The 40,780-nt window shown below is 45.0% G+C and carries 39 protein-coding genes; 26 read left to right on the top strand and 13 right to left on the bottom strand.

The annotated features are described in order from the left end of the window. Window positions 1-254: 254 nt before the first annotated feature. Window positions 255-2,390, bottom strand: a complete 2,136-nt coding sequence (locus tag FFM73_RS07075) for an LTA synthase family protein (protein WP_171001234.1) — start codon at window positions 2,388-2,390, stop codon at window positions 255-257. A gap of 201 nt (window positions 2,391-2,591) precedes the next feature. Here FFM73_RS07075 and FFM73_RS07070 point away from each other — a divergent pair, with 201 nt between their 5' ends. Next, entirely contained in the window at window positions 2,592-3,248 is a 657-nt protein-coding gene (locus FFM73_RS07070; protein ID WP_137631080.1) for a histidine phosphatase family protein, read from the top strand. Between the two features lie 217 nt (window positions 3,249-3,465). Here the strand turns inward: FFM73_RS07070 and FFM73_RS07065 are convergent, their stop codons facing one another. Next, complete coding sequence (locus FFM73_RS07065) at window positions 3,466-4,410, bottom strand: VOC family protein (protein ID WP_137631079.1); 945 nt, start codon at window positions 4,408-4,410, stop codon at window positions 3,466-3,468. A gap of 113 nt (window positions 4,411-4,523) precedes the next feature. Here FFM73_RS07065 and FFM73_RS07060 point away from each other — a divergent pair, with 113 nt between their 5' ends. Further along, complete coding sequence (locus FFM73_RS07060; RefSeq protein ID WP_137631078.1) at window positions 4,524-4,946, top strand: GNAT family N-acetyltransferase; 423 nt, start codon at window positions 4,524-4,526, stop codon at window positions 4,944-4,946. Between the two features lie 73 nt (window positions 4,947-5,019). Here FFM73_RS07060 and FFM73_RS07055 read toward each other — a convergent pair whose 3' ends face one another. Next, a complete protein-coding gene (locus FFM73_RS07055; RefSeq protein ID WP_137631077.1) occupies window positions 5,020-5,508 on the bottom strand; it encodes a C40 family peptidase in 489 nt (162 codons plus the stop codon). Between the two features lie 247 nt (window positions 5,509-5,755). On the opposite strand from FFM73_RS07055, the gene FFM73_RS07050 reads away from it, so the two are divergent. Next, window positions 5,756-6,205, top strand: coding sequence for a MerR family transcriptional regulator (locus tag FFM73_RS07050; RefSeq protein ID WP_137631076.1), 450 nt, complete (start codon window positions 5,756-5,758; stop codon window positions 6,203-6,205). A gap of 70 nt (window positions 6,206-6,275) precedes the next feature. Here FFM73_RS07050 and FFM73_RS07045 read toward each other — a convergent pair whose 3' ends face one another. Then, window positions 6,276-8,990, bottom strand: coding sequence for an MMPL family transporter (locus FFM73_RS07045; RefSeq protein WP_137631075.1), 2,715 nt, complete (start codon window positions 8,988-8,990; stop codon window positions 6,276-6,278). A 215-nt stretch (window positions 8,991-9,205) separates the two neighbouring features. Here FFM73_RS07045 and FFM73_RS07040 point away from each other — a divergent pair, with 215 nt between their 5' ends. The 6 genes from FFM73_RS07040 (at window position 9,206) to FFM73_RS07015 (ending at window position 13,181) form a co-directional block, all read left to right on the top strand. Continuing rightward, on the top strand, window positions 9,206-9,448 hold the full coding sequence (locus FFM73_RS07040; RefSeq protein WP_137631074.1) for a hypothetical protein: 243 nt from the start codon (window positions 9,206-9,208) through the stop codon (window positions 9,446-9,448). 7 nt (window positions 9,449-9,455) lie between these two features. After that, complete coding sequence (locus FFM73_RS07035; protein WP_137631073.1) at window positions 9,456-10,433, top strand: linear amide C-N hydrolase; 978 nt, start codon at window positions 9,456-9,458, stop codon at window positions 10,431-10,433. Window positions 10,434-10,518: 85 nt separating this feature from the next. Continuing rightward, window positions 10,519-11,145, top strand: a complete 627-nt coding sequence (locus FFM73_RS07030) for a glycoside hydrolase family 73 protein (protein WP_137631072.1) — start codon at window positions 10,519-10,521, stop codon at window positions 11,143-11,145. An 88-nt stretch (window positions 11,146-11,233) separates the two neighbouring features. Further along, window positions 11,234-12,007 carry a TerC family protein gene (locus FFM73_RS07025; RefSeq protein WP_137631071.1) on the top strand — a complete coding sequence of 258 codons (774 nt, stop codon included), beginning with the start codon at window positions 11,234-11,236 and terminating at the stop codon, window positions 12,005-12,007. Next, window positions 11,982-12,302, top strand: coding sequence for a thioredoxin (gene trxA / locus FFM73_RS07020; protein ID WP_137631070.1), 321 nt, complete (start codon window positions 11,982-11,984; stop codon window positions 12,300-12,302). The genes FFM73_RS07025 and trxA overlap by 26 nt, the downstream gene beginning before the upstream one ends. A 12-nt stretch (window positions 12,303-12,314) precedes the next feature. Beyond that, window positions 12,315-13,181: an NAD(P)-dependent oxidoreductase gene (locus tag FFM73_RS07015; protein ID WP_137631069.1), complete on the top strand. Its 867-nt coding sequence runs from the start codon at window positions 12,315-12,317 to the stop codon at window positions 13,179-13,181. Between the two features lie 51 nt (window positions 13,182-13,232). Here FFM73_RS07015 and FFM73_RS07010 read toward each other — a convergent pair whose 3' ends face one another. The 5 genes from FFM73_RS07010 to FFM73_RS06990 all read right to left on the bottom strand — a co-directional run bounded on the left by FFM73_RS07010 (window position 13,233) and on the right by FFM73_RS06990 (window position 17,438). Beyond that, window positions 13,233-14,006 (bottom strand): ABC transporter ATP-binding protein, encoded by a 774-nt coding sequence (locus FFM73_RS07010; protein ID WP_137631068.1) that lies wholly within the window; start codon window positions 14,004-14,006, stop codon window positions 13,233-13,235. Then, on the bottom strand, window positions 13,999-14,907 hold the full coding sequence (locus FFM73_RS07005) for an ABC transporter permease (RefSeq protein ID WP_137631067.1): 909 nt from the start codon (window positions 14,905-14,907) through the stop codon (window positions 13,999-14,001). The genes FFM73_RS07010 and FFM73_RS07005 overlap by 8 nt, the downstream gene beginning before the upstream one ends. Then, the gene (trpX, locus tag FFM73_RS07000) at window positions 14,904-15,899 is read right to left on the bottom strand and encodes a tryptophan ABC transporter substrate-binding protein (RefSeq protein ID WP_137631066.1); all 996 of its coding nucleotides are present in this window, start codon (window positions 15,897-15,899) and stop codon (window positions 14,904-14,906) included. The genes FFM73_RS07005 and trpX overlap by 4 nt, the downstream gene beginning before the upstream one ends. Before the next feature lie 463 nt (window positions 15,900-16,362). After that, window positions 16,363-17,040, bottom strand: a complete 678-nt coding sequence (locus tag FFM73_RS06995) for a CPBP family intramembrane glutamic endopeptidase (protein WP_137631065.1) — start codon at window positions 17,038-17,040, stop codon at window positions 16,363-16,365. A 23-nt stretch (window positions 17,041-17,063) separates the two neighbouring features. Next, on the bottom strand, window positions 17,064-17,438 hold the full coding sequence (locus FFM73_RS06990) for a VOC family protein (protein ID WP_137631064.1): 375 nt from the start codon (window positions 17,436-17,438) through the stop codon (window positions 17,064-17,066). A gap of 366 nt (window positions 17,439-17,804) precedes the next feature. On the opposite strand from FFM73_RS06990, the gene FFM73_RS06985 reads away from it, so the two are divergent. Both FFM73_RS06985 and FFM73_RS06980 read left to right on the top strand, forming a co-directional pair. After that, complete coding sequence (locus FFM73_RS06985; RefSeq protein WP_137631063.1) at window positions 17,805-19,352, top strand: ABC-F family ATP-binding cassette domain-containing protein; 1,548 nt, start codon at window positions 17,805-17,807, stop codon at window positions 19,350-19,352. Window positions 19,353-19,440: 88 nt separating this feature from the next. Next, complete coding sequence (locus FFM73_RS06980) at window positions 19,441-20,040, top strand: L,D-transpeptidase (RefSeq protein WP_137631062.1); 600 nt, start codon at window positions 19,441-19,443, stop codon at window positions 20,038-20,040. A gap of 82 nt (window positions 20,041-20,122) precedes the next feature. Here FFM73_RS06980 and FFM73_RS06975 read toward each other — a convergent pair whose 3' ends face one another. Both FFM73_RS06975 and FFM73_RS06970 read right to left on the bottom strand, forming a co-directional pair. Continuing rightward, window positions 20,123-21,034 (bottom strand): proline-specific peptidase family protein, encoded by a 912-nt coding sequence (locus FFM73_RS06975; RefSeq protein WP_054653740.1) that lies wholly within the window; start codon window positions 21,032-21,034, stop codon window positions 20,123-20,125. A 50-nt stretch (window positions 21,035-21,084) separates the two neighbouring features. Then, window positions 21,085-23,493: a Xaa-Pro dipeptidyl-peptidase gene (locus FFM73_RS06970; RefSeq protein ID WP_137631061.1), complete on the bottom strand. Its 2,409-nt coding sequence runs from the start codon at window positions 23,491-23,493 to the stop codon at window positions 21,085-21,087. 144 nt (window positions 23,494-23,637) lie between these two features. On the opposite strand from FFM73_RS06970, the gene FFM73_RS06965 reads away from it, so the two are divergent. Beyond that, window positions 23,638-24,783: a cation:proton antiporter gene (locus FFM73_RS06965; protein WP_137631060.1), complete on the top strand. Its 1,146-nt coding sequence runs from the start codon at window positions 23,638-23,640 to the stop codon at window positions 24,781-24,783. A gap of 78 nt (window positions 24,784-24,861) precedes the next feature. On the opposite strand, the gene FFM73_RS06960 is transcribed toward FFM73_RS06965, so the two are convergent. Continuing rightward, window positions 24,862-26,271 carry an amino acid permease gene (locus FFM73_RS06960; RefSeq protein ID WP_137631059.1) on the bottom strand — a complete coding sequence of 470 codons (1,410 nt, stop codon included), beginning with the start codon at window positions 26,269-26,271 and terminating at the stop codon, window positions 24,862-24,864. Between the two features lie 217 nt (window positions 26,272-26,488). Here FFM73_RS06960 and FFM73_RS06955 point away from each other — a divergent pair, with 217 nt between their 5' ends. From FFM73_RS06955 to FFM73_RS06915, 9 genes are all read left to right on the top strand, one after another. Further along, window positions 26,489-26,914 (top strand): bis(5'-nucleosyl)-tetraphosphatase, encoded by a 426-nt coding sequence (locus tag FFM73_RS06955; RefSeq protein ID WP_137631058.1) that lies wholly within the window; start codon window positions 26,489-26,491, stop codon window positions 26,912-26,914. An 11-nt stretch (window positions 26,915-26,925) separates the two neighbouring features. Next, window positions 26,926-27,489: a nucleoside/nucleotide kinase family protein gene (locus FFM73_RS06950; protein ID WP_137631057.1), complete on the top strand. Its 564-nt coding sequence runs from the start codon at window positions 26,926-26,928 to the stop codon at window positions 27,487-27,489. Between the two features lie 103 nt (window positions 27,490-27,592). Further along, a complete protein-coding gene (locus FFM73_RS06945; RefSeq protein WP_137631056.1) occupies window positions 27,593-28,030 on the top strand; it encodes a Fur family transcriptional regulator in 438 nt (145 codons plus the stop codon). 105 nt (window positions 28,031-28,135) lie between these two features. Beyond that, window positions 28,136-28,690 carry a hypothetical protein gene (locus tag FFM73_RS06940; protein WP_137631055.1) on the top strand — a complete coding sequence of 185 codons (555 nt, stop codon included), beginning with the start codon at window positions 28,136-28,138 and terminating at the stop codon, window positions 28,688-28,690. A 14-nt stretch (window positions 28,691-28,704) separates the two neighbouring features. Then, complete coding sequence (locus FFM73_RS06935; RefSeq protein ID WP_137631054.1) at window positions 28,705-29,652, top strand: DUF6681 family protein; 948 nt, start codon at window positions 28,705-28,707, stop codon at window positions 29,650-29,652. 498 nt (window positions 29,653-30,150) lie between these two features. Continuing rightward, window positions 30,151-30,891 carry an amino acid ABC transporter ATP-binding protein gene (locus FFM73_RS06930; RefSeq protein ID WP_137631053.1) on the top strand — a complete coding sequence of 247 codons (741 nt, stop codon included), beginning with the start codon at window positions 30,151-30,153 and terminating at the stop codon, window positions 30,889-30,891. An 18-nt stretch (window positions 30,892-30,909) separates the two neighbouring features. Beyond that, window positions 30,910-31,743 (top strand): transporter substrate-binding domain-containing protein, encoded by an 834-nt coding sequence (locus tag FFM73_RS06925; protein WP_137631052.1) that lies wholly within the window; start codon window positions 30,910-30,912, stop codon window positions 31,741-31,743. Continuing rightward, complete coding sequence (locus FFM73_RS06920) at window positions 31,740-32,378, top strand: amino acid ABC transporter permease (RefSeq protein WP_137631051.1); 639 nt, start codon at window positions 31,740-31,742, stop codon at window positions 32,376-32,378. The genes FFM73_RS06925 and FFM73_RS06920 overlap by 4 nt, the downstream gene beginning before the upstream one ends. A 12-nt stretch (window positions 32,379-32,390) precedes the next feature. Continuing rightward, on the top strand, window positions 32,391-33,044 hold the full coding sequence (locus FFM73_RS06915; RefSeq protein ID WP_137631050.1) for an amino acid ABC transporter permease: 654 nt from the start codon (window positions 32,391-32,393) through the stop codon (window positions 33,042-33,044). Between the two features lie 84 nt (window positions 33,045-33,128). On the opposite strand, the gene hflX is transcribed toward FFM73_RS06915, so the two are convergent. Continuing rightward, window positions 33,129-34,406, bottom strand: a complete 1,278-nt coding sequence (hflX, locus tag FFM73_RS06910) for a GTPase HflX (RefSeq protein ID WP_137631049.1) — start codon at window positions 34,404-34,406, stop codon at window positions 33,129-33,131. 371 nt (window positions 34,407-34,777) lie between these two features. On the opposite strand from hflX, the gene FFM73_RS06905 reads away from it, so the two are divergent. The 5 genes from FFM73_RS06905 (at window position 34,778) to FFM73_RS06885 (ending at window position 40,573) form a co-directional block, all read left to right on the top strand. Beyond that, entirely contained in the window at window positions 34,778-36,409 is a 1,632-nt protein-coding gene (locus FFM73_RS06905; RefSeq protein WP_137631048.1) for a peptide ABC transporter substrate-binding protein, read from the top strand. 123 nt (window positions 36,410-36,532) lie between these two features. Continuing rightward, the gene (opp3b, locus tag FFM73_RS06900) at window positions 36,533-37,462 is read left to right on the top strand and encodes an oligopeptide ABC transporter permease (RefSeq protein WP_137631047.1); all 930 of its coding nucleotides are present in this window, start codon (window positions 36,533-36,535) and stop codon (window positions 37,460-37,462) included. Between the two features lie 15 nt (window positions 37,463-37,477). After that, a complete protein-coding gene (locus FFM73_RS06895; protein WP_137631046.1) occupies window positions 37,478-38,500 on the top strand; it encodes an ABC transporter permease in 1,023 nt (340 codons plus the stop codon). Window positions 38,501-38,513: 13 nt separating this feature from the next. Further along, window positions 38,514-39,611 carry an ABC transporter ATP-binding protein gene (locus FFM73_RS06890; protein ID WP_137631045.1) on the top strand — a complete coding sequence of 366 codons (1,098 nt, stop codon included), beginning with the start codon at window positions 38,514-38,516 and terminating at the stop codon, window positions 39,609-39,611. Further along, entirely contained in the window at window positions 39,611-40,573 is a 963-nt protein-coding gene (locus FFM73_RS06885) for an ABC transporter ATP-binding protein (protein ID WP_137631044.1), read from the top strand. Before FFM73_RS06890 ends, FFM73_RS06885 begins: the two co-directional genes overlap by 1 nt. Window positions 40,574-40,780 lie beyond the last annotated feature (207 nt).

The following is a 40,780-nucleotide window of genomic DNA, read 5'->3' as shown; positions in this document are numbered from 1 at the left end:
CTTTCCCAAAAGAAGCGCAATTGGAGGCTTGTTTACCGTGGAATTATGAACCTGATCAGCAATTAGTAACTGAATGAAATACAAAAACGGACTAACTCAAATATGAGGAAGTCCGTTTTGTGTTTCAATACGTCCGGTTATAGTGTGCTTACGAGGACCAGCACATTCATCATCGATTATTCGACAAAAATAGCACCTGTAAAATGCAAAATAGGCTCGCAGCTAAGAAACGACTGCGAGCCTATTTTTTAATGCTACTTATCACCGCTGTTGGCATCCGGGTTAGTAATCTTGATCCGGTTGGTATCAGTGGATTTATGATGCAATTCTGGCGCATCAGTCTTGTAATCTGACTGAGTTGAATGATTGCCATTCTCACTATAGAGACTGGTTGATTTATTCTTTAGACGCCGTTCAATATTGATTTCCTTACTTAAACCATTAGCATAATTATATTTTTCTGGGTCGATCGGCTTGAGTCCCTTGGGATGATAGAAACGCAGCAAATTCTTTTGGTTGAGCGAATCGGATAAACTCAATTCCAGCTTAACCTTGGCTTGCATATTGTTGATCTTAGCCTGCAATTTCTTGTTGGGGTGCAGTTCCTGTCCGGTTTTATTGTCGTAGACGACGCCAGACAGACAAGTATACTTATCACTGACCCAATCTTCATTCCGAAAGGCCACCACGGTGTCATGCTGTTTGGAGAGTAGGTCGGTTCCAAACTGAATGTACTGTTTATTGCTGATTCCTAGCAGATGCAGTAGGGTTGGCAGTACATCAATTTCACCACCATACGTATGATCAATGAAGCCGCCCTTAGTACCCGGCATATTGAACATTAATGGCACGCGTTGCAGCTGAGCGTTATCAAAGTCGTTCCAGTCACTTGGATTTTTACCTAACACCTTTGCTAGATCAGTATTTTCAGAGTTGGAAATACCGTAATGGTCACCGTACAAGACGATGATACTCTTCTTATCCAGGCCGGTTTTGTGCAGATAGCTGTAAAATTCTTTGATGGATTCGTCTAAATAGTGAGCCGTCCTGAAGTAGTTATCAACGGCTTTATCACCGGTATCCGGCGCCTTGAAGCCATCGTCTTCATCTTCCTTATCAAGTGAGAATGGGAAGTGGTTGGTGACGGTTAAGTATTTGACGTAAAATGGCTGCTGCAGGCGTTGCAGATACTTCACGGAGTCATTGAAAAGCAACTTGTCCTTCAGCCCAAATCCCAGTGATTTATCGCCTGAGGTGTCGTAGTAGCTGGCATCGAAGAAGTACTGATAGCCCAGATTCTTATAGGTGTTATTTCGGTTCCAGAAGCTGGCAACATTACCGTGGAAAACGGCACTGGAGTAGCCGGCTTTTTGTCGCAGAATCGATGGGGCACCCTGGAAGGTGTTATCATTGCCCAGCTGAGCAAATAATGATCCCTGTGGTAAACCATAGGTACTGGTTTCCAGCATGTTTTCAGCATCACTAGTTTTACCTTGCCCAACTTGGTGGAAGAAATTATCAAACGAGTAGGTTGATTGACTGTGATAAAGATGATTCAAGAACGGCGTCACTTCTCTGCCATCGACCTTTTTATCGATCATAAATTGCTGGAAGCTTTCCAAATGCAGAATAATGACGTTTTTGCCCTTCGCTTTGCCATAGTAAACTTGATTTGGTTTGGCGTAATGCTTATGGACAAATTTGAGGATGTCAGTGAGTTCAGACTTTTTGGCAGTTGCGCGCACGTCGCTATTATGCTGGGTACTTAAACCATCGTAAACTGTAAAGGTGTCTATACCCAGATATTTGACTACGTATGACCGGTCAAAAGTTTTGGTCAGCAGTTGTGGCCGGTTCATTTCACTGATTGCCATATTGAATCCAAAAGCTAAAAAGCCCAGTGAGGTAACCGCAAAACCAGCACGCCAGTTTAATTTGCGGTTATCAGTTTTGATTTTTCTGGTCAGCAGTAAGATCACAATGATCACTAGGTCGAGCCAGAAGAAAACATCGTGGAAGTTGGTTAGTGCAACCGAACTGCCGCTAAGCCCTTCATTGACTTTGTTGTAGCCTAACATGGTGGCAACGGTCATGAAGTCGGTGAATTCTCGGTAGTAGATCACGTTCAAATAAAGCAGAACGGTGTTTAAAATATCCAGTACAATGATTGACGTATAAAACAGCCGGGTACGTTTAATGTAAAGTGCCAAGCTGTAGAATATAATTGCAGTGGGTATCGGATTTAAAATATAGAGGATGAATTGCAGTGGATCGTTGAGGGAAACGTGAAAGTCAACGAAGTACGCAATCAATGTTTTTAGCCAGAAACAAATGATTAACAGGGTTGTAAAGCCCAGCCTGCTATTTGTTTTTTGCCATAAACGTTTCAAATACTGCAAAATAACGACTTCCTTTACTCGACATATTAATGTTCATAAGTTTAGCAGACTTTCGGGTTCTGTGCCTGCTTAGATGCAAAATTTATCAAAATGTAACAAGTAAAATTAGCCGAGAACGCTTTCATTTATCGCGCTATATCTCCGCCAGTTGGTGATATACTTGATATAATTCAAGAAATGAGGTGTCAATCGATGACTAAGCTTAATTTGTACGTTGTTCGTCATGGGCAAACTTATTTTAATATTTACAATAAATTACAGGGGTGGAGTAATTCACCATTGACTCAAAAGGGAATCGATGGTGCAGTTACCACTGGCAAACGGCTGGCTGATATTCACTTCGATGCTGCTTACTGCAGCGATACCACTCGGGCAATGGACACTGCTAAGTTGATCCTAAAGGAAAACCAGGCTTCGGCCATTAAGAAACCGCAAACGACCATGTTCTTTCGCGAAGAGTTCTATGGCTATTACGAAGGCAATGATATGGCGCAAGCGTGGTATTTGGCAGGGGCACCGCATGGCCTGCCGACTTTTAAGGACATTGTGACGAAGTATTCTATTGGAAAAGCTAAGGACTATTTAAAGGCTGCTGATCCCTTTCATCAAGCTGAAAATAACGAAGAATACTGGGCACGAGTGAATCAAGGCTTTGATTTGATTCGCCATAATCCCAACTTAAACGACGGCGATAACGTGTTGCTCATTAGTCACGGCAATACCCTGTTAAGTCTAATGGAGCGTTACGGTGGCGGTAAGTACGATCTCACGGTGCGTCCAGCTAATGGCAGTCTGACCAATCTAACACTGACGGATGATGATGTGATCGTGGAGAGTTATAATCAATAAGGTGTGGAACCAAGCGTTTAGAGAGCGAAATATAAGGGAGCCCCACTGAAATTCCATGAACTTGGGAATTTTGGTGGGGCTCCCTTATATACAGCTCTCTGCTTGGTGCAGCCCGATTAGGCTATATAACCGAAAAGCGTATGAACTTAGGAATTCTGATGGGCTTCTCTTATATGCAGCTCTCTGCTTGGTGCAGCCCGATTAGTCAATATAACAATTAGTGCTCAACGTTAAAATCATCACGCTGACTAAGATCACCATCATCGCTAAAGTCAACGCCCTGCTTAGCGTAGTAATCCATGATCGTCTGCCGCTGTGATTCAAACTTTGGTGGCAGACCAAGACTGTTGCCTAACGTTAAGATGGGTTCGTCAAGACTGAATCCAGGGGTAGGGGTAGCGAGTTCGATACGGTTATCGCCGGGTTCACGAATATAGAGGCTCTTGAACCAGCCACGGTCACGGTACATTTCAATGTCCCAGCCCTGGTCTTGTGCGAGTTGATAGTAGTGCAGCAATTCCTTTTCGTCAGTAACCCTTAAAGCAACGTGGTCGATCGACCCGCGACCAAATCGGGTAACTTGTTCAAAGTCGTTGGTGGCCACCAGCTTAATTTGTTCAGCACCCTCTAATTCAACGATGTTATCGGTGACGGTTAAGTTTAATAATTGTTCAAAGAAGGCTTGTGAAGCGCTTACATCTGGAACGTGCAATTCAGTCCCTAAGAAGCGTGAGATTTGATATTTAGGGTCAATACCATTATGGGGAACGATCTGCCATTCAGTTAACTGGTTATCCGTTTCGACCATGGTGATTGGGATTTGATCCGGATCATTGAATATCAATTGGTTATTAGTCTCCATTGTTGTGATCCCGTTATCAAACAGCCGGTCCTTCCAAAACGCTTTGCTGCCAGTTGGAATGGCTAATCGAAAGCCATTAATAAAGTGATTACCATCAGTTCGATGACCTAAGAATGGAACCACAAAGAAGGTGATCACAGAGCCAGGAGTTCCTAGATAGTCACCGTAAAACAAGTGACGAATATGAATATTTTCCTGGTTAACGGAATTCTTAACGAGTCGTAAACCTAAGACCTGGGTGTAAAAATGGATATTTTGTTTGGCATCCTTCGTCAAAAGTGAAATGTGATGTGTTTGCATGACTGCGCCTGCTTTCGTAATATTTTGCCCTCAGTATAGCATATCGCTACCGGAACCCGGTGTATTTCGCCTATTGGATGTAGGGTATAATAAGTGATTAAGGAGTGTGAGTTATGAAAATTAAGTCAGCGTTAGGCACCCATAATCAAGTTTATACGGCTGCTATAAGTATCCGGCAGGCGGTATTTGTCACGGAACAGGGGATTTCAGCACAGTTAGAATTCGATGGTCAAGATGATCAAGTGACGCACTATGTTGGCTACATCGATGATCAGCCCGTCGTGACAGCGCGAATTCGGCATGAAGGGCAGACGGTGCATATCCAGCGAGTCGCGACTTTACCGGCGTTTCGGCATCATGGTTACGCCATGGCACTGCTGCAACGGGTAATCGCTGATGTTGCTACGGGGTCGCTCATTGAACTCAATGCACAAGCTACCGCTATTGGTTTATACGAGCGGTTAGGGTTTAAGCAAACGGGTGCCCCCTTTGAAGAAGTGGGTATTAAGCACGTCAAAATGGTTAAGCGCGTGTGATCAGGTCAGACTAAAAAAGCTTGATTGTCAGTTAATTACTGATAATCAAGCTTTTGTTATTTATATGTGTTAATTATTTTTGATTAGCAGCTGCACTGAAATCAGTAACGTGAGCGTAACCAACAACGTGCCACCATGGTGCATGAACGCGTTCAGTGACAACGCCACGGTTTTGGGCATCGATCATTTTGCCGTTACCAACGTATAAGCCAACGTGGCTAATACTGTGGGTGCCATAACCGAAGAAGACTAAATCACCTTTTTGAACGTTAGTACCGCTAACGTGCTTGTAAGCATTGTATTGTGCCTGTGCAGTACGTGGAATGGTAATGTTGGCTGCTTTCTTGTAAACGTAGCCGGTAAAACCAGAACAGTCAAATGCGTAAGGACCAGTTGCACCCCAGACATATGGATGACCTAACTTTTGCTTAGCTGTGTTATAAACGGTACTGTAAGATGCGTCTGTGCTGGCAGCGTGTGCTGAAGTCACCTGTGAACCGGCAACTGCAAAACTAAAGAATGCGACGATAGCAATCAAACTTTTTGTGATTAAATTCTTCATTGACCTAGAGACCCCTAACTTTTCCGTTTTTTATGTACAATATTTAGTGTACGGTTTAATTATTTCAGTAATGTGACAAACCAATGTCAATGACGTTAAACAAACGGTTTTAAACTGTAATTTACGTAATATTTTCACAAAAAGGAGCAAAATGGCGATAATTGGCTGATTATCTGGGTATCTAGCTTTGCTCATTAGGTCAGAATGTGGAATAATAAGGTTGCAAAACCTGAGAGGCGGTTATTCAATGAAATATCGAATTCCTAATTTAGTCGATTTCGATCAATTTGTGTTTCGAATAGGTGAACTGAGTCGAATGACTGGTGTATCATCGCGTCAGCTTCGTTACTGGGAGCAGCGTGATTATATTTCAGCCATTACCCGGGATGATCAAAATAAAGCACGCGTTTATGATTTTCATACTTTTATTCAGGTCAGTATTATTAAGAAGCTACAGGACGAAGGTTACCGGTTACCGGCGGCTGTGGAAAGAATGCGTAGTATTGAAAAGGAAACCACGCTTGCCCGTAAATTTTTCCAAGTTGCCTTTGACGGTGTCGAAGTGATCGATGGCAAAATGTTCTTGAATCTGGGTTATTTTGACAAGGCTAAAACGAAGATCTTGTACGGTTTGTACGAAGACGGTGAGATCAGCTATGAGATTCGGCCAGCCAATGAAGAAAATGACGACCAGTAAGACAAAAAAAGGGACGACCAGAACAGTTTTGATAACTGTTCTGGTCGTCCCTTTAGTCATTATTTAGTAACTATTTTGCATGGCGTTTCAGATGCGGTCGCTTTGAAGGCAAGGTCACGGTTAACTTACCAACTGAAGTGGTGACGATTGGTAAGATAATGTCGAAGATGATCGTTGCAAACAAGATGATCAGGCCAGCTTGTGTCAGTGGTGCAAAGTTAGCACTGAACAAGACGAGGCAAATGATGATGACCGTAAAGAGCTGGTGGCGAATATTCTGTCCCAGTGAACTGACCCCCGGTAATAACCAATCCGTCAAGTTGGTTTCTTTAAAGCGGTAGCTAATGGCGAGTTGAATTAAGAGGCTGGCACTAACGACCAATAGCGGTACGAACGCGATCATTGGTGCTTGCCAGTTGAAACTGGGATCACCGGACATGAAGTGGTTCGTCATCTGCGCGAGTTGAACACCACCCATAGTGGCAAGTGCCAGACTAGCTAACCAGTAAATTGGCTGCAGGACGGATCCACTGATTAAAGCAATGATCAAGAACGTCAGTACACCAATGGTTAATAATAGCCAACCGAGATTAGCCCGGACAGCATGTTCAATTGTATTTTGAACCACTGGTTGGCCGGTGTAAGCAATTTTAGCGTGCTGCAATGAAGTCCCCTGTAGTTGGGTATTCACTTCGGATTGTAACTGCTTTAAGGTTGCTGAGTTGTTATGACTAGCAGCTGAATCTTTCAGATAGATCTGCAGCTGCGTTGTCTTGTAATCCTGACTGGTATTAGTCATCAATGATTGCTGGAACTGCATACCAGTTAGTTGTTCAGGTGTAATGTAATAAACCTTGGCAGCATCTGAAGCCTGTAGCGCTGACAGATAGCTGTAAATATTATTATATGATTTGGTTAAACCGTTTAAACTGGTAGTAGTTTTCTTTAAACTGCTGCGGACGGCAGAAACCTGTGAAGAATAGCCTGAGACCTGACTTTGAGCAGCTTGACCATCATTGCCGGCGGAAGTAGCTTCATCGTTTAAAACCCGCATATTGCTGGCGACGGTCTGCAGTTGGCTGCTGACTAGGCTGAGTAACCGTTGATAATTTCTGACCCGTCTGGAAGCTGATGAAGATTGCGATACACTTGCTCGACCAGCCACTTGTGAGACTTGAGAACGAACCGTCCCCGTGTCATCGCTTAACTGATTAGCCTTTGAAACCAGACTGTTTAGCTGTTTAGCAGTATCGTTAAGCTTAACTTGGCCAAGGTCACTGCGGTTGCTATTCAGGTCTGACTGAAGTTGTGACAGCTGATCAGTAGCCCCTTTGAGGGTGATATTCATTTGATTCAACTGGCTGTTCACGTAGTATTCATCCATTAGCTGGCCATTTGGCTGAGTCAGTGACGTTACACCAGAAACACCCGGCATAGATTTTAATTTAGTTGTTAAATTATCAATTTGAAGTAGGGCCTTTTCGTTATCGATCCGGTTGTTACTGCGGATATAAACGGTTACGGGAGTTGCTTTACCCTCACCAAAATGCGCGTTGAGCACTCGCATACCAGCAACGGCCTCATTATTAGGCGCAACCGTTTTGGCGGCCGAGAAGTTCAGATTGTCCCGGTACAAAATGGCAAATGGCCCAACAACGTAGAGTACGGCGATGATGGCAATGAACGGCTGCCAGAGGCCGAAACGCGCCATCCAGTTCCAGAAGCGGTGTGGCCGTGAGGTTGATTCAACGGCTGGCCAGAAGAAGCGCTCGCCTAAGAGCTGCATGAAGATCGGTGCAATCGTATAAAGCCCAATTGTGATCACGATCGTAACGATGGCTAAAGCGGAAAGTGCCCGAATCGTTGAGAAGCCAAAAGCGTAAAGACTAGCAAAGAGAATCGTTAACGTTCCGCCGAGAATCAGCAGAAAGTTACGAATAGCGCGAATACTATGAGTTGTTGCCGAGGCTGCGTCTTGACCATCAGCAATGTTTTGCTTAAAGGCATTAAAGAGATAGTAGTGTCCCAATGTTCCCAAGACGAGTGTCAGCAATAAGATGAGTAATGGCAGATACTCGGAATATGGGAAACTAGTACGATCAGCTAAATTATTGATCAACCCTAGTGAAACAACGTACATCATCAGCATGGACAATGTTGAAATCAATGGGGCAATCAGTGATTTAAAGATGACACCAATGATCAGGAGGCTCAAAACGAACCCGAGGATAGCCGCAAAGGTCGTTACGTGACTAATATTTTCATTGGCCGCGTCATTAACTAGGTCTGGACTAGTCAGGTAGGTCGATACGCCCGCAGTTCGAATTTGAGTACGTAACTGCTTGGCGAGGACTCGTGAATCACCCTGGTTTTGATCAATGGCCAGCTGAACGGTTTCCGTGGAGCCGTCTTTGGAATAGAATTGACTCTTGGCAGCCGGATTGGTGACCATGGTTTGAATTGACCGAATGCCATAGGTTTTCTGCTTTTCAGTCAAGCGCGAGACAGTCTTATCGATGCTGGACTGCTGCGTGGCGGTCAGCTTACCGTTGGGATTGTTGAAAACCGCTGAAACATTATATGTACCGGAAATGTTTCGACCCCAAGTGTTTTGCATACTTCGGGCTACCATGGGCTGACTGTTATTAGCTAATTGCGGCTGACCCTTTGTTTGAATCATATCAGAGGTGTTAGGCATCATGACGATCGCAACAAAGATTGCAATGAGCCAAAACAGCAATGAAAAGATTCGATGATTGTGTAACTGACGTATCCGCTTTTTCATTGAATAATATCTCCCTTAAAATGTCGCCGTTACAGGCGTCTATATAACTACTATATTACCATAGCTGATACAGGATTGTATTTCAATTACCAAAATTGAAATAATTAGCCAAGTTACGCGGATTTGAACCAAAACCGATAAATTAATTCAAATTGCTATGATTTACGATAAAAGTTGCTTATAATAAACATTCCTGAAATGAAGGTGGAAAAAGGATGTCAGAGCATTATCAGAGTCGTTATGCTGGATTAAATACAAATCAGCGGTTTTTGATTGCTAATCAATTAGCTGCTGATTATCATTTAGATGTCAGCCAAGTTTTATTTACCTATTTAAAAGTGGCCGAACCAATTTTGACCAGAAAAACTAATACGAAACAAATTTCTGAAACCACACAAAAACAAATTGATGAACAGTTTGAACAAACGTTGCTAAAATTGAGTCATACAAAGGAGTGATCGCGTCATGTGTACCAGCATTTATCAGATCGCGCAAGATGGTACCCACGTACTGGGCCGGACGATGGATTGGCACGCCTTAGGGGCTGGACCAGTCTTTGTGCCCCGTCAGTTTCGCTGGCGATCGGTTTATGATAATCAGGCGTATCAAAATCCTTACGCCATTATTGGCAGCGGTGGTGCTCACGATGATGAAATCGATATTTCAGATGGCATTAATGAACATGGTCTGAGTGTTCAGAAGCTGACGTTTGCTAACGGCGCGCTTTTTGATTCGCAGCCAGATATTAATAAACATTCGATTGCACCGTTTGAATTACCCCTGTATTTATTGGGACACTTCAAATCAATTGCGGAGATTGAGGCGCACATGAACGACCTTCAGCTCATGAGTGGCGAAGGCGCGTTTAAACAGTACGGCTACCCCGAACTGCACTACGTTGCAACTGATAGGACGGGGCGAATCGTGGCCATTGAAACATCGGAAAAGCCACTTAAAATCTATGAAAATCCATTGGGTGTACTCACTAACGCATATAATTTTGAACGTCAGCTTAACCAGTTAAAAAATTATATGACCTTTACACCTGAATTTATAGCTGGCCAAGTGCCATTGAATACAGCCCGGGTGACCACAGGTAATTTTTCAGGTAAGAAGATACCGGCCGGTTCGTATACTCCAGGCTCCCGCTTTATTCGGGCGGCTTATTATAAGGAGAGAACTGACCAGCCAACGGATGAAACGTCCGGAATTGTAAGCATGTGGCATTTATTGAATGGTGTCAGTGTTCCTAAAAGTACTGAGTATCAGCAAAACTATTCGGTTTATCGGGCCGCCACCGTCACCGATTCGCTATCCTATTATTATGAACCCTATAATCGATTAGGAGTTGTTAAATTGAAACTGACGCCAGAACTGCTGACAGTTACGACACCGCAGTTTTACCAGGTTGCGGATAAGCTGCAGGCATTCGAGTTAAATTAATGAATTATTAATTCCGTGTCAGCTAAATCTCATGGTAAACTGAACTTAGCGTAACAATAACTTTAATGAATGGAGACACAATTTTTTGGCCAAAAAAAGACGGCGTAGTAAAAAGAATAACTCACAGGCTGTTGCGACATTAGTCTTTCTGTTAGCATTATTTGTCATCGGTGGGGGGATAGGTGTACGCTATGTAATGAATAATTACATGGCTAATCAACGAACCCAAGCGAGTAAGCCAGCTGAAACAGAAACGCCTGAGCAACGACAGCAGCACCAATTTATTGATTCAGTAGCGAAACCCGCGGTGAATGTCTATAAGGCCAACCATCAAGTTTTACCCAGTATCGTGATCGCGCAAGCCATCGTCGAGTCCAATTGGGGTCATTCCCAGCTCTATCAAGAGGCTAACAATCCGTTTGGTATTAAGGGCAGTTATAACGGGCAGACTAAATCGTTTCCCACTAATGAATACATCAATGGGAAAGAGGAGCGGATCAACGCTAACTTTCGGGTCTATCCAAACTTAAAAGTGGCGATTTTAGATCATGATGCGGTGGTTGCCCAGCAGTTTTTACCGGCTAACGTGACTGATTATCACAGAGCGGCGACACTGTTACAGCGAAATGGGTATGCAACGGATCCGTCTTATGCGAAGAAATTGGTCAACGTCATTAACACTTACAGTCTAAATCGGTTCGATGGTTACTAAAATACAACGCAATTTCCTACGCGATACCACTAACTGTGGTTTCTGTATGATGCGAATATCAAAACAATGATAGGAGATATGTACAAAATTGTTTGATCTAATAGGAAAACTCTATGGGCCATTTTTTGACCTTCATAATTGGGAAACGGTTATCAGTTCTGGGAGCGACTGGCTAGTGATCTTTTCGCTGGTGTTGATCGAATGTTTACTTTCAGTGGATAATGCCGTGGTACTAGCTGCCCAAACTCAAGCACTGCCGACCAAAAAGCTGCGTGAAAAATCGCTGTTCTATGGGATCTGGGGTGCCTATATTTTTCGCTTTTTGATTATTGGGATGGGTGTCTACCTGATTAATTTTTGGGAGATTAAGGTTTTAGGCGCGGGTTATTTACTGTTTCTAAGTATTCAATTTTTTTCCAAATCACGGGTCAAACATACCCGTAAGTTAGTTTCTGATAAAAAACGGCCGGTTTCGCTGTTTTGGTCCGTTGTGATTCAAATTGAATTAATGGACATCGTGTTTTCAATCGATTCCGTGTTAGCTTCCTTGGCAATTTCACCTAATCCAGTGATTGTTTTAATTGGTGGGATGATTGGCATTCTTGCCATGCGTGGCGTTGCTGAATTGATTATGAGACTGATGCGGATCATTCCCGAACTGGAACCGATGGCATATGGTCTGATTGCTTTAATTGCAATTAAGTTATTCATTAGTATTCCAATGATCGATATTGAGATTCCAGCAGCTGCCTTTGGACTGATCGTGCTTGGGGCAGTTGTGGTGACACTGATCATTCACGTCATTCGAAAAAAGAGAAAGGTGGCACAGACTTCAGATGGCAGTCACGATAACCAAGGATAATTTAGCTGAAGAAACCGCTTCTGGGTTAGTGCTGGTCGACTTTTGGGCTGACTGGTGCGCACCGTGTAAAATGATGGATCCCATTCTGGAGCAGTTGGAAACCACTTATGGGGATCGAATCAAATTTGGCAAGCTGAATGTGGAAAACAACCAAGATCTGGCGATGAACTACAAGGTCATGAGTATTCCTAGTCTGGTCCTTTTCCGGGATGGTAAAGCCGTTGAAAAAGTCACTGGATTGTATCCTAAAGAAAAATTAGCCAAGTATTTAGATCAAAAGTTAGCCAGTAACTAGGGGGCAGTAATAATGAAGATTGGGTTTATCGGTACTGGCGTCATGGGTGGTGCCATTGCGGAACACTTATTAGATGCTGGTCATGAGTTAGTCGTTTATAACCGGACTAAGGCTAAGACGGATGCGTTAGTTGCCAAGGGTGCCACTTGGGTCGATACACCGGCGCAGGTTGCTCAGCAGACAGACGTCATTTTTTCCATGGTGGGCTATCCCACCGATGTGGAGTCGATTTACTTTGATGATCAAGGTATTTTTAGTACGTTAACGGCTGGTAAGACCGTGGTTGATATGACCACCAGTACGCCCACACTAGCTGAAAAAATTGCGGCTAAAGCACAGGCACTAAACGCTCATGCGCTAGATGCACCAGTTTCCGGGGGTGATGTTGGTGCCAAAAATGCTACTTTAACGATTATGGTCGGTGGTGATCAGGCCACCTATGATGCTGTGAAACCGTTATTTGAATTAGTTGGCCAAAAAGTTCATCTGTTTGGCTCAGCCGGCAAGGGTCAGCATACCAAGATGGCTAATCAAATTATGATTGCCGGTACTATGACTGGGACTGTCGAAATGATGGTTTACGCCAAGCATGCTGGCCTCAATATGAATGACGTCCTCGACACCCTCAGCAGTGGCGGTGCGGACAACTGGAGCATGGACAACTACGCCCCAAGAATCTTAAAGGGTGATTACACGCCTGGTTTTTTCGCCAAGCATTTCCTGAAAGATCTGCGAATCGCACTGGATGAAGCCGATAAAATGAAATTGAATCTGCCGGCCACTAAGCTGGCAAAGCAGCTTTACGAAACCATGGTCGATGACAAAGGTCTCGGTAATGATGGAACTCAAGGGCTGATCAAGTTATATGAAAATCTCTAGATAGCACAAAAGGCTAATGAACAGTCACTGTTCATTAGCCTTTTTGATTGCTTACTCTTGCAGATCCGAGAAGAAACTGAAGAGTTTTTCTTGTGTCAGTTGCTGTTTTTCTTCACCGGAAACGTCATAGGTGATCTTACCATCACTAATGACGATCAGCCGATTACCGTACTTTAACGCGTCATCCAAATGGTGGGTGATCATTAGGCAGGTGAGCTTTTGAGCAATGATCCGGTCGTTAGTAGCGGTCATTAACTCCTGTGAAGTCTTCGGATCCAGCGCAGCCGTATGTTCATCCAGCAATAAAATGTCCGGTTTCTTCAACGTGGCCATCAAGAAACTAAGGGCCTGTCGTTGGCCGCCAGATAGACTACCCGTTGGTGTGGTTAGCCGTTCGTTTAAACCGTTGCCCATACCACTGGTCATTTTCTTGAATTCAGCCATGTGCTGATTTAAATGACGAGGGACTAGATGCCGGTGTTCACCGCGTTTAGTGGCCAGTAAAAGGTTTTCGGCCACGGTCATTCGTGGCGCAGTTCCCAGTTTAGGATCTTGGAAGACCCGGCTCAAAAACCGTGTGCGCCGTTCTTCGGATTCATTAGCAATCGATTCGCCGCGTAACAGAATATCACCAGAATCAATCGACAGATTACCGCCAATCGTGTTGAACAGCGTCGATTTTCCGGCACCGTTAGAACCCAAGATGGTAATGAAGTCACCTTCATTAATGGTCAGATTTAAATCTTTCAGCAGGGTGAGCTCTTCTGGTGTATTACGATTGACCTTGGTGACAACGTGACGTAATTCTAGAATTGGTTTAGTCATGAGTAGAGATCCCCCGTTTCCAAACGCGCTTTAAATTGAACATGTCCCGGAAAACTGGCACCATCATGCAAAGTGCTAGAACAACGGATGAGAACAGTTTTAAATCGTTGGTGTTGAAGCCTAACTTCAGGACGACCAGTAGAACAAAGCGGTAGAGGATCGACCCTAAAGTGACTGCAACCAGCCGCTGGTTCATGGTTAGTTCACCAAAGGCGACTTCACCGATGATAATAGAGGCTAAGGCAATGACGATGACCCCAATTCCCATGTTGACATCAGCGTAGCCATCGTTTTGAGCGACCAAGGCACCACCGAGACCAATGACCCCGTTAGAGACCATCAGACCCATGATCTTCATGTTGTCGGTTTTGATACCCAATGACCGGGCCATGGTTTCGTTATCACCAGTAGCAATGAACGCTTGACCGAGGTCGGTTTGCAGGAAGTAAATTAAGACTAAGGTCAAAATGACGATCACCGTAAAGCCGAGGAAAACACTGTCAAAATACATTGGTGAATGGGCGAAAATTGGTAACTTCAATAGTGACGGCTTATCCAGTAAAGTCAGGTTGGAACGACCATGCATGATCCGCAAGTTAACGGAGTATGCGGCGGTCATGACCAAAATCCCAGCTAACAGGATCGGAATTCGGCCCTTAGTATACAGCAAGCCGGTTGCGAGACCGCAAAGCATGCCGACCCCAATGGCAATCAACGTTGCCCAGATGGGGTTGATGCCGTTATTGATAGCGGCCACACAGGCAGCCGCACCCATTGGGAAGGTGCCTTCAACCGTCATATCGGGGAAGTCTAAAATTCTAAAGGTTAGAAATAATCCCAGCCCAAGGGTTGCCCATAGCAGCCCTTGACCGATAGCAGAAACGCCTAATCCAAATGTCATTTGATGATCTCCCCTTTCTTTTGAGCTTCTTTAACCAGTGAGCTAGGGAAGGTGATCCCCAGTTTTTGAGCTTCTTTCATGTTCAAAATCAAATCGCCGTGACGGATGAATTTGATTGGTGTGGTTGCGGGCTTTTTACCCTTTAAGATATCAGCGGTCATCCGGCCAGTCAGCACGCCTAATTTGTATTGATTGATACTGTAGGTTGCTAAGCCACCAGACTTAACCATGGTATCCACGGCTGGGAAGACAGGGACTTTAGCAGCGTTGGAGTTTTTGACCAGTGTTTGCATGGCTGAAGCCACCGTATTATCAGTTGGCACGTAAACAGCATCAACGTTTTGCATCATTTGCTGTGAAACTTGATCCACGTCGTTCGTGTTGGAAATTGAGTAAGCCTTTAACTTAATGTGTTCTTTAGCACACAGTACTTTGAACTGCTTATATTGTGCGGCCGCTGAATCATCACTGGACGTGTAGAAAATCCCCAGTGTCTTCATCTTAGGCATGACTTGCTTGATCAGCCCCAGCTGTTCTTTTAGTGGTGCTTGATCAGAAACTCCGGTGATGTTGTGGCCTGGTGCGTTATTGTTCTTAACTAAGCCAGCACCCTTAGGATCCGTGACGGCTCCTAAAACAATCGGAATTTTGGAAGTTGCGTTTGCTAACGCCTGAGCTGAAGGGGTAGCAATCCCGATGGTGGCATCCGCATCTTCGTTGACAAAGCGGTTACTCATAGTCATCAGGTTACTCTGATCATTTTGAGCGTTTTGAAAATCAATTTTGATGTTTTTACCAGGGCGATAGCCCTTTTCTTCCAGACCATGAATGATGCCGTGGTGGATGGAATCCAAGGCGGGGTGAGACATCAGCTGCAAAATACCAACGGTGGGCTTTGCAACTTGAGCCGGCTTACCAGTACCGCCTTCACCAACGAAGGCGAAGCCAAGAAAAATAACAATAATCGCGATCAATGCGTATAGTCGCTTCATGAATTCGATTCCCCTATCTAAAAATATAATTAAGTGCAAATAAAAAAGGCGACTCCTCACAGAAGTCGTCTAAGAAGATCGGCGACGTGCAAGGTTAGTCATGCAGCGTCACTCAATAACAAAGTAACCGGCAAGACACGTGTATGAACATGTTGTCCAAACCGCGTCTAAAACAGCGGTTTGCTTACCGGAATTGCCAGGATTTAAATTGGTTAGCGTACTTTGTCATTTGAATTCCTCCGAACTAGAATATCTACTATTATAGAGACCGAACCTATGATGTGCAAGTACCATTTACGGATCAGTATTGCTGGCTAACTGTTATTTTTGACCAAACAAAAGGACCCAACCTCATTACTGAGGCTGGGTCCCTTCGCGCTTGATAAGCTACATTAGTAGTTATCATGGTTTCATTATACACCATGATTTGTAATATAGAAACAAGAATATACATTTTTTCACGTTAGAGGACTGCCCACAGATTGTTTACAAAATGCAGTATGATGCTGTATCTGATATCTTTGAAGTACAGATAGGCACCGGCTAACACCCAACCCAATGACGCATAAAACAGGGTAGTTACAGAAAACGTCATCGTGTGCAGGTAGCCAAAAATCAATCCGCTGACAAAAACGCCAAAAACGTTGCTCCACGGCGAGTTTTTTGAAAAGAAGAAATTGAAAAAGAAGCCCCGAAACAGGTATTCTTCAAAAACCGGTGCGATCACCACGCCATAAACTGTATTCCAAAAGGGCAGTTGCTGAATCTGACCGTCAAGCGCCGATTGGTTAGTCGGCATGGGTAACAGGTGGTGGCTAATGAGCTGTGACCAAGCAATTTGAACGGCTAACATCAGTACAAAGGTCAGTAATAGTTGGCCAAGTCGATGACGGTTAAAGGGCTGATGACCAAATTGGCGTGGATTATGGCGCTTTAATTGCCGGTTGTACAGCCAGGTATACAGGACTAAAATGGCAGCCACCATGATCAGCATGGCACCGATGAAGCGGTTGGCCAGTCCTACGTTTTTACTGGCGTACTTGGTGGCAAATTCTAGCAGTATTGAATTTGAGAGGTATGCAATCAGTAAGAGAATAAAGCCACCAATGCGCAGGCCTTGGCGTCTGATATAGGTCATCATTTTAGCACCTCGATTGCAAACGTTTAATAGGTAATGATTTTGATGAGATTATGATCTGGATCACGCACCCACAGTGCTGTGGCAGTCCCTTTAGCACCTTCATAGGGGGTGGGACCGTTGTCAATTTCCACGGCATAGTTAGTAAGGTGCGAGAGGGTGTTTTCCAGTGGATCGTGCGTTTCTAAAGCAATTTCAGCACTCCCAGGTATGACCACGTGAGCAGCAATTTTGGCACCATCATCCTTAGTCCGAAATTCCAGACGGTGATGACCCAGTCTCAGGCTGGGATGTTTAGCATCCTTAATAATCGGCAGGTCAAACACTTCGTGATAAAAACGGACGGAATGGTTGATGTCAGTGACGGTTAGTGTCAGACTATCAATATCTTTAATATTCAAGTTTGTCATCCTTTATTTGATTATTTTACGGCAATTAATTATACCACAGAGAGGAAACTGGCCAGTTGGTCTGCAGCAGATAATCGACAATTTTGACAACGGATTGGATATACTGTAAGCGTGACCAATTAATTCACAAGGCAATTAAACAAATTCTAAACGATGTTTTAGAAACCCCGATATTAGCTTGTTTTCTTGCTATTAAAAATATTTCGTGATAGTGTAAAGTGTTGTGAAAAAATGAAAATAAATGTAAATTTAGCCTTTTATGGCGGTTTAAATGATGGTGTCCCGGCAAGCTGAAAGTCCCTTAGATAGACTTAATAATTTGTCCGGGCACCCTTTTCAAGGAGGTATATTACAAAAATGTCTTTACTAGAAGTTGAAGACCTCAGTATGGCTTTTGCAGACAAACGACTGTACGATGACGCGAGTTTTCAACTAAACAAGGGTGAACACATGGGAATCGTTGGTCAAAACGGGGTTGGTAAATCAACCCTGATCAAAGTTCTGACCGGTGATGAACTGCCATTGTCCGGTTCCGTTAAGTGGCAACGCGGCGTTCACGTGGGTTACTTGGATCAATACGCTGATATTCCAGAAGGGATGACGCTGATTGAATTCTTGCATACCGCGTTTCAAGATCTGTACGATAAAAATGACCGCATGACGCAGCTGTATACGGACTACGCCGAAACGGCGGATGATAAATTACTGGAACGGGCCGGCCGAATTCAAGAAGAGCTGGAAGCTAATAACTTTTATGATATCGAAACTGAAATCGAACGTATCATTACGGGTCTTGGTCTAGATGATATTGGCCGCGACCATGAAGTGGCGCAAATGTCAGGCGGGCAGCGGTCTAAAATTATTTTGGCTAAGCTGCTGCTGCAAAATCCAGATGTAATTTTACTGGATGAACCGACCAACTACTTGGATGTAGCCCACATTGCTTGGTTAGTGGACTATTTGAATAATTTTGATGGTGCAGCGATGGTCATTTCCCATGATTATGATTTCCTGGAAAAAGTCACCAACTGTATTATTAACGTGGCCTTTGGTAAAATTACGAAATACCGTGGGAGCTTTAAGTCAGCCATGAGGCAACGGACTGAACGTGAAGAAGCCCAGCGTAAAGAATACGAAAAACAACAGGTTAAGATCGAAAAAACCGAAAAGTTCATTGCCAAGTTTAAGGCTGGGACCCGGTCCAAACAGGCTAAGTCCCGTGAGAAACAGCTTTCGCATATGGACTTGGTCGATCCGCCTTCGAGTAACATTCAGGCGACCTTCAACTTTCCGTATGAAGATACCGGTTCGCAAAACGCCTTAGTGGTGGATCATCTTTCGGTGGGCTATAACCGGCCACTGTTAAAGCCGGTCACCTTTTCCGTGAATACCGATGAAAAGGTTGGTTTTGAAGGCTTTAACGGGGTTGGTAAATCAACGCTGATTAAGACGATTTTAGGTCTGATCAAATCTAAGGGCGGTACGGCTGAATTTTCGCCATCGGCTAAGGTTAGCTATTTCAGTCAAGATCTGGAATGGGAAAACGACCAGGAAACGCCACTGAAGATTATTCAGGCTAAGTATGAAAAGTTACCGCAAAAAGCCATCCGGACGAAGTTAGCTAGGTGCGGCCTAGACGCTGCCAATGCGATGAAGCCCATTGGTCAGCTTTCTGGTGGTGAACAGACCAAGGTCAAGTTAGCCATGATGGAATTTGAACCCAGCAACTTCTTGATCTTAGACGAACCAACGAACCATTTGGACGAAGAGACTAAGGAAGCCTTAAAGGACGCGATCAATAAGTTCCCTGGTAATGCCATTGTCGTTAGTCATGAGGTCAGTTTCTACGATGGTTTAGCGGATAAAGTTTTGAACGTTGAGAAACTAAGTCTTAAGAATCAGTAATAATATCTCTAGTTAAATAAAATGTTATCTTTTTGAAACATTTGCATGCTACAATAGTAACTATTAAGTCATGTTTGGGGATAGGTTTATGAAGCGGGTTTTGCAAATAGTTGCTGTCATTATTGCTATTGCGGTATTGGGCGTCACGGCCGATCATTTAATGACACCGAATGCCAGTGACCACGCAGCAACACAAACGACTAAAAAAGTAAGTACCAAAAAGCCAGCTGTTAAAAAGGCGGCACCAGTTCAGATCAATTGGCGCAAGCCTTCTGAGAGCCAGCCGTACCCTCAATGGAATCAGCTGAAGAAGCCTTGGATTCACGTTTCGGTGAGTCAGCAGCGGGTCTTCATTATGGATGGCAGCAAGACGGTTTATACCATGTACGCCTCGACTGGCATCAATAATTCAACGCCACGTGGAACCTTCCACATTCAAGAGGAACGGGGCAAGTTCTTCTATAATGCCGAGTCCAAAGAAGGCGCGAAAGATTGGGTGTCCTTTAAGGATCATGGCACGTACTTGTTCCATACAGTGCCCACCGATCAATACGGCAACTTTAACGTTAAAGAAGCCAATACGCTGGGACGAACAGCACACTCACATGGCTGTGTGAGATTAGCGGTTCCGGATGCGCAGTGGTTTTACAATAACGTTACTTATGGCACCAAAGTTGTGATTGATTAATTAATAAATGTTACTAAAAAGGCGTCGAACTTCAGTTGAGTTCGACGCCTTTTCGTGTAGTCATTTGATTAGAGATTAATCATTAGTCGTTAAAATTGTTGCTTTCAACGTCTCGGATAAAGGTTGCCAGATGATCGTAATAAACGGGTGCGTTATCGATCATGTGATGGTGGCCACCGCCAGGAGTGGTTACTAAGCGGGCATGAGGAATCTCAGTGGCCATCCGTTTAGCGGTCGAGATCGGCATGGTTTCATGTTCACCAAAGGTCAGCAAGGTTGGCACTTTGATTTCCTTTAGATGAGATTCAAATTGCCATTCCTTTAACTTACCAGTGATGACGAATTCGTTGTCACCCTGGAAAGCACCGTAAACTGGCCGGGACATGGTTGGAATCAAGTGAGAAATGGCAGCTGGCTTTTTACGGTCAACGTAGCCGTCATTTAAGACATCCACATATTTTTGGTATTGTGGATCATCGTAATTGTTAGCGGCTTCTTGCTTCTTCATGTAAGCCACGGCATCAGCAGGCAGGGCTTCTTCTCTGACCTGGTTGATGTGCGTCACGTATTCGTCGATGTTATCCACCATTGAAGAAATGATGGCACCTTTCAAATGCTGACCGTACTTGGCAGCATACATTTGCACCAGCGCGCCACCCCATGATTGGCCGATCAGATAGAAATGATCCAAGCCTAACTTTTGACGGACTTCTTCAACTTCGCCTAAGAAATAGTCGTAAGTCAGGTATTTTTTAGCAATTTCAGGATCACTGTAATCTGGTTGGTCGGAGTACCAAGAACCCAGTTGGTCATACATATGAACCTGAACGTTGAGACCCTGTTTTTTCAGTTGTTGGGCGGTGTCTTCCCAGTATTCATGGTTGCCACCGGGGCCACCGTGTAATGCCAGCAGATGAATATCGCCTTCACCTTGGGTATTGGTCCACAGATGGTAGCCGTTATCTAGCGTAATGATCGTGGTGCCTTGTTTCATGAAAATTACCTCATTTCAAATTGGAGTTATCTATCATAATATCACGAAGTCTATAAGTGGGGAAGTTCTAGCCAGCTATTCGCTAACGATAAGGTATAGCTGATCTGCTGGTTACCGCGGATGGTCATGCCAAAGTCAGTGGCGTAAACGATCAGTGCCAGTTGGTGGCCGGCTGCCAAATGATAATGAGTCGGCTGCAGTTCCAGCGTGATGGGGTAGGTCACGCCTGGTTTAATGGCGTCGACTTGTGTTAATGAAGTCCGATTTTGCAGGTTCATGTGGGCTTTAGAAATTAATTGATACGGCGTGGCCTTTTTCGCTAATTGAAATTCACGTAAGTTTTCTTTTCGATAGTGGTAGCCCAGCACCATGGCTTGGTTGGCTAAAGTAGTGGGTAATGGATTCAGCCGTTTGAAGCTGCCGAGATCAACTAATTCCGCACTGATGAGCCCAATTGGCTGGTTGGAAGCCACACTCAAATGCAGTTTGGCACAGCCGTCGATTACCAGCGTGTCAGTTTGAGCAGGTGCTTGGAAGATCTGCCGGTGACCAGCCAGTGGTGACTGGAATTTGACTAAGTCTTGCTGCCACTGAGCGTTGTTTTTGGCGTATTGCTGGAAGGTCGCGTCATCTAAGTGATCATTGAACTGAACTGTTTCTTGACTAGTAGCTTCAGTGGAAAGCCCCTTAGTTGTCAGGTTATAGTGGGCGGTTGGGTTAGAAGCAGCGCCCCAATCGGGATAGGCCTGCCAAGATTCGGCCTGAGTGTTACTTTGAATCAAAACGTCAGGTAAGAGTTTTTCAGCGTGGTTATCCAGATCGTAAAGTTCGTGTGACAGCCAGAGATTGACCATGTCGGTAAAGTCCAGCGAACGGAAATTGTTAATGTAGATGTGCGGTCCTTGATGCAAAATGAGCTTATGGCTGATCGGTAAACCACTGATTGCTCGCCACAGCTTTTCAGCATTGCGTGGTTTGACGTTCCAGTCATTGAGACCATGCACGATCATGACGTCCGCTTTAATGTTTTTAGCGTTCTTGCGGTAATTTCGTGCATCCCAAAAATCGTTGTAGTTACCGGTACCACGATCTTGACCAGCCTTGATGGCAGCTAATTGCCGCTGCCATTTTTGCTCTACACGGCTGTAATCACCGGCTTGCTGCTGGCGGGAGAAGGTTTCTTCAGCCAGCACGTCAGCGTCTTCACCTGGGAAGCCGCCGGGGGCAATCACTAAGCCGTTTTCCCGGTAGTAATCGTACCAGCTGGAAATGCCGGCTTCACAAATAATAGTTTTGAGCCCATCCACGCCAGTAGTAGCTGCAGCGGTGGCTAGTGTGCCCAGATATGATCTGCCGGTCATGGCCACGTGGTGATTGGACCAGCTAGCAGCAATGGCAATGTTAGCGGTGCGATTAGTGAAAGCCGTCCGCTTACCGTTTAGCCATTCAATGATGGCCGTCGTGGAAGTCGTTTCTTCGGGGTCACCCGTAGTCCTTAAACCATCGGATTCCTTGGTGCCGACGCCGGCAGCGTAGACTACGGCAAAACCGCGCGCCAGAAAATAGTCATTGAGGCTGTAATCAAACGAGTTGCCAAAACTTTCGTCTGCCTGATCAGTATGACCATTGATGACACGTGGGTCGGGCAACTGAACGGGCTGGTCTTGAGCGTCACTGAGTGTATTAGCCGTGACCGTTTTTTCAGTTAATGGAACATTAACGTTGTGCGTCAAGGCATCACCGGCAGCATCGTTGGTACCCTGATTATACGGTGAAGCGGTATACAGTACAGGCACCGGTTGTTGATTAGATTCAGCTGGTCGTGTAATTTCAACTTTTAACAGGTCTAATAAACCGTCGTGGTCACTGTCCTGAGAGGATTCAACGTAGACTACTTCATGAATCAGCTGCGTGGTATCAAAGACTGGCTGAGCCTTGCCGTTGAAGAACAGCGGCTGGGGTAATTTGACGCTGGTCTGTAACCGGTGATAATAACCGCGGCTGGCCAGCTGATCTAGAAAAGTCTGACCAGTGGTGGTGTGGGTAATCAGCAGCTGGTACCAAGCATGCAGCAGGTCTGAATTGTTCAAACTGTCATGGTTGAACTTGGGTAGATTAACACTGGTAGCCATTTTTTCTGGGGCGTCCAGTTGAAAGTCTTGGCCTGCTTCGAAGCCTAATAATTGTAAATATAGATTGAGAATATGTAACGGCTGAATATCAGCGCTAATTTCGGTTAACGACCGGGCATCCAGTCGTTTGGCTGCCAATAAGTTAGCCAGTTTACTATCAGCAGCTTCCGTACTGGTGACCTCCGGAAAACTCTGCTGCAGCAGCCGGTGTAAGAACCGGTGCGGCGTCAGCTGTAAATCGGCTTGACTGATAAAATGGATAGCGAGTAATTCCTTCTTTTCATCAGCTAAGTTCATCGGTGCAATGGCGAATTGATTGAGCTTCATTGAATAATAGCCTCCTACGGTTGAGTAATGGCTTCATTATAACGCAAGGTGGTTCCCGTAAGCCGAGCTGATAGCCAGAAACGTTTTCGTCATGATACACTAGAAGTAAATTGTTACAGGACATAAATAGAAGGGAACGGTTATTTGAATTATATCGGCGGAATTGCCCTGATCTTATTTGCCACCACCATTGCAGGCGCTCTTAGCCAGCGCATCGGGATTCCCAGTGTGATTGGCCAGTTGCTAGTGGGGATTGTGCTGGGGCCTGCTTTACTGAACTGGATCAGGCCCAGTGAGCTATTATCTGCTGGAGCTGAAATCGGCGTGATTATTTTGATGTTTATGGCAGGGCTGGAAAGTGATCTGAAACTGCTCAAAAAGTACTTCAAACCAGCAATCAGTGTGGCCACGCTGGGTGTGATCTTGCCCATGGTCTGCTTTTATATTTACGGGGTGCTCATGCATCAAAGCTTTGAACGGGCGATTTTCTGGGGTGTCGTTTTTGCAGCCACCTCGGTATCAATTTCGGTGGAAGTTTTGCGTGAGTTCGGTAAATTAAATACTAAGGAAGGGGCGACCATCCTTGGTGCTGCCGTGGTCGACGACATTATGGCGGTACTGATCTTAAGTATCTTTGTCAGTATGTTTTCCAGCGGTAATGGGAGTGGACCTAATCTAGCGTTAAGCATTGCGGAACAGCTCGCTTATTTTGTAATGGTCTACGTAGTGATTCGCTGGATTGCACCATTTTTGATTCGGCTGTTTGAACAGTTGCCAGTGCCGCAAGCTGTTCCAATCATGTCATTGATTATTTGTCTAGGAATGGCTTATCTAGCTGATCTGACGGGGTTAAGCGCTGTAATTGGCGCGTTTTTTGCGGGGATCGCGGTGGCTCAGACCCACGCCAAAGAAGAGGTTGAAACGAATATTAGCCCCATCGGCTACGCTTTCTTCGTGCCCATCTTTTTTGTTAGCGTCGGGCTGGAAATGCGTTTTGATCATTTCTGGAGCAACCTGTTGTTGATCATTGGGATGACCATCGTAGCGGTGTTATCTAAACTGATCGGTGGCGGCTTAGGTGCCCGACTGCTGGGATTCAGCTTTAATAGCGCCTACGTGGTGGGGGCCGGCATGGTCTCCCGTGGTGAAATGGCACTGATTATCGCTCAAATTGGCTATCAGGCTAAATTGTTAGCACCAGAACTCTATTCCGAACTGATCGTGGTCATCATTTTAAGTACGGTGATCGCACCGCTGTTACTGAAACATGCCATTGCCCGGTTGGAATAGCGGGTAGATTTGGACGCAAAAAGCCGCAGTAATCTATTGAGACTACTGTGGCTTTTTGAAGTTAAAAATTAAAGTCAATTATTTATCAGCATTTTCCGGTTGATTTAACCGGCTATGGTGCATCCCATAACTAAAGTAGAGGATCAAGCCCAGTAAGAACCAGATACTAGAAGCAATCCAGGTTTCAGCCTGCAGCTGGGTCAGCATGAACATGCATAAGAAGCCTGAAACGATTGGTAGCACTGGATACCAGGGAACTTGAAAGCCATGGCTGTTTTCAATTTCCTTGTTGTGCCGAAGGGGAATGATTCCAAAGGAAACAAACAGGAAGGCAATTAAGGTCCCAATGTTGACTAGGTTGGTCAGTTGATCCAGTGGCACGAAGCCACCCATGATTGCAATGATCACGGTAATGGTCCGTAGACTGTTGATTGGGTTACCATGAGCATCGATTTTACCCAAGAACTTAGGTAGCAGACCATCGCGGCCAATGGAATAGATCAGCCGTGATGAACTGTAGATCATTGTGACCATCATCGTAAACATCCCGGCTAAAGCACCTAGCGAGATGATCCCGGCAGCCCAGTTTTGGTGAACGACTTGCAGGGCGAAGGACACCGGATCGGCCACGTTGAGTTTCGTGTAGCTGATCATCCCGGTCAACACGATGGCAACTAACACATAGAGCAGCGTGGCAATGATCAAGGTGCCGATGATGCCAATTGGCATATTGCGTTTAGCGTTTTTGACTTCCGCTGCTGAAGAAGAAACGGCGTCAAAACCAAGGTAGGCGAAGAAGACCGCTGAAGAACCGGCTAACACCCCGTGAACCCCAAAGGGCATGAACGGATGCCAGTTACCGGGTTTTATAAAGAACGTCCCAACGACCACAAACAGTAAAATAATGGCAATTTTAACAAAAACAATGATGTTGTTTAGCCGAACGGAAGTTTTCATCCCGTGAGCTAACAGTGACGAAATAACTAACACGATGATGATGGCAATCCAGTTACCGTAGGAATCGTGAGCAATATCTAACGGTCCCACGATGGCTGCCGGAACGTCAATTCCGAAACCTGACATGAAGGATTTAAAGTAAGCACCCCAAGCACTGGAAACGGCCGCGACGGCTAGCACGTATTCCAAGATCAACGCCCAGCCTAGAATCCAGCCGATGATTTCTCCGTAGACCAGGTTGCCATATGAATAGGCACTGCCGGCAACGGGTAGGGCGGAAGCAAATTCGGCGTAACACATGGCAGCGGTTGAGCAGACCACGGCTGCTAAAACAAAGGATAGAATAATACCGGGACCGGCTTTAGTCGCGGCAACGGTACCGGGAAGAATAAAGATCCCGGTCCCAATGACCGCACCAATTCCCAATGCAATCAAATCGACCGCGGACATGGTTTTGACAAATTTCTTGTCGGTTTCCAGATAGCGGTCGACCTTTTCTCGACGAAATAACCGTGAAACTAATGATGACATATTGGTTCCTCCAAAAATAAATAATTAAATATTGAAAAGAATTTTAAATCTATTCTAACCATGTTCACCTTTAAAAGCAATTCTAGCCAGTAAGACCAAATGGAATAATTCGCCATTTTTTGAAAATTTTAGCCAAAACGGGCTTTTCGTAGTTTGCTTGCACCCCTGATTAGGCTAAAATAAGGGGTATCAACATTTTCGGGAGGAATGAATAAAAATGACAACAGAAGTAGCTAGTGGCGCAGTGGTTTATCGGGTTCAAAAAGGTCAGCCAGAGTATCTGTTATTAAAGAGTGCGACCAGTGATTTTTGGGGCTTCCCTAAGGGTCATGTTGAAGGCGATGAGAAGCTGGATGGGACTGCGATCCGCGAAATTCGCGAAGAAACGCAGCTTCACGTGACCATCGATACCAACTATCATGATGAATTGAAGTATGAACTGCCCAATGGCAATCATAAGGAAGTTCATCTGTTTATCAGTGAAGTTCCAGCTGATGTTAAGGTGACTAAACAAGACATTGAAATCAGTGATTATGGCTGGTTTAATGAAACTGAAGCGGTTGACCGGTTAACGTATGATAATTTGAAACAGTTAATGAAGCGGGCACACCAGTATATCGTGGCTAAAATCGCAGCTAAATAATGGGGGAAAACATGAAACACGTCATTGTCATTACGGGTGCAACGGGAACCGGTAAAACAACGGTCAGTACCTACTTAAAAACTAAATATCAAATTCCACGGATCATTACCCACACGACTCGGCCCATGCGGCTCGGTGAAAAAGATGGCGTGGACTACTATTTTGAATCTGATGCCAGTTTCAGTAAGAATCATTATTTAGAATCAGTCACCTACGCGGGTTACCAGTACGGCTCATCGTATGAGGGATTGGAACGGGCCTTTGAAAAGTCAGACCTCGTCAGTATCGTGCTCGATACGAAGGGTGCTGAAACCTATGTCCGTGAATTAAAGCAGCAAGCCTTCATTCTGTTCTTGACGGTGGGAAAGTCGGTGATCTTACACGAACGGCTAAAGGACCGCGGTGACCAGTTAGAAATGATCCAGTCGCGGATCAAAAGTAAGGAATACAGCCGGGATCTCACCCTGCCTGAGGCTTTGAAGCAGATGGCCACGGTGATTCAAAATGACGATTGGAAGCAGACTCAGGATAAATTGGCGGCAATTGTAACGGCCTTAAAAACACCTTCTTTGTAAAACAGATGGACATATGTGTTATTGCGCATGTATTTGTGATACACTGGCTTAAGCGTAATCATTATTATTTAAAATGAAGTTGCTCTCAAAGAGGTGTCTAAACATGCAAACTGAACTTACACAGGCGTTATCAGAACTAAAAAAGAATCATTTGAAGGTCACTAAACAACGTAAAGCGCTGTTAGGCTGTTTACTTCAAAACCAAGATCACTACCATGACGTGACCCTCGTTGATGAGTACATGAGAAAACAGTTTCCGGGGATGAGTCATAATACGATCTACCGCAATATTAAGGAATTCGAAGAAGCTGGCATGGTGGAACAGCAGGTTCAAGGCGATCACGCACGGGTCAAATACCAGTGTGACTTCCGGCACCTGCACCACCATCACTTTATTTGTCAAAATTGCGGTAAAGTTACGGAACTAAAAGAATGCCCAATGGACGTTTTCGAGGCACAATTGCCAGGTTACGACATTGTCGGTCATCGAATTGAACTCTATGGGATTTGTCCGGATTGTCAGAAATTACTCGCAAAGTAATCTAGCTGTAAACAAACCTTATTTAATATTTAAGGTTTGTTTTGTTGTTTATTAATAATAATTTGAGATACTAATAGGATAAGTAATTCAAAGGAGGAATGAAGTATGGCATATCGCACACCACCATTTATTACCCCGTTTGCGATCGTTTCGATTGCAATTGCACTGGGTGCGACCAACGTGGTGGTTAACTCAGTCAGTCATTCTAAAGAAGGAAAACCAACGAGCGCCCAAATCGTTTCAAATAGTGCCATCTCAGGTTCTACTAAGCAATCATCTAATTCTGATAGCAAGTCTTCAAACAAAAAAGATTCCAGCAGCGACAGTTCCAAGAAAAAGGATTCCAGTTCACAGGACAGTCAAAGCAACGCAGATCAAAATAGTTCAAGTACGACTAGCAGCCCAGAAACGGGGACTAGTAATGCTAACCAAACCAGTACGCAGGCAAAGAAATCTGGCAGTCGGTCAACTGGCAACACTGATAATAATAACCGGAACACGACTGGTTCTAAATCGACTACGAGAACACCGCAATCCAATAATACCAACAACACTGCGAATACGAGCAATAATACGCAGACCAATAATACTTCGGGTGGTACCGGTGCTGCTGATACTACGGGCAACGCGAATAATGCCAACCAAACATCGGGACAATAAGGAGGGGACACCACTTGTTTAGTTTCTTAGATATGATCAACCACTACCTGGGATATGTAAACCTAAACGTTAAGCTGAAGAACCGGATCTACACCATTCTTGGCGTCTTTGGTGTTATCTACTTGCTGTACGTATCAGTTCGCTGGATTGGCAACGGGTTCGCGATGCGTGGCAGTTTGATCCTGTTAGTCGCCATTATTTTGGCCTATTTTTCAATCATGAATATTTTTTACTACTTCACTACTAAGAAGGCACCACTGGATATCTCGCCTAAAATTGAAAAAGTTCTGGGTAAGACACTTGGTGGCAGTCCCGAAGAAACTGAAGATGCCAAGCAATCGACCAGAGAACAGCGGGGCAACAGCCTTTTAAACGGGGCGAATATCCCAGCTAACGGCTATTTCGACAGTAAGAAGATCCTGCCTGGTAAAGTGGCAGTTGATTCAGAACAGAGCGAAAACATTTCCCAACTGGCTAATCAGCTGCAGCAAATGAAACTGATGACGCCTAACTACGGCGGACTGGGATCACGTGAACTGGCCCAGCAGATCACGCAAAATAAAAAGCCGGTCTATGCCATCGGCTTAGGGGTAAACATTCCCTACTTTGAGCTGAAGCAGGATGGTCAGCAAATGATCGTGTATGCCGGCATGAATCAAGCCCAAAAACAGCCAATGGGTAAAATTACCACGGTGGGACTGCAGCCGATTGCGGATGTCTACGATAAAGTGAAACTTTATCTGGCTAACGTGATCTTAGTTGGTGGGCCATACATGGTAATGGGACGCAATGAGCCCATTGAAAAGCAGGCACCATACACCATTCGGGTTCAATTAGCTTATGAACGAGACACTAAGACACACGCACCGCAGGCTAGTGAAAAAGCGGCGGCTCAGCCAAGTGCTGCTCGGTCCACGTTAACGACTAGAGAACCAGCCTCCAGAATGAAACGATATCACTAAAAGAATAGTTAGTTCAGCAAAACAGGTTGCCTAATTTAGGGAGCCTGTTTTTTGTTGGGCTTAAGCGGTTGATATGCTTTAAGCTCTAATGAAAATTTCATGGTTGTAAAGTGAATATTTTAAAATAAATGAATATTTTTCCGGCTCATGAAAAAATTATCGCGGTCAAATAAACCTGATTTAACAGTATTTTGGTTGCTGCACAAGCCGATGTGACGGACTTTAAGCGGTTGAGTGCTTTGACCAATGAGTGAATATGGTTTAATATTTATAGTGAGTTAAAATTAGAAGTGTATGAAATTAATCGAGACGTTTTAGTGTCGCGGACGTACATTTTTAACCAAGCGCAACTCAAGCGAACCTAATATCGAATGATTTTCAGCCGTCAAAGCGAGCAGGCTGTATGCCTCTGTCGGACCCATGCAGCTTGTTCGCTTATCTCGTTGTAGATTATTTTTAGGAATTAGTCGCTATTTTCATAAGGTGGAGGGGAAAAACATGTCAATGATTGAATTTCACAATGTTCAAAAGTATTACGGCGACTTTCATGCGCTGCATGATATCAACCTAACCATTGATGCTGGTGAAACCGTGGTGCTGATCGGCCCATCTGGTTCTGGTAAATCAACGCTGATTCGGACAGTTAACGGGTTGGAACGGATTCAGGAAGGTCAGCTGATTGTCAATGGTCAAGATCTAGCTAACCGGAAAACGGACATGAACCGGATTCGGAAGAACGTCGGGATGGTGTTTCAACATTTTAATCTCTATGCGAATAAAACTATTTTGGAAAATATTATGCTGGCACCGCGACTAGTTTTGAAACGGCCAGAAGAGGAAAATAAAAAGATTGCCATGGATATGCTGGATCGAGTTGGTCTAGCTGATCAAGCACCAAAGATGCCGGCACAGCTTTCTGGTGGGCAGCAGCAGCGTATTGCGATTGCCCGCTCACTAGCGATGCGGCCTAAAGCGCTGTTATTTGATGAACCAACCAGTGCCTTGGATCCGGAAATGATCGATGATGTGCTAAACGTTATGAAAGACATTGCTAGAGATTCTTCTATGACCATGCTGGTGGTAACCCACGAAATGGGGTTTGCGCGTGAAGTGGCTAACCGAGTTGTCTTCATGGCGGATGGTCATATTCTGGAAGATGACACGAAAGAGAAATTCTTTGATGGGCAGCCAAGTAACGAACGTGCCCGTCAGTTCTTAAGCAAGATTATCACTCATTAAAAGTCAGGAGATGTGAGCATGAAGAAGGTATTCCGATTGGTCAGCATTATCGTCTCTAGTCTTGCGTTACTGCTGGTACTGACCGCTTGCGGCTCAAAATCGCTGGCGAATCAAAACGTGATGACACGTGCTAAGCAGACTAATACGATTACTTGGGGTGTTAAAGCTGATACGAAATTGTTTGGCTTAATGGACGTTAAAAACGGACAGATCAAAGGATTTGAAGTTGATATGGCCAAAGCGCTCACCAAACAAATTTTAGGACCCAAAGGTAAAGCAGATTTCGTTCAGGTGACGAGTTCAACGCGGATGCCGTTACTTAGAAACGGTAATATCGATGCCATTATGGCAACGACGACGATTACACCGCAACGGGAAAAACAAGTTGATTTTTCACGGTCATACTTCGATGCCGGACAATCACTGCTGGTCAAAAAGGGCAGTCCCATTAAAAGTGTTAAAGATCTGAACAAAAACGGGGCCACAGTGATCGGTGTGGTTGGTTCTAATTCCGTTCAAAACATTGCTAAATTTGCACCCAAGGCCAAAGTGTTACAACTTTCGGATTACGCCCAAGCTGTGACGGCATTGAAATCCGGTCAAGGTGAAGCCTTAACCACTGATAACGGTATTTTAGGTGGGATGGCAGTTGAAAATCCAGGCTATGTACTAACTGGCGGTGCCTTTACTAAAGAGCCGTACGGAATCGCAATCAACAAGCACCAGCCCCAGTTTAAACGGAACCTTAATTCCGCGTTGACTCGGGTTGAACAGAGTGGCGAGTACAACCGCATTTTGAAAAAGTGGTTTGGTAACGTGCCTGGGATGAATGTGAAGGAGATGGAACGATGATAGCTATTTTTCATAACTATGGCGGTCTATTGCTCCAGGGATTTGGTCAGACGCTTTTGTGCAGTATTATTGCACTCCTCTTTAGTTTGATCATTGGATCGATGTTTGCTATTTTTGAAGTCACACCGGTCAAATCTCTCAGGGTAATCGCCCGAGTTTACATTGAAGTTTTTCGGAACATTCCATTGCTGGTTATTACGATGTTCTTTTACGTGGTGATTCCCATGTTTGTGACGAAGATCAGCGGGTTTGCTGCCGGGACGGTTGGTCTAACGATTTATACCTCAGCCTTTATCGCTGAAACGGTGCGTTCTGGGATCCAGTCAGTGGATCCTGGTCAAATGGAAGGTGCCCGTGCTAATGGGCTATCGTGGTGGCAAGCAATGCGCCACATTGTTCTACCACAGGCCTTTCGTTACGTGATTCCACCACTGGGTAACCAATTTATTAACCTAGTTAAAAATTCATCAGTCCTCGCCTTCGTGGCTGGGTTTGATTTGATGTATCAAGGTAACGTCATTGCTTCAGACTCGTTGAATACCATGACCACCTACGTTGTGATCGGTATTTTATACCTAATCATTACGTTACCGCTGAGTTACTGGATGCGTTATCTCGAAAAGAAGTTAGCCTAGGGGGGTGCAGTCATGAAAGACTTTATTAATGCTTATTCGTGGATCAACATTCATTACTTGCTTCAAGGCCTTTGGATCACGGTGGCTGTATCCGTGGTTTCCATCATCGGCAGCTACGTTTTAGGGTCTATTTTAGGAATTATCCGCTACGTGAATATTAAGATCGTTTCACCAGTCGTTGGTTTGATTATTGATATTATTCGTAACTTACCATTACTGCTGATCATCTTCTTTACTTACTTTGGCTTACCAAACTTAGGCTTTCGGCCCAGCAGTGTTTGGGCGACCATTATCGCTTTGACGGTGTTTGAATCCACGATGATCGCTGAAATTGTGCGGTCAGGGATCGCAGCCGTTGATCCTGGTCAAATGGAAGGTGCCCGAGCCAATGGGTTAACTTATGGTCAAGCCATGTACCATATTATTCTGCCACAGGCGATGAAAAAGATGATTCCGGCGCTGGTCAGTCAATTTATTTCACTGATCAAGGATACGTCTTTGGCAACGATCATTGTGCTGCCAGACCTGATGCATAACGCGCAGATTGTTTATGGTCAAAATTCAACCTACATTTTACCAATGTTCTTAATGATCGCGATTATGTACTTCATTGTCTGCTACGCCTTGTCGGTACTGTCACGTTCGCTGGAACGGCGGATGAGTTAGCGGTGCTGATTCTAATGTAAAAAATAGAAGTCAATTCTCCTTAAATTAGGAAAACTGACTTCTATTTTTTGGCTATTTGTACGCTTACTGTTCCAAAACGTATTTTTCAAATCGTTGATAATCAACGCTAGTGACTTCTGCTGTGATCTTTGTCCCGTTGGCGAGGTAGTCAGTGGATTTGACGCTGGCATGGTCGTTCAAATACGAAACGATGTCGCCCTTTTCAAATGGAATCAGGAAGGTAGCGGTCACGTAGTTCTTGAAGACCTTTTCTCGGATCACTTGAACCAGAAGGTCAATTGAAGCCGGATCCTTGGCGGAAACCACGATTTCATCCCCCGCTCGAGAAGGGTAGTCCTGATCCGTTAAATCAGCCTTGTTATAAACGGTGATCATGGGCAGATCAGGAACCCCAATTTCGGATAATGTCTGCTTAGTCGTAGACATCATATCGATCCGGTTGGGACTGGAATAGTCGACCACTTGGACTAACAGATCAGCGTTGGCAGCTTCATACAAAGTGGACTTGAACGCTTCAATTAAAGTGGTTGGTAACTGTGAGACAAATCCAACCGTATCACTGAGCAGCAACTTCTTAGCATCATCAAACTGCAACTGGCGAACACTAGTGTCCAAGGTGGCAAAAAGCATATTTTTCACCATGACTTGTTTGTCTTCGTTCATGCCGTAGCGTTTAACCAATTCGTTCATAATGGTTGATTTACCCGCGTTGGTATAACCAATTAGCGCCACGTTAGGCAACTGAATGCGTTCGCGTTGCTGCCGTTTGACCGCTGCGGATTTATCGACGTCCTTTAGTTCATGTCTGACATGGTTGATCTGTCGCTGAATCGTCCGGCGGTTTAATTCAACCTGCGCTTCACCGGCACCACGGTTGGTGAAGCCACCACCGGAGCTGGTACCCGTTTGTTGGTCCAGTCGTTGGTTCATGGCCGTATGCAAGCGCGGCATTTGATACTGTAATTTAGCCAATTGAACTTGCAGTTTCGCTTCACGGGATTGTGCCCGGTTAGCGAAGATGGCGAGGATCAAACCAGTTCGGTCCATCACTGGCACCTTGACGATCTTTTCCAAGTTTCTGATTTGGCTAGGGGTTAATTCATCGTTTGCAACGACGATTTCAGCCCCAGTATCGACGACAATGTCGCGGAGTTCTTCAACTTTACCAGTGCCAAAATAAGTTCCGGCAACTGGTTGACTGAGATTTTGTACGGTGGTTTCGACCACGTTCATGTTATTAGCTTCTGATAATGCTTTTAACTCTTCCATGGCATAATCAAAGTTATAGCGCCCTGTATTAAGGCCAATGTTGATGACCGGCACAAGTTCGCTGTTATCCATGTTGTCACCATCCTTAGTGTTTAGCCCCAGTATAACATACGTCTTACTAGATAGAACGAGGTGACGAGGGGGCCTAATTGATTTTACACAATTGTATTTAAATAAGTGGCAGTTTACAATTAAGAGCGGGTTTTATTCAGCTTTGCAAGGGGTAACGTGATATACAATAGTTTATAAAACGAAAAGATATTCTAATGAACGAAAATATATGCAAATTTTGTGACCAATAACCCCAAGTTTAGCTGAGTTAGATACTTAAGATGATAAAATCACATTGATTTTAATCCTTTTCTAATATACAATTTAATACAAGAATTCGTTCATACTTGTTATTAAACGTTTTTCCGGAAATCTGTGGGAGTGACATTATTATGAGGTTGAGTCGAATTTTAGCATTAAGCGCTGTTTCGGGTGCTTCGTTGCTATTATTAGCTGCTTGCGGTTCTCAAAATAAGCGGCATTTAGCGCGCAGCCAAACGCTGCACTGGGTGGAAAGTGCCGATCTGCCTACTATGGATCCTTCAAAATCCACGGATGTTGTCAGTGGCGGGGCGCTACATAACGTTGATGAAGGGCTGCTAAGAATTGGTCAGGGGTCTCAATTACGGCCCGGTGTCGCGAAAACGTACCAGGTCTCCAAGAATGGCAAAACCTGGACCTTTGATCTGCGGCACTCTAAATGGAGTAATGGCCGTCCGGTAACCGCCGCTGACTTTGTTTATGGCTGGCGTCGGACCGTTAAACCAAGTACCGCTTCGCAGTTTGCTTATCTCTATGATCACGTTAAAAACTACGACGCCATTCATAAAGGAAAACGAGCACCCACTCAATTAGGGGTCAAGGCTCATGGTCCGTATCAGTTAGTCGTGACGCTATCACGACCCCAGAGCTATTTTAAATACCTTGTAGCTGCCCAGGCCTTTTTACCGCAGAGTCGGCAGACCGTTGAAAGATACGGCACTAAATACGCTACTAACTCTAGTGATGCGGTGTACAACGGTCCGTTTAAGCTGACCGGCTGGCAGGGGACCAATGATAACTGGACGTTACAAAGGAATCGTCGGTATTGGAATGCGAAACAGACGAAACTTCGGGCAGTTAAGGTTCAGGTCATTAAAAATCAAGGCACTTGGCTCAGTCAGTATCAAAGTGGCAAGGTTGATGAACTGATGACCGATGGCACCCAGTACCGGCAGCTAAAAAAGTCGCCTGAAATGCATATCCGCAATTCAGCTTCCATGTTTTACCTGGAGTTTAACCAACGGCAAGGGTTCTTTAAGAATAACGTTGATGCGAGAAAGGCAGTTGCGCTAGCAATTGATCAACCGGCGTTAACGAAGAATATTTTGGCTGATGGGTCACAGGCACCGAAGGGTTTAGTTCCTACTCAACTAGCCAAAAGGGGTGGTACCGATTTCGCGGATGCCGCGTACGTTAAATCGGGGACTACCTATGATTTGCAGCAGGCACGGGTCCTTTGGAAAAAGGCGTTGCAACAGTCTGGCAGATCGCGGATCACGCTGAATATATTGGCAGATGATACACCAGTTGGTAAAAAGACGACCGAGTTTATTCAAAGCCAGCTGACCAAGTTGCCAGGGTTAAAAATTACCATCACCAACGTGCCGTTTAACGTGCGGCTATCCCGTTCCGCGACCGGTGCGTTCAACATGGTCGTGAGTGCTTGGATCGCCGACTTTCCTGATGCCATCTCGTTTAGTTCACTGTTCACTTCCCATAACGCGTATAATCGTGGTCATTGGCAGAATCAAGGCTATGATACGGATGTGCAGAATGCTGAGGGTAAGGATGCTAATGATCCTGACGCGCGCTGGAACGATTTAGTAAGTGCCGAGAAGATCCTGATGCAGCAGCAAGGCGTCGTGCCATTGTATCAACGCAGCCAAGCACAGATGCTCAAGCCTTACGTGCATGGTGTGCAGTACTTCCCAACGGGCGCGCAATGGGACTTCAGTCGGGCATATATTTCTGATCACCAATAAAGCTCACCGGATAAGTGAGTTAGTCGTGAGAACAAAGGATGACAAAACGTCATGCTTTGGTTTTACATATTTTTAAAAACCGTGTCATTATGTTAACTAGTAAGTAGAATGAGAGGTATCTTCATGGCGAAATATTTATTAAAGCGGATTTTTTATCTGCTGTTAACCTTATTCATCGTCATCACCGTAACGTTTTTTCTGATGAAATTACTGCCTGGGACACCGCTGCAAAACCAGCAAAAGTTATCACCCACAGAGCAGCATTTGATTTTAAAACAGTACGGTCTGACTAAGCCCGTTTGGCAGCAGTATTTGACTTACGTTGCCGGTGTGTTTCACGGTAACTTCGGGACGTCCTTCCAGTTCAGTGATCAGCCGGTTTCTTACTTGATCTCAAGTCGAATCGGACCGTCACTTCTGTTAGGGACGCAAGCAATGATTTTAGGTGTTATTCCTGGTATTCTAGTGGGTGCATTAGGTGCCATCAAGAAGAACACCTGGGTCGATACCAGTATGACGGTGATTTCAATTCTGGGAATTTCGATCCCCAGTTTCGTGCTGGCGGTCTTACTGCAATACTTTGTGGGACTGAAATTACAGTGGTTCCCAATTGCTGATTGGGGCGGGTTCGCCTACACCGTTTTGCCAACTATTGCGCTGGCCGCGTCGCCGTTTGCGGATACGGCGCGGTTCACGCGAACGGAAATGGTGGACGTGTTAAATTCCGATTACATTGAACTGGCCAGAGCCAAAGGATTAAGTAAGTGGGGCGTGATCTATCACCATGCCTTGCGAAATAGTTTAATTCCAGTTGTGACCATCATTGGACCACTGGCCGTTAATATTATGACTGGATCAATGGTTATTGAAAACATCTTCTCCATTCCAGGGATTGGGGAACAATTCGTTAAGTCAATCCTGACCAACGATTATCCAACCATCATGGCCGTGACCATCGTGTACAGTGTCATGTTAATGGTTGTGCTGCTGATTACCGATATTGTTTACGGCATTATTGACCCACGAATTCGAATTTCTGGTAAGAGTAATTAATTAGGAGGTAAAAAAATGGCTGACGAAGTGAAACTTCCTGCAGATAGTTTTGAACCTCTTGATAAGTCAAAACATCTCGACAGTGAAAAAATTGCAGCGCCTAATCTGACCTTTACGCAAGATGCCTGGCGCCGTTTAAAAAAGAATAAAAGTGCTATTATTGCGATGATCATCCTTGTGATCTTCTTTATTTTGGCGTTTGGTTCAGCGTTTATCTCACCGCATAATCCCAACGCAGTGAACCCGCAATTTGCGAACTTACCGCCTAAATGGCCCGGTGTTAACATCAATGGCGTTAACGGGACACTGGTTCAGGCAGGCAGTCGGGTCAATGCGTATCAAGCTGCTGGTGCCGGTGCTGGCGTGCATTACTGGTTAGGAACCGACTATCTTGGCCGAGATATGCTTTCTCGGATCCTCTTTGGGACCCGAATCTCGTTGACCGTTGCGGTGGTTGCCACGGCGGTAGATTTACTGATTGGTGTTAGTTTTGGTCTGTTTTCCGGCTGGAAGGGTGGCTGGATCGATAACTTCATGCAACGGGTCATTGAAATCATCATGTCGATTCCAACACTGGTTGTCGTTGTGCTGTTGATTTTGATTCTCAAACCCGGCATGATGTCGATTACTTTGGCAATTGCGTTTTCAAGCTGGACGACCATGGCCCGGCTGATACGAGCGCAGACCATGGAACTAAAGGAACAGGAGTACGTGCTGGCAGCACAGACGTTGGGTGAAAGTTCGATCAAAATCGCCTTCAAACACTTACTGCCTAACCTGTCCAGTATCATTATCATTCAAACGATGTTCACCATTCCCAGCGCAATCTTCTTTGAAGCCTTCCTATCCTTTGTCGGGATTGGGATCAGTGCGCCACAGGCTTCATTAGGGACGCTGTTAAATGATGGTCAGAAAAACTTTCAATTCTTACCTTATCAAATGTGGTATCCAGCGATTGTCCTGTCAGTGATTATGATCGCCTTTAACATTTTTGCTGATGGGCTGCGGGATGCCTTTGATCCGCAGACGAAAGAGTAGGTGAGGCTAAACTATGCAAAGTAAAGAAAACATTTTAGAGGTCAATCACCTCAAAATCAATTTCAGCACCTACGCGGGTACGGTCAAGGCGATTCGAGACGTGAGTTTTAATTTAAAAAAGGGTGAAACCTTAGCCATCGTTGGTGAATCTGGTTCTGGTAAGACGGTGACGACCCGGTCCATCATGGGATTGCTGGCGAATAACGCTGTGGTGACAGGCGGTAACGTTTTGTTTCACGGCAAAGACGTGCTGAAGATGTCACAAAAGGAATTGGAAGCCTTACGTGGGGCGAAAATTGCCCAGATCTTCCAAGACCCCATGACGTCGCTGGATCCCACTATGCGGATCGGCCGGCAGATTGCTGAGCCGCTGATGGTGCATCAAGGCGTTAAAAAGAGTAAAGCTATGGCACAGGCTTTGGAAATGATGAAGCTGGTCGGTATCACGGATGCAGAGAACCGCATCAACGACTATCCCCACCAATTTTCAGGCGGGATGCGGCAACGAATCGTGATCGCCATTGCGCTGATCAACTACCCGGAGATCCTGATTGCCGATGAACCGACGACTGCTTTGGATGTGACCATTCAAGCACAGATTCTGGATTTGATGCGTGAACTGCAGGATAAGATCTCAACTTCCATCATTTTCATTACCCATGATTTGGGCGTGGTTGCCGGTATGGCAGACCGCGTGGCTGTCATGTATGCGGGTAAAATTGTGGAATTTGGGACCGTGGATGAAATTTTCTATAATCCTAAGCACCCGTACACGTGGGGACTTTTAAGCTCAATGCCCACGCTAGATACTAACAGTGACGAACTGCCGTCTATTCCAGGGACGCCACCAGATCTGCTGGATCCGCCGAAGGGTGACGCTTTTGCGCCCCGAAACCCGTACGCGTTGAAGATCGATACGGAAAAGGAACCGCCATTCTTCAAGGTATCCGATACCCATTACGCGGCGACCTGGCTCTTGCATCCGGATGCACCAAAAGTCACGCCACCAGAACAAATTATTGAACGGCAAAAAAAGTTTGCTAAAATGCAGCAGCAATTAGAAAATAAGAAATTGCATCATAAAGTCGAGGAAACGGAGGAACAGCCATAATGGAACTGGATAACGCTAAAAAAGTGCTGGAAGTCAGTCATTTGAAACAGTACTTCAACATGGGCAAAAAAGACGAAGTCAAGGCTGTTGACGATATTTCCTTCGACATTTATGAAGGTGAAACCTTCGGGCTGGTTGGCGAATCCGGTTCGGGTAAGACCACTGCTGGTCGGGCAATCATTCATTTGTACACGCCAACTAGCGGGTCGATCAAGTTTAATGGACAAGAAATTGTTGGTCTGAAGGATCACAAAAAGATGAAGCAGTTTCGCCGGGATATGCAGATGATCTTTCAAGATCCATACGCCTCATTGAATCCGCGGATGAAGGTCAAAGACATTGTGGCTGAAGGTATCGATATTAATCATTTGGCGAAAAATGACGCTGACCGCAGTAAGCAAGTGGCAGACTTGCTGGCCACTGTTGGATTGAACCGCGACCATGCCAGCCGTTATCCCCATGAATTTTCCGGGGGGCAGCGGCAACGAATCGGGATTGCCCGAGCGTTAGCAGTTCAGCCGAAATTCATTATTGCTGACGAACCAATTTCGGCGTTGGACGTTTCGATTCAAGCGCAAGTGGTCAACCTGTTAAAGAAGCTGCAACGTGAGCGTAAATTAACGTTCTTGTTCATTGCTCATGATCTGTCGATGGTGAAGTATATTTCGGACCGCATCGGCGTGCTGCATTATGGCCGGATGCTGGAAGTTGGGACTTCGGATGAAGTTTATAATCACCCGTTGCATGACTATACTAGAAGCCTGCTGTCGGCGGTGCCGGTACCCGATCCAGAGTACGAGCGCACGCGGACGCAGATCAAGTATGATCCGAAGTACGAAGATGGCTCTAAGAAGCGTGAATTAGTTGAAATTGTCCCGCATCACTTTGTCCAGTGCAGTTCGGATGAGATTCCGATGTATCAGGAAAGAGCAAAAGCGATGGGGTTAAGTGTTAGAGCGTGAAAGAACACGGGTTGATTCCAGAGTATAAGGACACAAAAACAGGTTTCCCTGAACTGGGGGAAACCTGTTTTTGTGTCCTTATACGGCCGGAATCAGTGTTCTTGAACGCGTTTTCTACCAAAAGACAACCCTTTTATAAGATGGTTTAGGGAAATTAGGGCATACTTAAATAGACCTACTGATTTTAGCTTTTTTCGTGATAAAATA

This window comes from Secundilactobacillus hailunensis (genome assembly GCF_005405185.1).
In the GTDB taxonomy this organism is placed as follows: domain Bacteria; phylum Bacillota; class Bacilli; order Lactobacillales; family Lactobacillaceae; genus Secundilactobacillus; species Secundilactobacillus hailunensis.
This window is presented reverse-complemented; position numbering and strand designations above follow the sequence as displayed.

Excerpts from the sequence above, each read along its gene's own strand:
- FFM73_RS06885 (WP_137631044.1), top strand. The coding sequence starts at position 39,611 with ATGGAACTGGATAACGCTAAAAAAGTGCTGGAAGTCAGTCATTTGAAA.
- FFM73_RS07055 (WP_137631077.1), bottom strand. The coding sequence starts at position 5,508 with ATGAAGAATTTAATCACAAAAAGTTTGATTGCTATCGTCGCATTCTTT.
- FFM73_RS06955 (WP_137631058.1), top strand. The coding sequence starts at position 26,489 with ATGACAACAGAAGTAGCTAGTGGCGCAGTGGTTTATCGGGTTCAAAAA.
- FFM73_RS06950 (WP_137631057.1), top strand. The coding sequence starts at position 26,926 with ATGAAACACGTCATTGTCATTACGGGTGCAACGGGAACCGGTAAAACA.
- FFM73_RS07005 (WP_137631067.1), bottom strand. The coding sequence starts at position 14,907 with ATGACATTTGGATTAGGCGTTTCTGCTATCGGTCAAGGGCTGCTATGG.
- FFM73_RS06995 (WP_137631065.1), bottom strand. The coding sequence starts at position 17,040 with ATGATGACCTATATCAGACGCCAAGGCCTGCGCATTGGTGGCTTTATT.
- trxA (WP_137631070.1), top strand. The coding sequence starts at position 11,982 with ATGGCAGTCACGATAACCAAGGATAATTTAGCTGAAGAAACCGCTTCT.
- FFM73_RS06915 (WP_137631050.1), top strand. The coding sequence starts at position 32,391 with ATGAAAGACTTTATTAATGCTTATTCGTGGATCAACATTCATTACTTG.
- hflX (WP_137631049.1), bottom strand. The coding sequence starts at position 34,406 with ATGGATAACAGCGAACTTGTGCCGGTCATCAACATTGGCCTTAATACA.
- FFM73_RS06895 (WP_137631046.1), top strand. The coding sequence starts at position 37,478 with ATGGCTGACGAAGTGAAACTTCCTGCAGATAGTTTTGAACCTCTTGAT.
- trpX (WP_137631066.1), bottom strand. The coding sequence starts at position 15,899 with ATGAAGCGACTATACGCATTGATCGCGATTATTGTTATTTTTCTTGGC.
- FFM73_RS07065 (WP_137631079.1), bottom strand. The coding sequence starts at position 4,410 with ATGCAAACACATCACATTTCACTTTTGACGAAGGATGCCAAACAAAAT.
- FFM73_RS07015 (WP_137631069.1), top strand. The coding sequence starts at position 12,315 with ATGAAGATTGGGTTTATCGGTACTGGCGTCATGGGTGGTGCCATTGCG.
- FFM73_RS06975 (WP_054653740.1), bottom strand. The coding sequence starts at position 21,034 with ATGAAACAAGGCACCACGATCATTACGCTAGATAACGGCTACCATCTG.
- FFM73_RS06925 (WP_137631052.1), top strand. The coding sequence starts at position 30,910 with ATGAAGAAGGTATTCCGATTGGTCAGCATTATCGTCTCTAGTCTTGCG.
- FFM73_RS06970 (WP_137631061.1), bottom strand. The coding sequence starts at position 23,493 with ATGAAGCTCAATCAATTCGCCATTGCACCGATGAACTTAGCTGATGAA.
- FFM73_RS06930 (WP_137631053.1), top strand. The coding sequence starts at position 30,151 with ATGTCAATGATTGAATTTCACAATGTTCAAAAGTATTACGGCGACTTT.
- FFM73_RS07045 (WP_137631075.1), bottom strand. The coding sequence starts at position 8,990 with ATGAAAAAGCGGATACGTCAGTTACACAATCATCGAATCTTTTCATTG.
- FFM73_RS06940 (WP_137631055.1), top strand. The coding sequence starts at position 28,136 with ATGGCATATCGCACACCACCATTTATTACCCCGTTTGCGATCGTTTCG.
- FFM73_RS07040 (WP_137631074.1), top strand. The coding sequence starts at position 9,206 with ATGTCAGAGCATTATCAGAGTCGTTATGCTGGATTAAATACAAATCAG.
- FFM73_RS06920 (WP_137631051.1), top strand. The coding sequence starts at position 31,740 with ATGATAGCTATTTTTCATAACTATGGCGGTCTATTGCTCCAGGGATTT.
- opp3b (WP_137631047.1), top strand. The coding sequence starts at position 36,533 with ATGGCGAAATATTTATTAAAGCGGATTTTTTATCTGCTGTTAACCTTA.
- FFM73_RS07060 (WP_137631078.1), top strand. The coding sequence starts at position 4,524 with ATGAAAATTAAGTCAGCGTTAGGCACCCATAATCAAGTTTATACGGCT.
- FFM73_RS06985 (WP_137631063.1), top strand. The coding sequence starts at position 17,805 with ATGTCTTTACTAGAAGTTGAAGACCTCAGTATGGCTTTTGCAGACAAA.
- FFM73_RS06980 (WP_137631062.1), top strand. The coding sequence starts at position 19,441 with ATGAAGCGGGTTTTGCAAATAGTTGCTGTCATTATTGCTATTGCGGTA.
- FFM73_RS06945 (WP_137631056.1), top strand. The coding sequence starts at position 27,593 with ATGCAAACTGAACTTACACAGGCGTTATCAGAACTAAAAAAGAATCAT.
- FFM73_RS07070 (WP_137631080.1), top strand. The coding sequence starts at position 2,592 with ATGACTAAGCTTAATTTGTACGTTGTTCGTCATGGGCAAACTTATTTT.
- FFM73_RS07010 (WP_137631068.1), bottom strand. The coding sequence starts at position 14,006 with ATGACTAAACCAATTCTAGAATTACGTCACGTTGTCACCAAGGTCAAT.
- FFM73_RS07035 (WP_137631073.1), top strand. The coding sequence starts at position 9,456 with ATGTGTACCAGCATTTATCAGATCGCGCAAGATGGTACCCACGTACTG.
- FFM73_RS06890 (WP_137631045.1), top strand. The coding sequence starts at position 38,514 with ATGCAAAGTAAAGAAAACATTTTAGAGGTCAATCACCTCAAAATCAAT.
- FFM73_RS07050 (WP_137631076.1), top strand. The coding sequence starts at position 5,756 with ATGAAATATCGAATTCCTAATTTAGTCGATTTCGATCAATTTGTGTTT.
- FFM73_RS06905 (WP_137631048.1), top strand. The coding sequence starts at position 34,778 with ATGAGGTTGAGTCGAATTTTAGCATTAAGCGCTGTTTCGGGTGCTTCG.
- FFM73_RS06960 (WP_137631059.1), bottom strand. The coding sequence starts at position 26,271 with ATGTCATCATTAGTTTCACGGTTATTTCGTCGAGAAAAGGTCGACCGC.